The organism is Psychrobacter sp. YGAH215 (genome assembly GCF_007280595.1).
GTDB classification, from domain to species: domain Bacteria; phylum Pseudomonadota; class Gammaproteobacteria; order Pseudomonadales; family Moraxellaceae; genus Psychrobacter; species Psychrobacter faecalis.
On the sequence record NZ_VKLR01000006.1, the window covers coordinates 1 to 57,671 of the forward strand.

Genomic DNA, 57,671 nt, shown 5'->3' on the forward strand with positions numbered 1-57,671 from the left:
TTTGTCCAACTGATAACTTGGGGCTGTGATGGCGCCCGTCGTCGCGTTGTAAGTTGCACCGCCACCTAAGTGGCTTGCAATAGAACCCGCCGTAGTATTCAGCTGACCGCCATTGATGGCGTCTTTACTGCCACTCGTGGTCGCACCGTTAGCCACATTCACAATCTTCTGACTGTTTGCATCAAAGCCATTGGCTTTTACTTGACCGGTAAACGTTGGGGCATCAACAATCTGAATGTCAACCTTGCCATCAGTGATCACTGTTTTAATGTTGGCATTGCTTGAAGTCGCTGTAGTAGCAGCGCCACCACTGATGTTCAGCGTGCTGCCAAGTTTTTGCTGACTACCATTTGTACCGGTGTCGCTAAGCACATTACCTGTAAAGGTTAACTCTTTGTTCGCTTGGGTATTCGCAGCTGAAATAGCACCGTCAATGGTGCTCGCACCTGTACCGCCAATGTTGGTAGACGTCACAACACCGTTCACATCAACAGCCGCTGCGCCGCCAAGTAATGTCTTGTTGCTTTGTGCGATGTTATTAAGCTGGCTACCATTGATGGCTTCCGTGCTGTTTGTAGCAATACTGCCAGCAGCAACGTTACGAAGTTTAGTAGTTCTAGTGGTGCTGCCATCGGCACTGCGGATACTAGTGATGATATCTGCATTCGCAACTGCTGTACCTGTACCAGCAGCGTTGTCAAAGAACGCGCTACCAACTTTATAAACTTGTGTACCGTCCGCTTTGGTATATACCACAGGGGCAGTGTTGGTCACGCCATTAGTCGCAGCTTGTAATTGTCCGACGTTTGCAGCATCTGTAAGTTCGGTACCAATAGCTAAACCACTAATTTTTTTATTATTTAAATTAGCGCCACCGTTTAATGTGGCAACACCAGCGACAGTTAGAGCCCCCCCAGTATTTAAAGAACCCGCACTCATAGCTCCAGTAGAAGTTACCGTAGTGAAGCTTGGATTACTTGAGGTAGCGATAGTAATATCATTACCACTGCGAGTGATCTCTACATTACTACCATTTTTGAACTTAACAGTATCACTAGATTTGACAGCTGATGCCGTATCATTGTTAGCTTGTATTTTAAATGTTTGATTCGTTAATGTGTTTAACTGAGCAACGTTGACTGCGTCAGAATCATTAGTACCGGCTGCTAATCCTGTTAATTGGCGAGTAATGCCAGTAGCACTATCTCCTAATGCTACTGCTGCACGAGTAGAAACCCATACATTTGATGTTTTATTTGTTGCGCCACCTGTAGAAGGGTCAAAACCTTTAATACCGGCAGCAGTATTAGCGACAGAGCCAGTACCAATAGCAACGCCACCTGCTATATTTGCTTTTGCGCCCGATCCAATAGCCGTAGCGTTAGCAGCAGCAGTTGATTGACTCCCAATAGACGTTGCATTCTCACCTGACGCATTAGCACCTGTTGTTGGGGTACTACCAGAGCCAATAGCAATAGAGTTTAATCCACTAGATTTTGAGTTAATCCCTAAAGCAACAGAACCCACCCCAGAAGCACTAGAGACGGCACCGATTGCCAATGCCCCTTTTTCTGTAGCTTTTGAATTAACACCTAATGCTACAGATGCCGCTCCTTCAGCCAGTGATGTCATACCTAGAGCCGTTGAAAAGTCACCTTTAGCAAGTGCTTGCACCCCAAATGCTGAAGCTCCTGCACCCTCACCTGATGTACCTCGGTAACTACCACCAGAAACATTACCTCTAATTAACCTAACACCCGTAATCTCTTGGTATGCATCATTTTTTGTTACATTATCAGCAATTTTATCAATATCATCGCCACCAATTGCTACTGATGAGTTACCAGAAGCACGAGTGTTTGCGCCTAACGCCACTGATTGGTCACCTGAAGCTGAAGATAAATGCCCAATAGCAATACTCTCTCTGGTAGCAGGAGTAGTCGTACCACTGATAGCACCACTACCTATTGCAATACCATCAGCAGCTCTTACTGCCCCTCCACCAGCATCATAGTTTGCTGCTATCGCCTGCATACTAAAACCAGCCGCGATCATACCAGTACATAACGCACTCCAACGCAAAATATTCGTGCCACTTGCAACTACGCTACCACTAGTCACTGTTGTACTTGAAGTAACAGCACCACTAGATGACTTGCCACGACTTTTTGCATATTCTGCAACGGCCATAAAACAATTTAATGAGGCATTCCAAATAACTTTGTAATTACGGTTCATACTGAATTTCCCTGTCTTCATTAAAAGATGAATAGCTTAGTGGTTATGGCGGAACATAGATGAGCACAAACTACTAGTACGCTAAACTGCTATATCTAAAAATTACTTAATCAAGATTTAAAAGCCTATAAATATTTAGAACTTTTGTTTATTACATTTTAATACATATATATACAAAAGCACAACGTCACTCATCTTAGTATTAGAACCGTTCATCAGGTTTTTCAGTAAGATAGAATTTATTTATTCAAATAATATATTCTTGTAAATAAATATATTGAAAATAGCATTCTATTAACAAAGGTAGGCAATATAGAACTAAAATTTATATTAGATATATAACTAAACAGTCATTCACCTCCTAGCTTAAATAAACCTCAAAAACAACTTTTTTTTGATAGCGTAAATCTCCCGTTTAAATTTAGTTAGTTATGATGGATGAAAAAAAGCCCCAATCTTATGATTAGGGCCTCTTTGTATAATTTAAGTGATTAAGTGGTTCTTTTAAAATTATTTAAAACAATTCACTTGTCTCTTTCTTGAGCTGTTTAAGCACCGTTTGATATTCGCTATCGCTGGTTGCAAGTGTGCTTAAACGGCCATAGCGTAGCTTGCGATAGTGTTGTTGAATCTGCTCAATTTTTACTTGGACAGTTTTTGAGTCACCACTAGCAGTTAGCTTACTGACATTACTATGCTTGCTACTATTTTGACCACTGCCATCATCGATTGCGCTTGCCAAACGCGCAAGCCAAGCCAATTGGCCTTCGCTATCATCACGAGCAAGCGACTTATCCGCTTTAGCGATGCGTTTTGAGAGTTGGGCAAGTGGCAGGTCTGCTGGATGCCAACGTTTGCGGCGACGCTGCCAGATAACAAACACAAGAATCGCCATAACGCTAATGGCACTTACTGCCAACCAAGTGATTTGCTGCATGATTGAGCGAATATTAAACCATTTGAGCAATGAGTCAGCTTGCTTATCCTGATCATAACCAACGACGTCTTTTTGCCAATAGTAGCTCGCTTGGTCTGATAGACGGCGTAAGGTTTGCAGCATTTGATACTGCTGATAGCTGATTTGTGCCCCAGCACCATCGCCAAACATTGTCGCTCCTCGCGCCTGTGTCAGCGCATCCATGCCTTGCTCGACGCGCTCAGGGGCTACAAAAGCTGTCGGATCGACACGTACCCAGCCTTGACCGTCAAGCCAGACTTCTGTCCAAGCGTGCGCATCCATTTGCCGTACTTCCCAAACGTTACCGTTACGGCTAGGCTCACCGCCTTGATAGCCTGCCACTACTCGCGCAGGAATACCAGCAGCGCGCAGCATAAAGGTAAAGCTAGAAGAATAATGCTCACAAAATCCCGCTTTGGTGTCAAATAAAAACTCGTCAATACGGTTGGTATTTAAACGTGGCGGTGATAGCGTATAGCGAAATTCGGTTTGGTTTATCCAGCGCTCGATTGCCTGTATATAGCGCACGGGATCCGAGCCAGACTGGGCAAATAACTGCTGCGCCAGTAGGCGTGCTTGCGGATTACCGCTACTTGGCAATGCAAGATTAAGACGGCGCGACTCATCAGACAGTACAGGGTCGATACGCATCGGCGCAAACTGCAAGACATCGTAGCGCAGCTGCTGGGTAACCGGCTGATCTTTTTTTAAGGTAAAATTTGAGGTAATACTGATATCTTGCTGCTGAGCAAAAGGATAATCCAGGCCAAATAGCCAGTTTTGCTGCGTCGGCTCTAAGATAATTTGATATCGATTCGGGGTAGTTTTCACCTCATCAGGAACGGTCGCTAAGGCATTCGCTATCCAATTTGGCATTTGCGGGGCGGGTTGCCATTCTCGTTGCTGCGGACTGGGACGCCATGTGACCCCATCAAAATTACTAAAAACCAAACCACGCCAATAAAGCTGCTGCTGTGGCGGGCGCTTATCTGAAAACTCTACCCGAAAAGCTAGCTCAGTCGACTGACCCAAATTGGCAAAGTCGCCGGGCGACATACTGTCAGAGACACCTGTAGTCGCTTGCTGACCTGAGAGCTGTACTGACCATAGTGGCGGCAAGCGTGGAAAGAATAAAAACAGCACGACCAACAGCGGCAATGCGCCAATACCCAGCACGCCCAAAGTACGCAGGCGACCATCACCGCGAGTATTGCCATCATCGTTAAGCGCAATAAATGCTAACAATACAATGACCGCGCCGATGATTACCTCTACTGTCGTCACGATACCTTGATCCATCAAAAACAGTGAAGCAAGGACAAACAAAGATAAATTGAGCACCACATAAGCATCACGGCGCTTGTACAATTCCCACAGCTTACTGATAAGGCACAGTACTAAAAATGCCACACCCATATCCAGTCCAAATGCCGTGTTATAGGTCAGCCATAAACCTACTAGCCCAAGTAAAAAGCCAAGCATTTGCATGCTTTGATAAACGCGCTTTAAATGCGTCAGTTTTTTAAACTTAGCTTTAATACACGGTAGTTGGGCAATGATACTGACCAGCGCAAAACCTATGAGCCATAACGGCAAGTGCGCTGCATGCGGTAAAATAACGATAACTTGCGCAATCAATACCCAATAATAGGCTGGCAAGGCAAGTAGCTTGCGAGTCCATTTATGATGGCTGCTCACGCCATTAGGGGCACTGATATTTTGCCCCAATGCCAATTGCGCAAAGTTCGCAGGATTTATCTGTGTCTCACTTGCAGCATGGTGTTTGAAGTTGTTCATGGTGCTTTTGCCAACCTTAACAAGCATGCTTGTGCAAGCGCCTCACCTTCGCCCATCGTTGCAGTAGCATGCTTATTAACCGTTATCTCATTGGGTAAGCGCATGTTAAATGGGACGCCAAGTTCACCCAATGTCAGCACCCCGTACGCCATTTGCGCCAGTTTTTGTTCATGCTGCGCCGCTGGCATATCAGTATAGTCTAAGGTTTGCTCATGGCCAACAGGATCAGCGAAATGCTTGGTAAACATCCCTTGGCCGCGCGCCACGTGACCCCAAGAAACGCGTGCTAACGACTCGCCTTCGATATAGTTATCAAGCCGCTCGAAGTCGTCTTGACCTTGGCGATATTGCCCGCCTATCGGCAAATCCTCCGGACTGGCAATGGCATATTGTGCTTGCCAGTCAAATACTTCAGGTTTTGGGTAAACCCACGCGCTACGGGCGAAATAGACATATGACCATGCGCGCATAATCCCTAAGGGGTAAACGGTTTTTATTTTTAATCTTGGTAGTTGCAACTGCCCACGACGATAAGTCTGCACCGGCAAACGAATGATTTGCTCGTCTTGTAGGCGCGTGACCAATACTGAGAGCTGACTATCAGCGTAAATCTCATGTTGGTTATCGTTGTTTTTATTGGCTTTTTTATCGGCCTTTTTATGAAGCTTTTGCTCAGTTTGCTCAGAGGCAACTTGATCAAAGGTAAATAATAACTGCCGTCTTGGTCGGCGGCTGTCATTACGCAGCTGCAACGTGACCCAAACAGGCGCACCGGCTTCTGCCATGGTGACATCAAGCAGACGGACTTGCAGACCCGAGATATGTGCAAAGGTCACATGAAAGCTAATGAGCCAGACACTAATGAGATAAAAGCACAGCCCCAATACCAAGTTATTACCATAGTTGATACCAGCGATAAAGGTGATGATTAATAAAACGGCAAACAGCAACCCTTCACGGCTAAAAAAGATATAGACGTTACGCAAATTCAGCGTCGCATTATCGCTTTTGGGCGCACGCGCGGCAAACCAACGGCTTAATAATGATCTAGCTGGTACGGTTAAGGCTTTTGGCAACACACTCATGACTACCCTATCCTTACCATAAAAGATGCAAACAATTAAATAACGACAGCCACGTCTGCCAATATACGTTGAGCGATAGTTTGTGTGACTTGTCCGCCAGTCACGTGTGCAGGCACGAAACGCTGACCAAGACGATGGTCAGTGACCGCCGCAAACACCGCTTGAATATCTTCGGGCGTCACTTCCATATGTCCCGATACATAAGCATATGCTTGCGCCGCACGCTGTAGTGATAGCACACCACGCGGTGATAAACCATGATAATCAAAGCTTGCACGCGTTTTTGCAACCAGTCTTTGCAGATAATCGAGCACCACATCGGCGACATAAACCTGCTTGACGCCTTGCTGCGCTAATAGGACCGCCTCGGTATCTAGTACGGCGCCAAGCTGTTTTAATAGCTCACGGCGATTTTGTCCCTTTAACAGCTCGCGCTCAGCGGCAGGCGATGGATAACCAAGTGACAAACACAATAAAAAACGATCTAGCTGCGATTCAGGCAGCGGATAGACGCCCGCTTGCTGCAAAGGGTTTTGGGTAGCAATGACAAAAAATGGCTGCGGCAATGGATAGGTTTGACCATCTTGCGTCACTTGCCGCTCTTCCATGGCTTCTAATAACGCGCTTTGGGTTTTAGGGCTAGAGCGATTGATCTCATCGGCGAGTAACAACTGCGTAAAGATAGGGCCGGGACGAAACTCGAATTGCTGCTGACTTTGGTCAAAAATACTCATACCCAAGATATCTGCTGGCAGCATATCATTGGTAAATTGCACGCGGCTAAAGCTCAACCCAAGCAATTGCGCCAAGCCTTGCGCCAACGTCGTTTTACCCATACCTGGCAGATCTTGCAACAACAAGTGCCCGCCTGCCAAAATACCACTGAGCGCCAGTTTAACCACCTCGGGTTTATCTAGCACTATTTGATTTAATTGCGCCATTAACTGAGCAATTTTTTGCTGATTATGGCGATAGTCATTGGTGGCTTGGTTCATTATCGATTCTTGGCTCATTTTTTAATGAAATAGGTTTAAAAAAGAATACTTCTCTGTCAGGTATTTCTCAATCAGGCGTTGCTGCTATTTTGTTTCATCAACTGTTGGTACCGGTGCCCGCAGCGTAGATAAATAGGCAATCACATCGGCACGCTCCTTACTATCGGGCATCGGATCTGACAGCATTTTTGAGTCGGGCATGGCTTTTTCAGCATCAGCGATATAAGTATCAAGCGTCTTAGCATCCCATACCCAACCTGATGCCGCAAGCCCTTCGCTATAGGTATAATCTTCTAGCTCGGCGGCTTTTGCGCCATAAATATTCATCAGCTGCGGCCCTTTTTTATTGAGTCCAGGGTTGAGCTGATGACACTGACCACAAGCATCTTGGTATATCAGCGCGCCGTTGTCGGCATCGCCCTCAGTATAAAGCGGCAGCGTGACCGGATCTCGATAATCAGGCGGTGTTTTTTCACAAGCGGTGAGCAATAGCATAGCGGCACATACAGCGCCTAATGAGTATTTTTTGATAATAGACATGGTGGAATAATCTTAAATTGAGGAGCAGAGGCTATGTATGCGCCTACCTTCACCATAATACAAGATAAAAAGGATAAACAAACATAACGCTGCGTAGAAGTATATATCGTTGCTAACCGTTAAATATGGGTTATGTGGTAAAAATAAAAATTAGTTACCTAGACTTAACTCTCGCTTGCCACTTTTATGGTATTACTAGGTGCTTCTAAATAATAACCCTGTAAGTAGCGTGCGCCCACGCTCCACGCGACTGACATGGTCGCCGCATCTTCAATATATGGCATCAAGACATCAACGCTAATTTCATTGGTACGCATGATGAGCGACTTAACCGTTTCTAAATTCTCTGGGTTATCAAGGCTATCGACATAATTGCGGGCTAAGCGCACCATATCAGGCTGCACAAAATTGGCCAGCTCAACCGATTTAGCAGACGAGCCAAAATTATTAATACCCAGCTGACAGTTTACTTGGTTAAGCGTTTTAAATTGCGATTTTGCGACAGTCAAATGATCGGCAATGTCTTTTTCGTTAAACTGTAAGGTTAACGCGCCCGCTTTGCCACCAACAGCATTGATGAGTTGACTAGCGACGCTCGGCAGTTTTTTATCTATCAACGACGCATTGGTCAGTTGTACCAATAACCTTGCATCTGGATGGGATTTACGCACGTCATTGATTTTTTTACAGGCATTGATCAATATCCAGCGGTCAATTTTTTCAAGGAGCTTGTGCGCTTTGGCCACCGCCATAAACTGGTCGGGGGTCAATACTGTATTATTTGCATCCGCTAGTGGCAAACGCAGATATACCTCAAAGAAATCACTACGATCATGATTGATATCATATATGGGCTGGAAAGACAGCTCAAAGCGATTATTAGCAATGGCATCGACTAAAGACTCAGCCAAAGCATGATCATCACTATTGGCATGTTCACTGGCGTCATACAGATGGTATGTATCGCCATGATTGGAGGTTTCAATCATAATTTGATTGATAGCATCCAGTGCCCGCTCGAGCAACACTCTTGGTTCAGGCGTATTTTTTTCTATTTTTACGATCGCAATACTTGCTGTGGTACTTGTCGTCCGTTTATCTACCTCGATTAGCATGTCACTAATGGTCGAGCCAATTTTCTTAGCCAATTTCTCAAGCGCAGCGGTATTTTGATTTTCTACCAAGATAGTAAAAGCGGTATCGCTAAAGCGACTCACATGGCTGTTTCCCTCTATCTCATTTGTCATTAGCTCATCTAAGGCATACGCGACTTGCTGCACGGTGGTATCAACACCTTGTAAACCCAAGCTGCTTCTAATCTTACCCACATTATCGAGTTGAATATAAAATAATCCTGCCGTCAAAGCGCCTTGTTTTGCTTGCTCATACACTTTAGTCAGCTGCAATTCAAAACCGAGGCGATTATCAATACCTGTTAAGCTATCTTTACGTTCGGCTGCTGCCAAACGCTTGGCAACGTCGGCGCTGTTGGCATTATTTTGCTGAATAATAATTTGGGTAACGGGCTCGCCATCAAGGGTCGCGACTGCAAGCTGTAATTTTGCTTCAAAGGTACTGCCATCGGTACGTTTGCTTTCAAAATTAAACTCAACGTCTTTGCGGTTGCCTTTATCGAATTGACGTAAAAACTGCTTAAAGGCTTTGATATTGTCACCGCCCGCTATCAAATCAATCACCGGTATGCCAATAATGTCATTCATTGACTCAAAACCAAACAACTGCAAATACGGGTCATTGGCAAAAATATGAATACCTTGATCGATATAAGCAACGGCACTTTTAGAGTTTTTAATCAGCACATTGGCGCGCTGCTCTGCTTCAGAGATGACATGCTGTAAAGTTTTAAGCTGTTGACGACTGCGTAGGTTGTCATGGAGCAAACAAATCGCCATGACTACTGCCATTTCTTGATCGGCGCTCAGCGCTTTGACCATTGTGCCATTTAAAATAGAAGGTAAGCCCGCTTCGTTATGAGCGTTGACTATCGTATCTTTATTTATCAAACAAACCGATGGCAAATCAATACCTTGCTCTTGAACAATACCGACCACCTCGGTAAAGTTCATATCATAAGCTTGCCCAAACACCAAGGTATCCCACGGCTGGCGTAACGCCTTTAGCAACTCCTCTTTATCATCTAAAAACCCTAAGTTCACACTATCATAATATGAACCTAGCAAGTCAACGATACGCTCAGCATAAAGCTGGTCGTCGTCGATTACTAATAAGTTTAGGATAGACTGAGTACGCATAAGAAGCCTTTTAAATGGTAGTAGCGATTTTTTCATTATAAACAATAATGTAATCGACTGCTGCTTAAGTTACAACCTCAAGGCGATGTTATAAACACTTAAACAAACTTAAACCAAACATGCTTAACCTATGATCAATTCTTAAGTATTGATCGTCCTAAACTTATCTAAGCTATTAATAGATAACTATTTAAAGTTGTACCACTTCATATTGGCTAAACTCGTCGTTCATCATTAAACGCCGTACCAAGCGCAATGTTTTTTGTTTGCTATCAATACGCATCATGACTTTATCTCCTACTTGAAAATGGGAAGTCGGCACGATCAAACTACAAACAGCCTGTAATTGCTCATCGCCCCCAACGACAAGCGCTGGTACAAAATGCCGACTGCGATTGTCTCTATTGTGCAGACGAATACCACAGGCGATGAGCTGATGACCCAGTACTTGCCAATCAATTTCAGGCTTTTCGTTATCCATCTCGCGCCAGCGTACCACCCCTATTGACCAGTCAGGTGACGCTGATTGATGAGGACGACATAATAAGAACAGACTCATAATACGCAGTGATGGCGGTTTAATAGAATCTAGCACGTCATTATTAGCAATACTTGCTATATCTTTTATACCTTTAGGACTATAGTCTTTTTCGAGGGTATCATTTGTCTCTCTGCTTTTTATTGATGCCTCAGGGCCAAAAAATGAATGAACGTTTTTGCACGCCATATGCTCAGCCGTTGCCACTGGTTCTTTTGGTTTGGGCAATAATCGCAAGGTACGAAGAACAGAAAAATCGTCATTATTGACAGCGCCATCATTAAATCTACCGTCAAATGTCTCTACCGCTAACCCTTTATCGTTGGCATGTTTTTTTGGCAAGGTATCGTAGCGGGGTTGCTGATAATCTGGCAGCACTTTAGCAACAATCAAACTTGATAAGCTTTGCTGGTTACTGACGCGGTAATGAATGTCATTGAATCCCGTGATGACGTGAGCCTCTTGTTTGGCACTTTGCTTGATGGCTAGTGTCAAGCGAGGCTGGATATAGCGATAGCTTAATGTCATGGCAACCGTGTTAAGCAAGCAATATTCAGCGCCTTCTCGACCTTCCTCGATAAGTGTGTCCCTACGCGATTTTAAATGAGCGACCAGCGGTGCTAACTCGATAAATACACAATCATGATGGGCATCATAAGGATTGATCGCACAATGGGCGGTCAAATACGTCGGTGCGCTGTCACTATTTAAATTGACGAACACCTTTGTCTCCGTCTGCGGCTCTACCGTTATAATAAGGTGTTCACTCCACTCTAATAGCAAACGCTGTACCATCAATATATTGGCTCGGCGCATGGCACGCACGTTTAACAAGCTATGCAAACATAACTGAGCATATAGCTGATGGATAGTATCCGCACAGTGGGTGGGGATATAAGCACTGACATCAATATTAACTGTCCGCTGTTGGCAAGCCATATAGTAGAGCTGATTAATATTAAACCATAAGGACGCTGTAGGCTTTTGATAGCAAAGCGCTTCTTCAAACAGTAACTTTTGATACATCAGCAGCGTCTGATAGGTTGCAATGGCCAAAGTAATCGGCGAGGATTTGTCATTGATAAAATAGCGCTGCCACAGATTGATGGCTGATTGCGACTCATTATCTGCTAAAAAAGCAATTTCTTGCTTTATAACACCGTCGTAACCCATAATCATTAAATAGTACAGCGACTTCACTTGTGCCACATAATCCAACTGATAAGCGTTGAAAGCCTGCGTCTCATAGATATAATGCTGGCGCAGCAGCGCAATCAGCTGATTGGCCGCATTCAGCACAATATTAAATAGCGTCAGGCGTTGTCGATCATCTATATTTGCCGTGCGCAATTCTGTGAGCACTTTTTCTAATTGCTCTATTTGCTGCATCTCTGTTTGCAGGGGCAACAGCGCAGCCCATTTGCGCAAATGCTGCTCATCGCTATTAAACGATCTAGGCAATGGTTGCGATAAGGGCGCATTCGTTGTTAAATACTGCTGAAATGTCGATAAATTTACCATTACTATCCTTAGTAATTGCGTAGGCTATCAATAGAAGTCTATCTCTAGAATTTACCTTTATAGACGACGACACTTAAGTACAAACCACTCGGGCACAAACTATTTAGGCATAGATCTCAAATTGACTGCTCACTGACCACTTTATGAGTTTGACTCAGAGTACTTTAACAGTGCCTATTTATGAGAATTTTTAAACTTATCACTAAAAATTACTATTAATAATAATTGGTGGTGTGTCAAAAAGTATGCTGATTAAAATTTGAACAATTTTTGAAGCCTTGAAAGCCCTATAAAATCAGAGAACTTAGCATAGATTTTTTATTGATTTTTATCGCCAGCATACTTTTTAGAACACAACCTAATAATTTAATCGTTATTTGTCTACTAAAATTCTGATGTACCATATTACCTATTTTAAGTTTCATTGTAAATATCAATCGGTACTTTAAAGGGTTTATTCGGTAGTTCGCGCACCAATTTTGGCACTAAATAACCAGGTAATACTGCCAGTAACGACCAATAAAGCGCAATAGCAGCTTGCTCGTCACTATCAAAATGGGCAGCACCAGCTACCTTATCCAACACGTGTAGATAATAAGGCAGGACGCCAGCAGCAAACAAGCGCTGACTCAATGCCGTTTGCACCGTCACGCTATCATTGATACCCTTTAACAGTACCGCTTGGTTTAATAAAGTGACGCCCGCTGCGCGCGCACGCTGCAAATACTCAGCGGTCAGCGCATCAATCTCATTGGCATGATTACAATGAATCACCATCACGATTTGGCAGCGACTTTGCGACAGTCTTTCTAATAGCGCCTCATCTAAACGCGCTGGAATGACCAATGGCAAACGGGTATGCAGCCTGATGGTGGTCAGTTGCGGAATCGCCTCTAAGGTATCGAGCCAAGCAAATAAGCGTCTGTTGGTAACATTTAACGGGTCACCGCCGCTTAAAATCACCTCGTTAATCTCAGAATGGGCGCTAATATAATTGATAATATGCTCTTTGGCATCGGCGGTTGGCATATTGGCGCTATAGTCAAAATGCTGACGAAAACAGTAACGACAATGGATGGCGCAAGCACCCGTAATGGTTAATAAGACTCTTGATTGGTATTTATGCAGTAAACCTTTCACCGGATTGTGCGTATTCTCGCTTAAAGGGTCTGCCACATAACCGGTCACAGCAATTTGTTCTTGTTTATTGGGAAATACTTGTTTAAGCAAAGGGTCATCAACGTCACCAACCGTCATTTTTGCCACAAAACCGCGCGGTACACGCAGCACAAAATGTTCAGGTATATAGACCTCTGAGCGCAATGATTCAAGCTTTAGTAGCTCAAGCAGCTCATCAATAGAGGTTATCGCTTCGGATAATTGCGTTTGCCAGTTTTTTTGTGTGATTAAATGGTTTATCATGACAACCTTATACCTGTGCCCAAAAGCCGCTATTATACGCTCTTAGTACGTCTGCTATCAAAGCATACGAATTATTCATAAACCTCGAGCGTCATAGACAGCTTTAGCACAGCAAGGCGCAAACCCCACATCCAATTATTGATGACAATACTTACAACCCTTAGGAGTCTTCCGTGGCAAGTTTTTCTACTAACGAATTTAAAGCTGGTCTCAAAGTCATGCTCGATGGCAACCCGTATGCCATTCTTGAGAATGAGTTTGTCAAACCGGGTAAGGGGCAAGCCTTTAACCGTGTCAAAATGCGCAACTTACGCAGTGGTCGCGTGCTCGAGCAGACGTTTAAATCAGGCGATAGCTTGGAAGCGGCGGATGTGCTAGACACTGAAATGAACTATCTTTATAACGATGGTGAATTTTGGCACTTTATGCACCCCGAAAGTTTTGAGCAATTACAAGCCGACAAAACCGCGATTGGTGATGCGCTAAAATGGCTAAAAGAAAACAGTAACGCGCTTTGCACCATCACTCTATTCAATGGTGTGCCGTTATCTATAACGCCGCCTAACTTTGTTGAACTGCAAATTACTGAAACCGATCCAGGTGTGCGCGGAGATACGTCAGGTGGTGGCGGCAAACCTGCAACCCTAGAGACAGGTGCTGTGGTACGTGTACCGTTATTTGTCCAGCAAGGTGAAGTGGTTCGTGTTGACACCCGTACTGGTGATTACCAAACGCGCGTTAACTAAGCGTCTTTATCTCGTTTAAAAAAAGCTTAACCGCTATTAGGGGTTAAGCTTTTTTAATGTCAAATGCTTTTTAGATGAGGAAATTATTCTTCCATCGATTGCTTATACATCAGCCAGTATTGCACCAAGGCATTAAGCTGCTCTTGTTTAAAGGGTTTGGTGCAATAATCCTGCATACCGACATCAAGATATTTTTTACGCTCACCATCCATCGCATTGGCGGTCAAGGCGATGATAGGCGGCAATGCTTGCGGGTCATAAAGCTCATGCAGTTTAATCGTCGCTTGTACACCATCCATAATCGGCATGTGATGATCCATCAAAATGACATCATACTGCTCAGGATTTAACGAAAAAACCTCTATGGCTTGTTGTCCATCCGTGACGTGAGTGACCGTATGACCGCTATTGTTCAGTGCTTTTTTAGCAATCATGGCATTGACGCTATCATCTTCAACCAGCAATATATGACCAATAAGCTCATGACTTGGTTCTGTCATACCAAAGTCGTTTGAGTCTTGCCAGTTCTCGTAATGTGCTTCATCGATAGGAGGTAGCGGCAATAATACGGTAAAGGTCGTACCAATACCAACGGCACTATCTACTTCGATATAGCCGCCCATCAGCTCTACCAAAGATTTACAAACTGACAGACCTAGACCTGTTCCACCATAAAGGCGATGAGTCGATTTATTGGCTTGATCATAAGCATCAAATATCGCCTCTAAAGATTCTGGCTTGATACCGACACCGGTATCTGTAACCTCAATACAGAGCGTCATGTCTTGATGATTAACCGAACCACTATCATCAGTATTATAATGAGACGCTTGCTCTACTTGTAGCTCATGACTGCATATAGACTTATGATTACCGTATTTATCCTCATAAGGGTTGTTTTCCATGTGTTTAACGTCAATGGTTACCCGTCCGCCTTCACGGGTAAATTTGATCGCGTTATTGACCAAATTCACCATGATTTGTTTGATGCGTACCGGATCACCCTTGATATAAGGCGATAATGCCTCGGTATAATGATAATCTAACGTCAAACCTCGCTGACGGGCTTTGACCGCAAATAAACTCACCACTTCATTACAAAGGCTCGATATATTCATCGGTATTGAATCGATGGTCATTTTGCCCGACTCAACCTTTGATAAATCTAAAATACCGTTAATAATCGCCAATAAGTGCTCGTTTGAGACTTTAATATTATCGACGTACTCTTGTTGTTCAGCGCTCAGCTTAGTCTCAGCGAGCATCTCAACCATACCAATGATGCCATTCATCGGCGTACGTATTTCGTGGCTCATGTTGGCCAGAAACTCTGACTTCATCTCATTAGCATGCTTGGCATGGCGCTGCTGGTCTTGAAGTTTCAAAGCATCGGCAGCCATCGCAGCAAACTGCGCCAATATATCTGCATCCTTTTCGGTAAAATCGTGGTGCGCTTGCATATCCATCAAACATAAAGAACCCAAACGATAGGTCTTGCCATCTTCTTGCATAATAATCGGCGCGCCAGCATAAAAACGCAAATATGGCGCTTCTGTCACCAACGGGTTTTGACTAAAGCGACTGTCCTCTGTCAAATCTGGCAGTACCAAAACCTCATCCGACAGGACAGTATAATTACAAATAGCGACTTTGCGTGACGTTGTACAAATACCATCAAGTCCGTGTACCGATTTTAAATACTGGGTTTCCTCATCCATAAAAGTAATGGCTACGACTGGTATATTAAAAAACAATTTCGCAAGCTCGGTTAAACGCGCAAAAGCAGGTTCTTCATTATTGTTGAGTACCTGATATTTTTTGAGTTTATTAATACGCTCAGCGTCTTCCACAGCAACAGGATAACGATAACCAATTTCTGGCGAGTTAGATGTAGACAAAATGGACTCCATTAATTCATATCAAACGCTTGGTTTAACCGCCGCTTGCTTGAGCAATAATTGTAATGCTTCACTAACCATCAGCATCGCGACCACTGAGGTGACGACGACCGCCGAACCATAGCCACCGCAATGTAAGCCGCCTGTTTGACAGCTTTTATCGACGCGCGGCGGCTCTGTCGAATAGACACATTTAATGCCAAATTTTTCTTTAAGCGCACTATTAATCCCTTTTTCGTGGCGCAGCTTATTGCGTAGCTTTGCCAACAGCGGATCTTGATAACTGTCCCGTAAGTCGCTTATACGAATCTGGCTTGGGTCTATCTTACCACCTGCTCCGCCTGCACACACCAATTTTAGTTTGTTAAAGCGGCAGTGCAGGGCAATAGCAAGCTTGGCATTCATATCATCGACACAGTCTAAAATAACAATCGGATTTTTTTGTATAGCCATTTTTGCTTGCTCGCGCGTAGGCAATAATGCTGCGACATTTTCAGGTGTTAAAAAATCATCTATCAGATTTATTTTAACTTTCGGATTAATCTCACGGATACGTGTGGCCATTGCCGCGATTTTACTTTGCCCAAAAGTACTGTCTAACGCTGGCAGCTGACGATTGACATTTGACGCCACCAATATATCCAAGTCAATCAATGTAATCGTCCCAACGGCGGTACGCGCCAGCGCTTCTGCCGCCCAAGAACCCACTCCGCCAACGCCAATAACATAAACGTGCGCTGCGGCAAAGGTATCGACAGCAGAGGCACCGTAAAGGGTTTGCGTGCCTTTAAAACGGCGCTCATACTGCGCTGACGATTCATCAATCACATCGTCGCTATTAGCAGCAAGTTGTTGCTCGCTGCGCGCAGTGACTTCTTTATTAACTAAAGTATCTGTTTGCTTTATAGTTTGCTGCAATTGTGTTTCTTCGGTCATAACAAATTAGAGCTCGATTAAAAGGTTGTTTATTATTAATAAGTATTTTGGACTACTTTTAAGCTGGATAACGCCAATCGGTACGTAAAGCACTGCAACTGTTGTGCCACAATTGCTCAGCAAGCGTCTCAGTTGGCACCGCAAGTAATTCACTTAAACTGCCTAATACATAAGGTAAGTTGGCTGGGACATTTCTATTATGAGCGGGCGCATCGCCCCATTCATCATCTGGGCTTTGCCCAAGCGCTGACTGATTACCGCTCGAAACTTGGCACATTATCGGCGTCATATCTGGGCAATCCGTCTCGATGACCAAACACTCAATACCATAAGTATCGACCGCTGCTTGAATCGCACGGCGTAGCTTTTTGGCATTGGGATTGGTCACCTGACCGGTCACCCCAAGCTTAAAGCCCAACTTTACAAAGGCTTTTGCTTCTTGTTCACCGCCACTAAAACTATGAGCAACGCCGCCAAGCTTATGGGCATCATAGTCATGCGCCTTTAACAACGCCAATGCTTCAGCATGCGCTTTACGAATATGTAGCATGACAGGTAACTTGTGGCTAACCGCCATATCCAATTGCGCTTTAAAAAAACGCGCTTGCTTGGCGACCATATCAGGTTGTTTCATCTCATCCGTAAAGGTATCAAAGCCGATTTCACCAATGGCTAAAGGACGCTTGTTATTTAACATCTGCGCCATGTTTTCTAAATGCTCATCCGTATGCTGATCGATATAAAAAGGATGCAAACCTAGGGCAATATACGCATGCAGAGACATTTCTTTTTGCTTAAATGCCTGTTCTGAAACAGCATGTGCCTGTTTATCAATAAATTCTTTAGTTGCGTATAAACGGTCAAAGTGTCTGTGTAAATAACCGACCAATACCAAATGGCGCACGCCTCGCTGATACGCTTTTTGTATTTGCTCCTCTCTGTCGACATCAAACACGGGAGCGTCAAAATGGGTATGAGTATCAATGAGAGGAAAAATAGTAGGCAATTTCTCATTAGCGTTAAATGAGGCGTCAATCGCAGTCATCAATAGACTCCAAATTTAATAATTTTCATTATTTTTCTTAAATATAGACGTTTAATTCAAATTAGATAATTTATTAGCTGCTTTTTCGTCAGGCCCTTTATCATCGTTATTATTATTTGATAATTGGCTATCAGCCTTTTTACTACTACGCCGCGGAATCAGTAATAGAGCCATGGCGACCGCACTGAAGATTAACCATTTCTTTTTCTTTTGATGATCAAGATTGCTCATTAGTGCCGCCTATAGGTTCTAGCTACTTTTAAGATTCTAGCCATTTTTCACTTATTAGCTTAAAAATTACTAACTTAAACCAGTCTACTTAAATGACAGTTATTTAAATAATTATCTTAAAAAATTGCTTATAAAAGCAATAGGTTATTAGAGACACTCTAATTATACGCCGCTTGAAGACGCCCTATGTTTATCTGTGTTATGAATACGCAAGCTAATGTACGGCAGCGCTATCATGCCGTACATTTACTGATGAGATGGGCTTTACTTTAATCAAGAAGTTAGTGCCTACGTTATCCGTTCGCAAGCGCTCTATATTAGAATTTAGCGTTTTAAAGGATAAGTCGTGATACCACTAGTACTAGGTGTATCTACTTTAGTAAACCCTTGCGAAGTTGGCTTTGGCGTTTGGTCACGCTTAGGTACCAGTGGATTGAGTGGCATCAATTCATAGTCTGCGCTGACGTTGCCATTCCAACCTTCTGTACCACTAAGTGGCAGCTGTTTAATAGTGCCGTTTTTATCGATGACCAGTTGCAGGACGCGCATCTGATTGTATTTGCGCTCGGTCACACTAGCGACTGCCCCGCCATCACGTAAGATGGTCGGCTGTAAAAAAATAATTAAGTTACTCTTTTGCGTGCTGTCATTATCAGAGCGGAACAGCCGTCCGATGACGGGTACACTGCCCAAACCGGGAACTTTTTGTTGGCGAGTGGTGGTGTTATCGCGCATCAAACCGCCCAAAGCAATGGTCTGCTGATCGTCGGCTAGGATGGTGGTATTAATCAAGCTTTTATTGGTAATCAGGCCACTGGCATTGGCGGCACTGCCAGGCACTACCGACGAAACCTCTTGCGAAACCTCTAGACGTACGGTGCCATTGTCGCCGATATGAGGTATAACATTTAGATTAATACCAATATCTTGGCGATCAATGGTCTGGAATGGATTGGTTGATGAGTCACTGCCTGTGGTATAAGAGCCGGTGACAAAAGGCACGTTTTGACCGACTAAAATACTGGCCTTTTCATTATCCAAGGTTAAAATTGATGGCATCGACAGCAGATTGGCGCTGGTCGACGAATCAAGCGCTTGTAAGATTGCACCATAAAACTGAGTGTTACCTTGGCTGTCTTTTTTACTATCGCCGATACCAATTAACGCTCCAGCAATAGAGCCCGCTGCTGCACTAATATTTGCGCCACCTGATAACGCGGCGGCGGCAAGCGAGACGGCACTCGCGCCAACATTATTAAAGTTCACCACGCCATAGCCACTATTGGCATTACCCAGGGCCCACTGCACGCCAAGTTGGGTAGCATCATCGCCTGAAACCTCAACAATCGCCGCTTGAATCAAAACCTGGGCACGGCGGCTATCGAGCTGAGCGACGGCATCTTCAATCTCAAACATCAGCTCGGGCGCGGCATTGACGATAACAGCATTTTGCGTTTCATCCGCGATAATGCTAAAAGGTCGCCCGCCGATACCATTACCTGTGCCACCTGAACTTGCAGTAGATAACGCTGCTCCCGTAGCGCCAGTACTGGTATTCGTAGCACTGTTGGTAAGCGCATTAGTATTATTGTTAAGAGCCGAGCCTGTACTACTGGCACCATTTAGTGAAGCTGACTCTAAAGTTGAGGCCGCACCAGCACTATTAATAGACTGACTGGCAAGCAAGCCGCGCAGCATCTCTGCAATGTGACCGGCACTGGCGTATTTTAAGCGAAAGACGCGCAGACCACTTAAACGTCTCGAAGGCGTAGTGTCTAATTGATTGACCATTTCTTGAACTTTGGCAATCATCTCCGGACTGCCTTTGACGAGCAGCCTATCACTAGAAGTATCGGCAATGACTTTTAGCTGATTACTGCCACCTTGTGCTTGCCCGCTACCTGCGCTTGCCACCAAGGCACTAATCAACTCCATCATACGCTCAGCGTCGACATGACGCAGCGGTATGACTTGCAAACTGTCATTGACGTTGCTGTCTAAATCGCGGATAAGTGACGTGAGCTGATTAAGACTATCAGCACGGTCAGACAATACTAGCGCATTAACGCCCGGTACCGCTGCTGCATGGGCGGACTGCGGCATCAGCGGTCGAATGACGCCAAGCACTTCTGCTGCTTGGGTATTGGTCAAATAAATCACCCGTGTCGCTAAGGCTTCACCGACACTGTCCCCGCGTAAGTCCACCGCCACGCCAGATTGTTTGGCAACGTTATCTGGTACCAGCTTAATGGTCGTACCCGAATCGATAGCGGCAATACCATTGACCTGCATGACACTTAAAAACAGCTGAAAAATCTCGTCACGTGACAGCGCTTTATTAGAGATGACCGTGACGTTACCGTTGATACGCGGGTCGAGGACAAAGTTTTGATTGGTAATGGTCGCCACTTCATTAATAAATGCTTTAATATCGGCATCTTGCAGATTAACCTTCCAGCTTTCTGCATTGACCAGCCCTGTACTCGCTGCCCATAGCGGAACGGCTAAACATAGCGGCCGACACAAACGCATCAAACGCTGCAAGATATGGTACAAAGGCGTGACCGAAAAATTTTGAGAACTGACCATATTGATAATTACCTACAGTGATGACGCGGATATACTGATTTTCGTACTTACTGAACAAATCTTTTGCTGAATATAATATGAACCACATGTATTAACTGATGAAATTTTTTACTAAAACTGCTGGCGAATGGTAATAACTTGATCGCCGCGCTGTACTTCTATTTGCGCTTCGCCAGATTGTTTTACTTGCTGCAGTATACTGGCATCTTGGCCGGGATTGCTGCCAACGCTTTGACCATTGACGGTCAGTACCTTATCACCCGGCTCTAGCCCTAAACGGTTACGCAGTTTGGCTGGCATGGCGGCGGTGACTTGATAGCTCTCTCCAGATGCCATCACTCCCATTCGACTTAAATAACTGGCTGGGTTTGACTGTAATTCGGTGACGGCTTCATCAATTGGCGACTGCGGCGCGCTTTGATCGGTTGCCTGACCATTTTCTTGGCCATTTGGCTGCATCTCAGGATTGCCTTGCTCGGACATTGGCGCATTAGACAGGTTTGGCAACATACTATTATCTGGCAAACGCTGATTACTTACCGTGCCCGCCAGCATGGCACTTTGATCAAGCGGCATGGCTTCTGGCATTCTGATGACGACTTCTTTATCGTAAGCATCGGCGATAATGACTTCATTCCAATCGACGGCGACCAGCGTATAGTCGCTGTCTTTTAAAGTGTCTCCGATACGGTAATTTTTCACTTCGCCATTGACGTCCAGCATCGCCGAAGACAGACTCTCTGGTATGGCGATAAGTACACCTTTTAACGAAACATTAGGCGGCGGCTGTACTGGCGCAGCGATAGGATCTGGGTCAGCAAAAATGGCAAATAAACCACTATGATCTGTACTGGTGTTCACCGTACTCTGTAAAGGAGCAACTGGTAAGGTAGGCGCTAATGGCGCAGCCAGCAGCAACCAAAGCAAACGCGCCGCGCTCCAGCATAGCCAAACAATCGCTAATAGCAATAGTGCTGCTGCAAAGCGATTGAGGGTATTAATAACAGGTTTTAAACGGCTAGATACATCGGCAACATTCATCATCTAGCGCGCCCCTAAACCACTAAGCAATGGCTGGCGCACACTGACCACAGGCGTATCTTGTGGGGCTTGACCTTTATATTCTGGCATATTTTCTAGTAGACGCTGGGTTAAACTCACATCTAGCATATTGTCGCCATCGATATACAAATCGCCCAGGCGCTTATCTTGATTGTTGATAAGATTGACATGCAGCAGATTTTTATTATTTTTTTGCTCGGCACTAAGCTCGGCTCGTAGCGCGGGCATGGTGATATAAAAGACCTTACCGCCACTAGGATAGCCAACTTCACCGCCAACCCATGTTAGCTGACCGCTTGCTTCCCTAAAACCAGCGGCGTTTTTACCTGAACTGCTTGACTCAGAATTTTTTGCAGATTGACGTTTTAATGAAACGTTATTGACCTGAATCGGGGTATTAGGCAACTGCCAATCGACCACACTGGCTAAAGTTTCAGGGGCAATTTTACCGCTCATGTTTTGAATTTGCCATGAGCTGGTGCCTACTTTCACCTGACCATTTAAGCGGGTCTGCTCTGAGCTGATATCGACTTCTGCGCCTAATTTGCCTAATAGTAGATGCCACGGCTGCCACGACCACTCAGCAGCACCGGTAAGCGGTGTTGCTGACACGGGCAGCTGCCAAATCGCTGAGCCTTGCCATAAGTTACCAGATACATGTTGTACATACGGCGTATCAGGGGCATATTTTTCAAGCAGCCAGGCTGCTGGCATTTGCAACACGGCAAATAGCGCGAAGAATATAAAGCCAAGTAGCCACCAGAGCTTGCGGGGACGCTTGTGAGACGACGTGGAAACGTGAGGCACGGTAAGCTAACTCTTATAGAAGACAAAAACGTCATTATCATAGCAAACAATGGCATACAGATGACAGAAAAAAAGCCAGTATCTTTGCACCAAAATAGTGGCGATAAAGAGACTGGCTTTTATCTAGCAACTTATTTTATGAAACCATCATAATTAATAATACATGAAAGCAGAATAGAATAAGCCTTTAACCAAGAGTTTTTAAATGGCTAGATGGCAAAATCTTCAAGCTTGCGACCTAACGCTAGTGCATCTACCAACCAAGTTGGTTTGCGTCCGCGCCCAGTCCAAGTTTCTTCATTATTATCGGTATTGCGATATTTAATGCTGCGTTTTTTCTCAAGCTTCTCGCCTGCTTGCAAAATCTCTTCGATGCTGGCATCGCTTTCTTCAGCGATTTTTTCAAACTGCATATAGGCGTCATATAAACGCTGATGCTGTTTTTCTTCAATCAATTGCTGCGCATTTTCAGTAATCGCGCGTAGCTCATCAACGTTTAAACTATTTAAATCTATGACGTTATTTTTGTTCATCGTAAACTCCACTTTTATATTAAGGCTATAACCGAGTTGGATTTTTACTAAAAACTTATGCGTAATAAAAATCGTAAGTAGCAGTAATATAAACAAAAATATAAACCGCCACAAGTATTGATTGATATTTAATAATAAATGCCAGTAAGCAAATAACTATTTCCAAAAAAATAAACTTTTATATTAAATAGAATTTATCATATAAAAAAAAGAGCCTCTAAATGTAGGCTCTTTTCTCTGATTTAATCAACACTATGGTCTAAGGTGCATCCTAGAACGGAATATCATCATCTACCGGACCGTCAGGCATTGCCGTCGGCTTTGTTTGGGCAGGTTTATTAAATTGGTTCTGCTGTGCAGGCGCATTTTGATTATTAAAGCTATTTTGGTTGCTACCCTGAGCGCCGCCTTGGTTATAACCGCCTTGTTGGTTATTTCCCTGTTGGCCAAAGTTATTTTGGCCACCTTGGTTTTGGTTCTGACCAGCAAAACCGCCGCCCTGATTGCCATAGCCGCCTTGGTTCTGATATTGGTTCGAGCCTTGAGCGCCACCAAAGCTGCCACCATCATTACTACCACCGCTCGCACCATCGAGCATTTGCATTTGCTCAGCACGAATCTCGGTAATATAACGGTCTTGGCCGTTAGGATCTTGGTATTTACGCGTACGCAAGCTACCTTCGATATAAACCTTACTGCCTTTACGCAAATATTGCGCTGCGATTTCGCCTAGACGGTTGAACAATGAAATGCGATGCCATTCTGTCGCTTCTCTTTTTTCACCGCTTTGCTTGTCAGTCCACTGCTCTGAGGTGGCAACCGAAATGTTGGTCACGCTACCGCCATTACTGAATTGGCGAGCCTCGGGGTCTGCTCCAAGGTTACCGATGATGATAACTTTATTAACTCCACGCATAATATCGTCCTTTTACTTATAAATAATTTGTTTGCCAGCTTTAATCGAGTATTTAATATAGAGTATGAATACTAGCAGTAATATGACTTCACTTTAACCATTTTTCTGTTAAATATCTAGGGGGCTTTGCGCTAAATGCGACAGTTCTTGTCGTGCAGAATCTGTCAATTGCGTTTTATCCAATTTTAAATAAGCGACCTGCTCTTTTGCCATCACGACCAACTCATCAACGCCATCTACCGCCAGCATTTGCCGTGACCAGTCTTGGATATTAATATCTTTGGGAATGGTCACCGTGGTGCTTGATAAATACGGTGGATCAGCAATCGGAATAATCAGCAGCAATGCCGCGCCCATAATGACGGCTAAGATACCCCATGCCAACAGATTTGGCTGGGTTAATAATAAACCGCCCATCGCCCCGCCAACAAAAGCACCAAAGAACTGACTCGATGAGTTTAGCCCCATCGCCGTGGCTTTATTTGCAACGGGCGCACGCTTCGATATCCATGAGGGAATGGTCGCTTCGAGTAAATTAAAGCCCATAAAGTACAGCAACAAGCCTAGAATAATACCAACCCCGACCTGACTACCAAGTGCTAATAATGCCAGAGCCGCGGTCATTAACGCAATCGCTGCCAAAAATACTTGGCGCATTTTGCGCTTCTTTTCAGCAATAATAATAAAGGGTATCGCTACGGCAAAACCAATAAATAATAACGGCAAATAAACCAAACCTTGCTGACGTACCGATAAACCAAGTACTTCACTAAGTTGATGCGGTAAGATAACGAAGATAGCCGTCATGGTTAAATGCAGGGCAAAAATACCGATATGCAAACGGTTTAAATCACCAATTTTTAGCACATCTGCCAATTGCTGACCAATCGACTTGTTATCGAGATTGTGCTTAAGCACCCGTAGCGGCGTCGGTACGAACAATAATAGCAACATCGCTAAAACAGCGAAACCAGCGGTGAGCCAGAACAGCCCTGAGATACCTAGCGAGCCGACCAATAAAGGCCCAAAGGCAAAGGCCAGCATAATAGAGGTGGCAATGGTCAAACCCATGGTCGCCATCGCTTTGGTGCGCATCTCTTCACGCGTCACATCAGCAAGTAGTGCCATCAATACCGCCGATACCGCGCCACTGCCTGCCAGCGCCCGCCCGATAATGACTTCGTAGATATCAGTGGCATTGGCAGCGATGATGCCGCCAATAGCAAATAATATCAGACCCAAAAAGATAATCGGCTTACGCGGAAACTTATCCGCGGCAAGGCTCATCGGTATCTGAAAAATCGCTTGCCCGAGCCCATAAATACCGACCGCCAAACCAATCAGAAACGGCGTTGCGTGCGCATAATTATCACCATACACCGAAAACACGGGCACAATCATAAACAGGCCAATCATCCGCAAAGCGAAGATACCACCGACCCCGAGAATTGCCCGTTTTTCTACGCTATTCATACTTGCCTCACTGGTTCATCATTGCTGGTTTATCACTGCGGCTTGCTGGTATTATCACGCCTTTATCAAGGCGTTAGCCTACAAATTAAGCCCACTAGTATAAGTCATTCGCCGTTTGCTTGCCGAAACTTTTATCTTACTGCTGCAGCCGCACGGTTGGCTTCTACTTGCGCTTTTTATAGAGGCGATAATTTTGTTACCAAGTGCATTTAATGACTCATTACACCTTGAATAATGCCGCTGCCATGACAATAAAGTAAGACGTTGACAAGATACTTGCCTTGACTGTACGGCAGCTTTTAGACTGATTTTAATGATACAGATTTATAGCAAGTATAATGGCTTTTAAAGCAGCCAAGCTTTTAAGAAATACGATATTTAAAATAATAAAATCTAAAGTGGCATGACATAAACAAGTAATACTTAAAAAAGCCGTGCTTACAACTAACAATATTCAAAACCGACATTTTCTCGAAAACTATGCTGAAAAAACTGGAAAACAAAGCTTAATTCAATCTATAACAAAGCACTTATGTTAGTTAACAAACATTTCATTTAGATTGTTTTAATGATTTCAAGGTTAAGACTTAAGTTAGGTTTGAACGTTACGCTTATATAAACCTACATCACTGACGCTTTATGAAAAAATTAGCGTATGAAAATCTATTTTATAACTGTTGTTTTATTAAGAAAATTTCGTGATAACGACAGATTTTTATAAAGCCATAGCAACTTAACAACCAAACATCTTCTTAACAGCCCATTCATTAACTATATTTAACGTTTAGATTTTATATACCATTAGCAAATAGGAAACCTATCAACGATGGCACATGACCATATTGCAATACGCGGCGCACGTACGCACAACCTAAAAAATATCGATTTAGACATTCCACGCGATAAATTCGTGGTAATCACTGGCTTATCAGGTTCTGGTAAGTCGTCCTTGGCGTTTGATACGCTTTATGCCGAAGGGCAACGTCGTTACGTTGAAAGCTTGTCGGCGTATGCGCGTCAGTTCCTCTCACAAATGGAAAAGCCAGAAGTCGATAGTATCGAGGGCTTGTCGCCAGCGATTGCGATTGAGCAAAAATCTACCAACCATAACCCGCGCTCGACCGTTGGGACGATTACCGAGATTTATGACTATTTGCGTCTGCTTTATGCACGAATCGGAACGCCCTACTGCCCTGAGCATGGTGAGCCAATGGTGGCGCAATCGGTCACCGAGATGGTCGATCAAGTCATGGCGTTGCCTGCTGACACCAAGCTAATGATACTGGCACCGGTGATTCGTGAGCGTAAAGGTGAGCATACGGTTTTGCTTGAGCAATTAATTGGACAAGGCTTTGTACGTGTGCGCGTCGATGGTGATGTTTATGATACCGATGAGCTGCCAACGCTCGATAAGAAGAAAAAGCATACGATTGAAGTCGTCGTTGACCGCTTTAAAGTCCGTGATGACTTGGGCAACCGCGTCGCTGAAAGTCTCGAGACTGCCCTACGCTTGGGTCAAGGTCTGGTCACGCTACACTTTATGGATGGCAATCCAAAAGAAGGCGGCGACGAAAATCAAGTCATGTCAGCCAAGCATTCTTGCCCTGTGTGTGATCGCGCCGTCTCTGAGCTTGAGCCACGGATGTTTAGTTTTAACAACCCTTATGGTGCTTGCCCAAGTTGCGATGGTCTCGGTAAACGTCAGTATTTCTCAAGCGATAAGCTAATTACCCATCATGAAAAATCGCTCAATCAAGGGGCGATTAATGGCTGGGATAAGCGGCACGCCTATTACTTTGGTTTGCTATCGACCGTTTGCCATCATTTCAAAATTGATATGGATGCGCCATGGCAAGATTTGCCAAAAGCGCAGCAAGATATCATTATGCAGGGCTCGGGTAAAGAAAAGCTGACCTTTAACTTTACCGATGAGCGTGGTCGTAAAACCAATAAAACTGTGCCATTTGAAGGCGTACTGCCGTATTTAGAACGTCGTTATGCCAAAACTCAAAGCAACCTTGTGCGTGATGAATTGGCAAAATATCTCGCTGATACCACGTGTAACGTCTGTGATGGCGCGCGTCTGAATGAAATCTCACGCAATGTTCGCGTTGACGATCAAACCATAGCCCAAGTTGTTAAGCTGTCTATCGGTGATGCTGCTGACTATTATAAAACGCTCAAGATTGGCGGTCATAAAGGTGAAGTCGCCGAAAAAATCTTTAAAGAGATTAATGAACGTCTTAACTTCCTTGTCAGTGTTGGGCTTGATTATCTAACCCTTGCCCGCTCTGCTGAAACGCTATCAGGCGGTGAAGCGCAGCGTATTCGTCTTGCCAGCCAGATTGGTGCTGGTCTGATGGGTGTCATGTATGTGCTCGATGAGCCATCAATCGGCCTGCATCAACGCGACAATGATCGTTTATTAAAAACCTTAACGCGCTTACGCGATTTGGGCAATACCGTGCTGGTTGTTGAGCATGATGAAGATGCCATTCGCCAAGCGGATCACGTGATTGATATCGGTGTCGGCGCGGGCGTTCATGGCGGTCATATCATTGCCCAAGGGTCGGTTGATGACATTATGGCAACCAAGGGCTCGCTCACAGGGCAATATATGTCTGGTGAGAAACGAATCGAGATTCCAAGTATTCGTCATAAAGCCAAAACCATTGAAGTTGAAGCAAAAGGTAAAGCCAAACCCAAACAAGTACCGATGTCGATTGAGCTAAAAGGCGCAATAGGCAACAACTTAAAAAATGTCGATTTAAGCTTACCGATTGGCATTATGACTTGTATTACAGGGGTTTCTGGTTCTGGTAAATCGACCTTGATTAACCGCACCTTAATGCCTATCGCTGCCACCCAGCTAAACAATGCTTCAACGCTTATCGCTGATAAGCATGACAGTATTAGCGGTCTTGAGCATTTGGATAAAATGGTCGATATCGACCAAAGCCCGATTGGCCGTACGCCGCGCTCAAACCCTGCGACCTATACCGGTGTATTTACGCCAGTGCGTGAGATGTTTGCGCAAACGCAAGAAGCGCGCGCTCGTGGTTATAAAGCGGGTCGCTTTAGCTTTAACGTCAAAGGTGGGCGCTGTGAGATGTGTCAAGGTGATGGCCTTATCAAAGTTGAGATGCACTTCTTACCGGATATGTATGTGCCGTGCGATACCTGCCATGGCAAACGCTATAACCGCGAGACGTTAGAGATTCACTATAAAGGTAAAAACATCGCTGACGTACTTGATATGACGGTTGAAGATGCGACTGAATTCTTCTCAGCGATTCCAGCGATTCATCGTCGCCTGCAAGCGCTGATGGACGTTGGTCTGAGCTATATTCGTTTGGGTCAATCAGCGCCAACCCTATCAGGCGGTGAAGCGCAGCGCGTCAAGCTGGCACGTGAGCTTGCCAAGCGTGATACCGGACAGACGCTGTATATCTTGGATGAGCCAACCACTGGTCTGCATTTCCATGATATCGATAAGCTGCTCAATATCCTTCACACCTTGCGCGATAAAGGCAATACTATCGTGGTCATCGAGCACAATCTTGACGTTATCAAAACGGCTGATTGGGTGATTGACCTTGGCCCTGAAGGCGGTAAAGGCGGCGGCATGATAATCGCGGAAGGCACGCCTGAGGAAGTAGCAGAAGTCAAAGGTTCATATACTGGCGAGTTCTTAAAGCCTATGCTTAAGCAAAAGATGAAAGAAGTGAGTTAATAGAAGTTAGGTAATAATTGATGAAAAGGCTACTCTTTAGGGAGTGGCCTTTTTTGATGACCGTATCAGTAAGCATTTAATCTAAATGGCAGTTACACAGAATATGCGATGGTCTCCCAATGTAGGAAAAATCTGTAATTTTCTGATTATAAATAGGATGTAGGTAATCTCGCTTCTCGACGCAACATTTACGAAATTAGTTAAAGTTGAAATAACTCAGGATAATCTTCTTCTAACTCTTTAATTTTCCGTAATGTAGTAGTGTGCATACTCATAGAATAAATCATAGGCTGCATAGAACCACCTTCAACTACGCTAGACTTATACTTCGCCTCGCTTTCGCGATATTTCTTCCATTTAAGGATAGACTCCTTAAATAAATCTTTGTCAAAATCTAGCATGTCAGTAAAATCTTTATTTATTAATTTACTGATATAACCTTCAAGCTTTATCTCTATTTGATCGAACTCGTTGTGAGCATGAATGTTCATGTCAGTTTGTGTTTCTGGGGCATCTGGATATAATTTATAATGAATGAAATCAGTAGTATTTTCCAAAAATATTTTAGTATTTGAAAATACCTCTTGAATAATATCTTCATTAATTTCTACCTTTGTCCCAAACTCATGACAAAATATATGTCTTAATTCAAATACAGTAACAACACTCTTTAGAATTTCATTAGCATTATTTTTAAAACTACTATTGATTAGTCTCTGTTCATCAAAAACACTTTGAGTTTCAAAGTTATTTAGTTCATGTAAGAACTTTATTCCTAATAATATTGAGATATTATTATCAATATCACTTATATTATTGCAAGATAGTGTGTGCGAAATGAACTCACCAATTGTTAATTTTTTACTCTGAATAGCATTAACTATATTATAGTCAAATTTTTTATTTGAATTATTAAATTTTTCGACATTATTCGAGTAAGGTTCTCCATAATCTATAATTTCTGCATATAGAGAGCGAAAAAGCCCTTCCATACAGGCAACCAGAGCTATGGGTATATATTTGAAAACTTCTTCACTTAAATGACCTTTATTAGAATTATTTTTCAGTAACTCTTGCAATGAATAAAGTCTTAAATAAAACTGATGCTTGTCCGCAAACTCATTTCTTGATTTTAACTCCATTATTTCTTTTATAGCATCTCTAGCCATCATGAAATTCTCATTGTAATGTAAATAACTTAATTTATCATACTTCTTCAGATGGAAAACAAATTCAAGCTACCTAAACAACCTCCCTCTCAACATTCATCACCCGCGCATCTACCGTCCGTTCTATTTTTTCCTCGATTTGGCTGCATTGCGACTCAACCTCACGTTTAGACAGGCCAACGATTACAAACGTCCATTCGCTGGCATCATGCCGATCACGCTTGCCACTTTCACAAACCGCGACGCTTGGCGTATTGCCAAATGAGTACAGCTTGCCACACCTAGCCCTTAAGACATAAGATAACCATCAAATCAGCCACTTGTACATATCCTTTTGCAAAAAAAAGATAAGTCGTTTGACTTACCTTTTGTGGTAACATTTACTTTTTTGAATACTTACTGAGTTATTTACGTTTAATAGTTCTAGTAGTAGTGGCGTTAGTAGTTACTCCAGTAGTTGCCTTAGCAGGTGCTTTAGCCGCCGCTTGATAGACTGGCATAACTTCAGGTAACAGGGCCTGAATTTTAGCGATACGCTGCCCAGAGTTTGGATGCGTAGACATCAAAGTAACTATCGCATTGCTACGACCATTGGCTGCCTCCATTTTTTGCCATACTGCAATTGCAGCTTCTGGATTGTAGCCTGCCTGTGCCATCAAACGTAAACCACCAGCATCGGCTTGTGATTCTTGACTACGAGAAAACGGCTTATCAAGGCCGTAGTCACTAATTAAACTCATTGCCTCAGCATTTAGTCCTGTTTTTTCCTGTATCGCAGCACCGCCTAATTGAAGAGCTAAGCCGGTCAGAATTTTTTGCCCAGCATCTTTTTTACTGTGCTCAGATAATGCATGGGTCATTTCGTGTCCCATGATCGCAGCAATCTCTGCATCTGTTAACTTCAACTTTTCTACAATACCGGTGTAAAAAGCCATTTTACCGCCAGGCATTGCCCAAGCGTTTAATTCAGGTGAACGTATAACGGTAACTTGCCAGTCAAAAGGAACACCTGTTGTATTAGCACGAACGGCATAAGGCTTCATACGATTGAAGACATTTTTAACTCGAATAGCAGTGGCAGAAGTATTATCTACTGCGCCTTGACCATTGGCTTTAGAAACCACTTGAGAGTAACTTTTAGCCGCATTAGTATTTAACGTAGCAGTATCGTACCCTGCCATATCAGCTACAGTGGTACAACCTACTAAAGTTGTAATAGTAGTCAAAACTAAAGCACTTTTTATTTTATTAACAGTTTTCATTAAACGTCCTAGTTGAGAAATACAGTCAAATTAAATAGCTCAATTAAAATCATGAAGTTATAAATTTAGAGCTTTACTACCGTAAATTTATATCTTGCATGACCCCGATTGATAGCAATATATAATTGAATATGTAACTGAAATGTAAGTAATGTTTCTGAATTGCTGAAAGAGATTATCATAGCAAAAAACAAAAGTCTATCAACAAATAAACTATAGTTCGTTTTCTAGAGTCAAAATATTTACTTAACTCTCAATTGAAGCATCCAACTGTATTCTTTTAATCAGAGTCGCTGTTCAGAAAGCATCCTTTAATATATCCTCCTAAACAAACTCCCTCTCAACATCCATCACCCGCGCATCTATTGTCCGTTCTATTTTTTCCTCGATTTGGCTGCATTGCGACTCGACCTCACGTTTGGATAATCCAACGATCACAAACGTCCATTCGCTGGCGTCATGCCGATCACGCTCACCACTCTCACAGACCGCGACGCTTGGGATATTGCCAAAGCGTGCATGCAAGCCGCCCATCCGTTGGCGTTTTTCTTTGAGTGAGCTACAGCCAGGTAGCGCGAAAGTCAGAGTTAAGATAACGATATGCATGAGTTTTCCTTATTAAAACCAGTCACACTTCATGGTATCATCAAGCATACTTTTTGTAGGGTTAAAAAGGCTAATATTTACCCTATTCCCTATAAATACCAATTTCACAACCTTCCTAATAAAAACCAAATCAAGAGACATAACAATGACTAAACATTATGATTATATTTCCATTGGCGGCGGTAGCGGCGGTATTGCATCAATTAACCGCGCTGCAAGCTATGGCAAAAAATGCGCCATTATCGAAGCTGAGCAGTTGGGCGGCACCTGCGTCAACTTAGGCTGCGTACCCAAAAAGGTCATGTGGTACGGCGCGCAAGTGGCCGAAGCCATCGAAAAATATGCACCAGATTATGGCTTTGACGTCGAGGTCAAAGGTTTTGACTTTCAAAAACTGATCCATAGCCGCCAACAATATATCGAAAACATTCATCGCTCTTATGATAATAATCTGGCGAAAAATGGCGTTGAAGTGATAAAAGGCTTTGCTACCTTTGTCGATACTAACACTGTCGAGGTCAATGGCGAGCTCATTACCGCCGATCATATTTTGATCGCTACTGGCGGTCATCCGATTCTCCCCGACATCAAAGGTGCAGAATACGGCATCGATTCTGATGGCTTTTTTGCGTTAAATGAAATGCCAAAACGGGTTGCCATCGTTGGCGCTGGCTATATCGCTGTCGAAATCGCTGGCGTGCTCAATAGCCTTGGTGCTGAGGTGCATCAGTATGTGCGTCAACATTCGCCGCTGCGCTCATTTGACCATACTATCGTTGAAACCTTGCTGATAGAGATGGAGCAAGACGGTATCCAGTTGCATACCAATACCACACTCACTGAGATTCATAAAAATGAAGATGGTAGCCTGACGTTATGTACCGCAGATGGTAGCCTTGATACGGTAGATTGCTTGATTTGGGCGATTGGACGTGCGCCCTCAACCGACAATATCAACTTGCAAGTAACCGGCGTTGAGACCACTGAATTTGGCAAAATTAAAGTCGATAAATTTCAAAACACCAATGTCAAAGGCATTTACGCGGTCGGCGATATTATCGAAAACAGCATTGATTTGACGCCAGTGGCTATCGCTGCCGGTCGCAGGCTTTCAGAGCGCTTATTTAACAATAAAACCAATGAGCATCTCAGTTATGACTTGATACCGACGGTCATCTTTACCCACCCTGCTATCGGTACGATTGGCTTGTCTGAAATCGACGCCGTTGAGCAGCATGGCAAAGAAAATATCAAATGCTATAAATCAACATTTACCTCTATGTATAGCGCAGTCACCCAGCATCGTCAAAAGTGCGTGATGAAACTGGTGTGCTTGGGTGAAGAAGAAAAGGTTATTGGCTTACATGGTATTGGCTACGGTGTCGATGAGATGATTCAGGGCTTTGCGGTGGCGATAAAAATGGGCGCGACGAAAACTGACTTTGATAACACGGTTGCCATTCACCCGACAGGTTCAGAAGAATTTGTGACCATGCGCTAGTTTTTATAGACCAGATAATATGAGTAAAAAGCTACCTTTAACGAGGTAGCTTTTTTATTAGACGTCATTAAGGCGTTTCTAATATAAATCTTCATTTATCAAAGCCATTAATTATCCAGCGTCCATTCTCCCTTGGCATGATAAACGTTAAATATGGTTTTATTAGTTTGGCTATTTCCCACAATCGTTTGGGTGATATCAGCGGTACAGCTAAAATTACGGTTACCCTTGACGCGGTTACAGTCGATATTCTCGACACGCTCAAGCGTTGGCATCATGCGCTCCATCAAACTGCTTATATCTTGCGCCATTTTGTCATTCTTATTATTGCTCGCATTCGTTTTAGCAGCCTGCATTATCTTGATACCTTCTTTATATTGCGCTGCGATCAATTGCTCAACCGTACTGTCAGGAGGTGCTTTAGAATAGGTGACAAAAAATAGTATAAATAAGAGGAATAGCGTCAATTTTTTAAACTTTCCCACCTTCACCTCCTGTTATGCTGATAGCGTTTTTCAAACGTAAGAGGCAGATAATTCAGACAGCACAATCACGATACTGCTATGATGCGTTTAATAATCACCGTTGCGAGATGCTTGTGTGGCAGATGTATTTTTCTATCTTACCGATTGGTCTTGGTATCATGACCTTGGTCGCCAGCCTAATCGGCTTGTTTGCTTATTTGATGTCCAATGATAATGCCACGCGCCTGCTCGGTTTTAACTGGTTTAAGCGCTTAATTATCGTGGCATTTCTCCTATTGAGTGTGGGTTTATTTATGACCTTTGGCAGTTTTTGGGGTTAATGGCTTTTACGTTAATTGCTCTGATGTGAATGGCTTCAGATTTAGTAAAACTGATTGACTTATCATTAGCTTACGAGTTTTTCTAATTCTAATAATTCTAAATCTTGGCGCTTAGGTTCGCCATTATTACCGTCGACGGGAAACGGCATGCTATTGCCATTTAACTGATAACCGCGGCGCTGATAATACGCCAAGAGCTCTGGTCGATGACTGAGAATAGACATCGTTAAACGCGCAGGGTTTTGTGCAGGCGTTTGGGTATTTGCTTGTAAATGCCGCTGCGCAAACGTCTCAGCCGCCTGCAGTATCTGATGACCGACGCCAAGCCCTTGCAGCTCAGGCAAGACGGCAAACATACCGATATAAGCTTTTTGGTTACCCGCGCGCTGATTTGTAGCGACATCATCTTTTATGTCGACCGCGATACAGCCCAATAGCTCGCCCGTTTCTTTGCCATCACGCTCACCTGTTGTGGTTTTTGGATAAATAAAAACGTAATGCTTTGGGTCATTAATGACAGCCAATAGCTCATCCTTGGTGGTACGAATACCGCCGACCAAATCTGCCTCATTGGTCCAGCCTTCCGCTTGTCGATAACAGCGATTGAGCAATTGCTCGAGTGCGTCGACATCACTTGCTTCAGCTTGACGTAAAAATACGGTTGTTTTGTTTAAGGCTTCTTGAGTGATGTGGTCTTTATTCATAGCATCGGCTTTCCTTTTCCATTCATGTCTTATAAAAATCTATTGTATAAAAGGCTAACTCGGATAACCAAGCCAGCCTTTATAATAATACGTATCCGTTTTTACTACTAGCGCGATAACGCATGGGCTTGCTCGATAATATCAAACCCAGCATTGATTTGCGCGCGCGTTGGCGCATGATCACGGCGCAGTAGCTCAGAGAAGGCAATCAACTCTTTATCACGGCCAAGTGAGATAGCAGCACTTGCACGGGTGTTTTCTGCTTCGTCATCAAAATAGTACTCAATACAGTCGAATTTACTCGGCGTGCCGAATATAATACTATGGTCAGGCGTTGCGGCATGACCGCTATAGCGTAGGCTATTGCCATACTGTGCTGTCCAAAAAAATGGAATACGCTCGGCTAAAGAGTTGACATTGTCTTCATTTAAGATAGCAGCGGCCGCAACGATACCGTGTTGCAGGGCCACGCGCCAATGTTCGATACGCATACGCCCCATCTGATTGGTGGCTTTGGCAATATCACCCAGCGCATAAACGCCGTCGCGCAGCTCTAAATAATCGTTAACTTGCACGCCATCAGGATCGTTGACCTCGTCTATTATTTCGGTACGCGGTGCTACACCTGTACCCAATATGATCATGTCGGCGTCAATTTTGTTGCCGTCATCCAAGACAACCCCGCTCACTGTGCCATTATCTTGCGCTATCTCAGCAACGTTGGCACCAAAGGCGAAGTTCACGCCTTTTTCTTTATGCAAACCAATCAGAGCATCACTGATACTTTCGGAGACAATATTACTCATTACCCGAGGGCTACGACCAACGATGGTAATAGAAGCGACCTTCCCCGCCTCCATTAATGCTGACGCCACTTCCATACCGATAAAGCCGGTACCGACGATAACTACCTGCTTGTTTTCACTGGCCTCTTTAATGTCTTTGGCATCATCCATACTACGCAGTGTATAGACTCCCTTGGCATCTGCGCCTTTAAACGGTGGCACTTTTGGCTCAGCGCCTGTCGCCACCACTAAGAAGTCCGCCGTTTGCTCTTCACGTTTACCATCTTCGCCTTTTATGACGATAGTACGCGCGTTTGGTAATACTTCGCTGACAGTTTGGTTTAAGCGCAAATCAATATTATTGTTACTCGCCCAATCCGCGCCGCCAAGCATCAAATATTTCTCATTCATTTTACCAGCCAAAAACATCTTGGATAATAAAGGACGATTATAAGGCGCTTTATCATCTTTACTAATCATCGTAATCTTGCCGCCATAGCCACTATGACGCAGCTGATTGGCAGTCATAAATCCCGCGCCGCCGCCGCCAATGATAATGGTATGAGTATCCATCAGCTTGTCATTTTCCACGCGCTTATCTATCTTTGCGGCGGTATTGACGACGATGCTATCGCCCTCATCGCTTAACTCGTATTGGGTTAAGCCGCGCATGGCGACTGGCTCCAATAGCGTGCCGTCGCGACTGTCAAAAGTACCGTGATGCCACGGACACACGACGCGATTACCACAGCGCAGCCCCTCACCCAAATCTGCGCCAGCATGCGGACACTTACCATCGAAGGCACTAAATTCGTCCTCATCACGGGTGATTAAAATGATACTATCGTCATCCTGTTTATAGGATTTCATGCCACCATTTGGAATGTCGGCTTTGCTAATGGTGACGGTATGAATCGTTGCTTTACTCATGAGTTATCCTTAACGGTTATTATTAAAATTTATTATTTCCTGCTGCAAATGTACTTTTTATTGGCGTTTTAAATAAAATATTAATGCCAAAAATACGTGATTAAAAGACCAGATGTCTTGCCAGATACTTTGATACTAGCAAGACCCATTGCCAGACGCCATTTTTTTATATACTGACTGCGTTGCAAAACGTAAACTTACCTTTACTCCCTCTTTAACGTTTTGCTCTTACCCCTTTTTATCAATACAAAAGATACCTTTTATGACTTCTCAAGACGATTTTGCTAACGACTCATTTAATAACGATTCTCCTAATAACAAACCTTTGACTGATAAAACCTTTGATATCTCAACTATCGATATTACCGCCGCCACTGATACGGCCAAATTGCCACAGCCGACGCAGCCGCCTTTAAGGCAAGCGACCTATAAAGCCTATGCCACAGATTTTGTGGTCAATGAGATATTGCCACTCGACTTTACGGGCGAAGGTGAGCATTTATGGCTGCATATCGAAAAGCTCGGTATGAATACCGTCTATCTGGCTAAACTACTATCCGAATGGGCAGAGATTCCACTGCGAGATGTCGGTTACTCAGGGCTAAAAGACCGTCATGCGCTGACGACACAGTGGTTTAGCCTGCGCCTACCAAAAAAGCAATTACCAGAATCTGAATTTGCGCCACTTGATATCGGCGTTAATGAATCGCTTACTATCCTTGCACAGCAGTGGCACAATAAAAAACTCAATCGCGGGACCCACCGAGCCAATCAATTTATCATTACCTTGCGTGACATTCAGTTTGCGGACTTAGACCTAGCAGCGACAATGTCTGATCAGAGTTTATCTTCTAGGCAAAACGACAAAGATGCGGTTGAGCAGCATTTGGCCCATATCAGCACAACGGGCGTGCCCAATTATTTTGGTCCGCAGCGCTTTGGCCGTAACGGTAATAATGTCAGAGAAGCATTGGCGTTATTTGCGCGTCCTGTACCAGAAAGTCGTCCGAACCCAAAAAAGAGCAAACGCAAACAGGCGCCGCGCGAGCAAAACAGTATGGAATTGTCCGCGGCGCGTAGTTTGATATTTAATGAGATATTAGCAGCGCGGGTGCGTAATGGTAGCTGGAATACGGGGCTTGCCGGTGAAGTGTTTAATTTGAATGGCTCAGGTTCAATATTTGCCAGCGAAGTAATGGACGACACTTTGCAAGCGCGACTTGCCAGCGGCGATATTCATCCAACGGCGGTATTATGGGGCGTGGATAATGATAAAGTCAGTGGCGCAGCAGCCGCTATCGAAAATAATATCGTACAGAAAAGTCCATTACTAAGTCAGTTGGCAGCAGGCTTAGAGAAGCGCGATATCAAAGCACAGCGACGCGCGCTAAGATTACCGATTGAAGAATTAAGTTGGGAATGGCAGGACATAGATAATGAGCTGAGCTTGGTGCTGAGCTTTACCTTAACGACGGGTAGCTTTGCGACCAGTGTGCTTGCAAGTTTGGTTCATAATCTAAACACAGCATCAATAACGATCTAAAAATCAGAATGAATGGCTATCTAATTGCTTATGTGATGTATGTAAGCAATTAAATTGCAGATGATTAGCTAGTAGCGAAAGTTACTCAAAGTTATTAGCTAGTCGCATAAAGGACAGCGATCTTGTCTTTTTCTACCGCGAGCATATGGTTGGCACTGACCACCTGATTACGCCCGCGGTCTTTTGCCTCATACAAGGCTTTATCGGCGATACAGATTAAGCGCTGACAAATATCGCTGGGCAGCTGCGCCTTTAATATTTCTGTGGCAGCGCGTTTTCTTCTATGAGAGATTCTTTTTTGGGCGCGGGTTTTTTGCGAGCTTTCTTTTTGCGAGCTTTCTTTTTGCGTACTGGCTTTGTTGGTGCTAGCTTTGTCGGTACGGGCTTTATTAATATCGGCCTCTTGCCTACGAGATTTCTGCGTTTCCGCCAGCGGCTGCGTACTTTCTTCTAATGCCAAAGCCCTATATTCACTTTGAATACGGGCGCGCTCCTCATGGGTCAGGGTATAAACCCCTATACTGGCAGTGATATTAAAATCCGTTCCATCATCGCTCTTGATGACATGTTGCGCAATATCTTGGCGCAGCTGCTTCGCAATGGTCATGGCACTATCATGCTGGGTATCGGGTAGCACAATCAAAAACTCTTCGCCGCCATAGCGACTGACAATGCTCTCTTCTGATAAAGAGTTTAATAGGGTTTGAGCAACCTCAGACAGCACTTGGTCGCCAACGTCATGCCCATAATTGTCATTGATATTTTTAAACCAATCTAAGTCCAATAAAATCACGCTAAAATCTTGTTTATCGCCCATCGCCAGCAGTGCTTGCTGCATTTGCGTCAAACCGTAGCGGCGGCTTTTTAACTGGGTCAATTCATCTTGATTGGCATACTGCATAATCTCAGCTTTACTGTTATCCAATATCAATAGCAGCGTGCGAAACATATAGATGATAAAAATCGCCTTTGGCAGCGCCATATAAATATGAGTGGTGCGCCAAAAAAATGCTGAAGACAAACGCAGTTGATTAAAGGTCTCCCAACTCAGTATCCCATTTTTAAAAATCGACGCAGAAATGGCATTTTCAATTGATGTCATCTCGCTATAAGTAAGATAGCTATAAGTAAGATAGCTATAGCCATCTAAAGGAAAAGAGCTCATCGTCATTTGACGTAGATTGGGTATCGTCAAGCCAAAATAGGGAACCAAAGTGACGAGAAAAATCAGGACAATATGACCCAAAAAGGCTTTCCAGACATAGCGGCGACGTATAAGCATCATACCTAACATCGCGCCGCCAACGAGTGATACTCCCGCGACCAAACTACTGTGACCCATGACTAAAATGACCACGGCAATATAAAGGCTATAAAGCGTGACGATTATCGCTTGCCACTTATATAACGAATCCGTGTCTTTTCTAATCGGCGATAAGCGGCTAACCATCCAAGAAAAAAACAGGACCATCAAGGTGAGCCCTATCCACAAGGGATACAGCACATCCATATTTACGTAGGAGCCATAGATATCTTGGCGCCACCAGACAAATAAACACCATAGCCAATGCGATGACACTTCCAGCAAAATAAACAATGCCAGCAGCGATGCCCTATCAGCAGCTTGCCACTCAAAAATCACTCGCGAGAGTTTTCTGTAGCCTAGATGAGATATCGATACAGCCATAATGGGCTACCGCAGATAATGAAAGTTATTGAGCTAAAACCAAATAAGAAAGTAAAAAGGATGATTTATGTTAGATCTAAACTGACGCATTTAGTGTGGCAATTTTTCTTTTAATTATCAATCTGTTTAAGTGATTTATGCGTCAATATCTGACACCTCATTTTGGCCTATGTTTTTTTAGTAATGATTTTTAATAATGATTTTCAATTATATACCCCACTCTCAACTTATTTTTCTAAGGTATTGGTTTGCTTAGTTTTTAAAATTTCAGTTAAAACAATTAGAATTTTAAATTATATAAAAACCAAAGGCCTACGATAAGTTGAGATTGGCGTATTATATGGTCAATTTACAATGCCGAGTCACAGGATCGACTTATCATTTTAAATAATAGTTTTGGTTTATACTTTTAACTAAGCCAATGTCGCAAATGACTGCCAAATGCCCTGCTGTTCAGGGTGAAGGTTTGGTACGTCACCCAAACGTCGCCACGGCATATTACTACCATGAAAATCACTGCCGATAGAGGCGGCAAGCTGGTGTTCAGCAATACTACGATCGACCATTCTACGGGTACTAACTGGTTCGCTATTCGCTGGTAATTCACAAGCATCACCGCCAAGCCGTGCAAACTCTTCGATAAGTTTACGTACGCGAGTGGCAGATAGCTGATAGCGGGTTGGGTGCGCGAGTACCGCCTTGCCGCCGCAAGCGTGAATCAGCTCGATGCCGCGCTGCATGGTTAATGCTTCAATCGCCACGTAGGCGGGTTTATTATCCGCTAGATATTTATCAAAAGCTTTTTGCACGGTTTTTACCGCACCGCGCTCAAACAATACTTGCCCAATATGCGCACGCCCTACCGCTTGTGGATTACCGCCTGCTTTATCGAGTACCGCTTGCCATAGTTCAGCATAATCAATATCTAATAGCTCACTGAGTTTTTCAGTGATACGTTGACCGCGCGTGGCACGGCTGTCTTGCAATTGCTGCAGCGTCGCGTGCATTTTATCAAAGTCGGTGAAGTCCAGTCCCAATACATGGATAATTTTATTGGTAGATTTATTTTTGCCATAACCGCCGCTAAGTGTATGCTCGCAGCTAATCTCAACCCCATTAATTAATTGTATATCGCAGGCCTCAGCCGCTGCGCGCGCCTCGTCGATACCCATCAAGGTATCATGATCGGTCAGCGCCAGTACATGAATGCCAGCATTGTGCGCGCGCTGTACTACCTCGGTCGGCGCATAGGTACCATCAGAGCAAGTACTGTGGCAATGTAAGTCGATTTTCATAAAGCTGGCCTTAAGGTGTTGAAAGTGTTGTGCATTCAAATACGCTGTCACTACTGACTATATTATCAGTAAAAAAGGGGAAATGCGGCGAAGATAACGCATGAAGGCAGATCATAACGGATGATTATCCTGTTACTTGCTTTTTTTTGCAGCAGTAGACGTGTAAACTACCCCATACGTTTTTTGTTGGACATCCTATTTGCTATGAAAGCCTTATTAGACTTCATTCCGTTGATCGCGTTTTTTATTGCCGCGCGTTACAATGGCATTTTAGCGGCGGCAGGCGCCTTGCTCGTGGCCACTATTATTATTTATGCCATCCATTTTGTGCGTCAAAAAGGCAAATTTGATAAACAGCAGTGGGTCGTTTTATTATTAACCATCGTTTTTTGCGGTGGCACGCTGCTATTGCGTGACGACATCTACTTACGCTGGAAGTCGCCTATCATCAACGGTATCTTCGCCGTTACGCTATTGGTCAGTGCCATCATCAATAAGCCACTCATGCAATTGGCGATGAAAGAAGTGTTTTCACTGACCTTAAGTGGCTGGAAAAAACTGACCGTCGCTTGGGCACTGTTTTTTGCCTTTATGGGTATTCTGCATTATATCACGGCATTTACGATGTCTGATGAGGCTTGGATTAACTTTAAAACTTATGGCTGGATTCCAATTATGTTGGTATTTGTGATTGCCCAATTTGCCGTATTAAAAAACCATCTCAATCCAGCATTAACCGATAAAACCACTAAATAGAAGCTATTTCAATCATAATATACGCCTTAAAAGTATAATGAGAGATATCATCATTATTTTTTATTCTGGTTATTAGTGCTTTATTCATATTATTTACTTGAGGAAGTCCCATGTCCTTATTTGCTATTATCGGCCACGATGTTGCTGGCAGCAGCGCCCAACGTCAGGTAACACGCGCCGAACACGTTGCCCGCCTGAAAGTATTACAAAGCGAGCAGCGACTCATTATCGCAGGTCCAACGCCCATCGAACACGGTAAAAGCGAGATGTCAGGCAGCTTGATTATTGCTGACTTTGACTCCCTCGATGCTGCGCAAGCATGGGCGAGCGCTGAGCCTTATCTGCGTGATGGCGTCTATAGCCATGTAGATATCAAGCCGTTTGTGCAGACCTTACCTGAACCTACTGACAGCGCCGCAGATAAACCAGCAGACAAGCCAGCAAATAAGGTAACAGTATCGTGATTCAGCAGTTATTATTAAATGGTTCTGTTTCTAATCATACCAGTGAGCACGTTCTTGGCCGCGTCGCTAATCTTATTGTTGCGAGCTTGTTATTACTTGCTAGCTTATCAGCACAAGCAGCACCAACTGTGACCAATGCTGATCCTGCGGCAAGAACGGCTCCGCTTGCGCCAAATGCTGTATTAGCGCCCAATACTGTTAATCAACTAGCGTTACCAAATACTGCTTCAAATACGGTCTCTGCTACAGCAGCGAACCAAGCTACTAGTGCTCAGCCTGCGACCAATATTAGCGACACTTTAGCCGCGCAGCTACAACCATCAACTAAAGCGCTCTCTGAAGCCAATCAAGAATTGCTAAGCCGTAATGCCCAGCTTCAGCGTCAAGTCAATGACTTACAAACACAAGTAAACGTTTTGGTTTATGAAAGCAAAGGTCAATTGTTTTTATACGGCGCATTTACGGTGTTAGTGAGCTTATTGGTTGGGATATTTATTTCGTGGTTGGTGTTTGTCCGCCGTGACCGCTGGTAGTAAATCCTCTATAAATGTGATGCTTTATGTCCAAATTTGTGTCTAAACCTGAGTCTAAACCGGCTATATCCAAGCCTACCTCTACCTCTCTTGCCACTTATAAAAAAGCCACCAAGCCCCCTAAGAAACCCGCGCCGCCAGATGTGATTACCCCTGCTAAGATTGGATGGCAAACCGATGATGCTGGCAATCAAGTGCCAGTATCAGGGGAGTTTGGCGATGTGTATTTCTCGCACGCTGATGGCTTAGCAGAATCTCGCCATGTATTTTTAGCCCATAATCAATTACCCGAGCGCCTAGCAAACCTTGCTGATAAGCAATGCTTTACGATTGCTGAATTGGGCTTTGGAACGGGCTTGAATTTTTTAGCGACATGGCAGCTTTGGCGTGAGCTTCGTGCTCAGCAGCCGCAGTTAACAAGCGCGCGCTTACACTTTATCACCACTGAAAAATACCCCATTCCGCTTAACGACTTAACGCAGATACTCGCTTTATGGGCACAGCGCGCCCCTGAACTTGCCGAATTGATTAAAGAGCTTTTAGCCAACTACCCACCGCTGATTGCGGGCTGTCATCGACTAAACTTTATTGACGATAATATCACGCTTGATATTTGGTTAGGCGATGCGGGCGATAGTTTGGCAAGTCTGGCTAGTTTTGAGAGCTTAGCTACTTTAAATACTGAGACTGCTATCAATCGTCCTTACGTTGATGCTTGGTTTTTAGATGGTTTCGCGCCTTCTTGTAATGAGAGCTTGTGGGCGGAGTCGATATTTACCCAGATGCAGCGCTTATCTCGTACTGGCACCACGGCCGCTACTTATAGCTGTGCTGGTATTGTCAAACGTGGCTTGCAAGCGCATGGTTTTAGCATTAAAAAGGTAAAAGGTTTTGGGCGCAAGCGTGAAATGTTAACGGCAGCGATGGCGGACAATACTGAGTTCTTACCTGATTCTTTAGCACTGAATGACGATAACAATATTTGCGTTTTGCCACACCCTCATGACCATACTCCTAATCATACAGTGGTTATTGGGGCAGGCGTTGCGGGACTACTTACGGCTTGGACGCTGGCCAACCGAGGTGTGGCTGTGTCGATAGTAGATAAAGTCGCGCCGCTTGCTGGCGCCTCTGGCAATCCGCGCGCCCTCCTCGCACCAAATATGACACCCATTCATCATGTGTATGAGCACTTGCACTCTATCGGCTATCTCTATAGCGGCAGGTTGTACCGTTATTTTAATCGGCAAGCAGCGCTGCAGCAAACGCCGCTCATACTTGAGCAAACAGGCGCGTTAGACTTGCTAATCAAAACCAATATCGGAACTGTGCAAATTGCCGATTATCCCAATGAAATGGCAACCACGGTTACGATTGAAGAGGCGCAGCAATTAAGCGGCTTAAAAACTAAAGACTTAACGGACAATTTATATTTACCAAAATCTGGATTGGTCAATCCACAAGCGCTAAAAACGCTCATCCTTAAGCACTCAAATATCAATTATCAGCAGCTTAGCGTTACTGATATCAAAGAAGCTGCCAATAAAGTGACGGTGATTGGTGAGAAAGAAAGCGGTATTGATGGTCAAAGTTCTGTCACTATCTGCGCTGACAATATAGTGATTTGCGCCGCCTATGAAAGCCATCAATTAGACAAACGTATCGTTGAGTGCCGTACTATTCGCGGGCAATTATCTTGGTTTACACCTACTGCTGAGCAAGTTGCGGGTTTGCCTAAACTACCGCTCAAATATAGTGGTTATTGCGCGCCCTTTATCGGGCAAAGCGGCGATGCTGAGATAAATAACATTCGCGACAATGAGCCACAGTTTTTATTAGGTGCCAGCTTTGTAGATGCTGACGCCAGTATTGATATCCGCGAAGAAGAAAATCAGCAAAATTATGACAAATTGCTTGAGGATATTCCTGAATTAAGCAATGTCTTGCCAGACGATACCAGCGCATGGCAAGCGCGCGCCGGTGTGCGTACGCAAACGATTGACTATCATCCCTTGGTCGGACGACTTGCCCAAAGTCGCCGCATTTGGACGCTCTCTGCGATGGGTGCAAAAGGTTATGCGCTAGCCCCGATATGCGCTGAAGCATTAGCAGATATGATGCTCGGCTGCTTTGCGCCTTTATCTGCCGTTACCTTAGCGCGATTATCACCCAATCGGGCGCGATTGCATAAAGCGTAAAAAGTAACAATTTAACGTTACGCTAACTTTTATCAATATTTATGAAAACGCTCTTAAAGCTAAGGCATGTATTGATAACAGTATAGAAGCAGGCTTAAAGAATAATGCTAGACTAGCCTTAAAGTTTAAAACACTTAAATAACGATTATAAATGGATAGCTGTCTATTATGAAAACCGATATTTTTACCTTAGTGAAATCAAAACCATCCTTTAAAGCGATTTCTATCACTCTATTAGGCCTATCCCTACTAAGTGCTTGCCAAAAGACGCCAGAACCTGAAACCGCCGAAGAGACTGCTGCTGATACAACCACCCAAACGACACCCGTAAGCTCTAATATTAATGCGCCTAAAGTTGCAGAAACAAAGCCAAGCGCTACTGATTCGGCAGCCACTTTAGAGCAAGATACAAGCTCAAATGAATCAGAAAACGAGCTTAGCGCAGCGGATATCTCAACAAGTAGTGCTGCGATAATGCCCAATCCAGAACAAGCCATCAAAGGCGCGCAAATCACTGATGTCAATTATCGCAGCGCTAGCGGTGAGACGTTATTTGTTATCTTTGAAACCTCAGAAAAAGGCGTACTTAACGCTATCGTCACCCTGCCAAACAAACCAAAAATGACCTTGAGTGCGCCAGAAGGCCAAGGCAATAACCCTACTTATCGCTCAAACGATGGCAGTATTCAGCTGGTCAGTCATGGCGGTGGTAGCAGCATTGATCTTATTCAAAACAATAAAACGACCAGCTTTGAGGCCATCAGTGTAGAACCAGAAGTCATTACCGAATAATGTTATCAATAAGAGTTTGGCTTAGAACCTGTCAAAAATAATAAATTCAACCCTAAAAAAGGCGGCAAATACTTATTATATTTGCCGCCTTTTTTAATCTACTTTACCTTTAACCAAAACCAGTGGTCTTGCCAAACAGACTGACCAGCCAGCTCATCAGCGCCCATAAGCCCCAACCGATAACCACAATAACGATTAATCCTAATAGGTCAGGAATATGCAGATATAACCAAGCAACGATAGGATTACGCCAAAAGAACGCAAAGCGGCTTTGCTGCTGCCTATCTTCTAATGATTGATGCAAAAACGGCCGATCCATATGCATGGTTTCGGTAATGCCATATTCATCGTGTAGATGCTCGTGCACGATGCTCAATGTCTTACGACTGGGCCGAATAAAAATATCGAGCACCGTACCTATACCCGGTACAATACCAACCACCATATCAATCAGCGCCAATCTAACCGCTGGGGTCATTTTATGCGCAGGTACGCCCAACTGCCGACCTAATATAAAAGCATAGCTGGTCAACGCCAGTCCTGCCAAATCTCCCGCCAGCGGAATGGTCGACAGCGCCGCATCAGCCCCCATGCCTTGTTTGGTAAAGGGAATACGTACGAGCGAATCCATGGTATTGGCAAATTTCGCCAATTTGCGCTCAGTTTCGATGACTTGTGCGCGTGTTAAGCCATGTTCAGCTAGCTTTGCCTGATAATCGATAACTGGCGCCTTAACATCAGATACCTTTCTAGCTTTTGACTTTGAGAGTTTCTTAAACTTATCCATTAAAAGTTGTCCATAAACACGCGATTGCGATAAGAGCAAAGACGTAACGCCCTACCCATATATTGGCCAAAAACGCCTGAAAACAGGCCAGTGCTTGACGACTGGCACAAGCGCTGTTCTGCTTGGCAAACATCATCGCCACGAGCGCCAAGCCAAATACTGGTAACACGCCCACACTGGTTGGCGCAAAGTAATGCCACATGACCGCACCCATGATAACTAAAAAGACGGTTTGCAGCAGCGAGATAATAATCACATCGTAGCGGCCAAATAATATCGCCGTTGATTTGACGCCAATTTTTAAATCATCCTCACGATCCGCCATCGCGTACTGGGTATCATACGCTACTGTCCAGCACATATAAGCGATAAATAATAACCAGCACCAGATATCAGGCGCGCCTTGTATAGCGACATAGGCCATCGGTATTGCCCAACCAAAAGCGGCGGCTAAAAACACTTGCGGCAAATGGGTAAAACGCTTCATGAATGGATAAATAAACGCCAATATAACGGCGCCAAGCGACCAGTAAAAAACGGCAATAGGCAAAAAGAATAGCAAACTGGCACTCAGCAATACCAATACTAAAAACGCGGCAATGGCTTCCTTACCAGACAAGCGTCCATCTGCTAATGGACGGCCTTTGGTGCGGCTGACATAACCGTCGACCTTGCGATCAGCAAAATCATTGATTGCACAGCCAGCCGCGCGCATAAAAATCGCACCGAGCGCAAAAATAACAAAGACTCTAAAATTTGGCATACCTGCTACCATGCCTTGCTGCTGCGCTTGACCCATCGCCGCCAGCATTACCCCCCAAAGCGTTGGCCAGAGTAACAGCTCGATACCTACAGGTTTATCAAAGCGTGTTAGTTGTAGGTAGGCTTGTAATTTGTCATTAAATGTCATGGCGTTTTATTATCATCTATATAAATTTTATATACTTTTTTGCAAGCTGCTAGGTTAAGCGAATAGAAGCGAAAGGGTTGGCGAGCTATTGGATTTGTTGCCACAAATTATTAGCTTCAATGAGCGACAACTCAGGATATTGCTTGCGTAAGGCTTTAATGGCAGGAACTTTTTCTTTTTGTACGGCTTGCTGTCGCAAGAATCTCAAGTAATCTTCAGGGCGACTCAATTCTTTTAAGCGCGCTTCCAATCTTAAAATTCTCGTACGCAGCATAATATTTATCAGTAATAGCGCCGCTCCCATTACCCAAATAATTAGTGTCGACATTCCTTGCTCCTAAATTCACTAACTCTAAAAGTTTAAACTGACTCCATGCATGGTAACGAAAGGTTTTTTAAACGAAATACCCATCAAAACGTATCGCTTCATTATGCCAGCTTTCGCTTGGTTGTTGATGCGCAAGTAATGGTGCGAGCTGCGGGCGTTTAACGACGACGCGGCCTTGGCTTGCATTTTGACTGACGATTGCTTGTGCACTTTGGAGCAATTGTGACTCTTCTTCTAGCGTTGGTGGACGTGCCAATTGGTGCAAGGCTTGCATATGCTTGCCCACTTTCGCGCCTTTACCCGTTTTGCTATCTTGATAGCTATCCTCTGGAAACATAGGATCAAGATATACCACATCAATAGTCTGATGGCTATTAGCGGTCAAACCATTACTAGAATCTGTAAAATCAATACTTTCAAAATAACTCAGCGCATCGGTATTGATAATCTGTAGTCGGCGCATCAGCTTTTGCCAATTTGGTAGCGTACTCATCCGCTGCTGTTCAGCTAGCAAAAGCAGCGCTATCAAGGGCTGATGTTCAAGCATAATGACTTGAGCGCCAGTACTGGCTAATATCAGGCTGTCATGCCCAAAGCCTGCCGTCGCATCAATGACCGTGCTATCCGCGGTAATTTTAGCCGCTTGTAGCAGTAACTCAGACTTACGCCCAGCACTCACCACTCGGCGCTGTAGCTTATCCCATTCGGGCGCCACGCTCAGCCCATCGCTTAACCATGACAGTTTATTTTTTTCATCTAATACTAAGATAGGCTGGATAGAATACTGACTTAATTGCTGACGACGTTTTTGATTGAGCTTTTCGCTAAATAACTCAATGTTTAGAATAATAGGCAATTGATGTTTGACTACCAGCGCTTGCAGGCTGGCTATTTGCGCTTGTTGGGCTTCATTGACATAAAAAAGCTCGCAATGCATAAAGTCGCTTGATGTTTGTTGCAAACTGCTCATGATTGCCCTCCCTCTTAATGTTTTACGGTTTAAAACGTTACCGTTTACCCAGTTGAAAATGATAACGCCACATCGTTAAAACTTAGCCTGCCATCTGATAGCCAAAACCCCAAGCGGCAATCAGTACTAATACGCCCGTAACAATACGTAGCCAAGCAAAGATTTTAAAGTCACGACGGCTAACCCAAGCGACCAATAAGCGGATACAAAGTAAAGCGACGACAAATGACACCACGGTGCCGATACCCAATACCAGCCAGTCTTCGCTACTGGTCAATACATCATGATGCTTTAGTAAATCCAAAAATGCTGCGCCAACAATGACAGGTATGCCTAAAAAGAAAGAAAATTCCGCAGACGCCTTACGCGACACGCCAAGCCAGAGGGCGCCGATAATAGTGGCCCCTGAGCGTGAGGTTCCGGGTATCAAAGCCAAACACTGCATCAAACCAATCATTAACGCAGTTTTTAGACTGACGTCTTCTGCTTCTTGGGCAATAATCGTTTTAGGTCGATTTTCGACATAAAATATCAGCAGACCGCCGACAATCAGCATAATCGCTACCACGATAGGGTTAAACAAATATGCCTTAATCTCGTCTGCAAAGGTAAAACCTACAATCATTACCGGAATGGTCGCCACAATTAAGCTTAGACCAAGCTGCCTTGGATTACTCTTACCTTCCGCTTTACCAGTCAGTAGCCCCATGAGCGCTTGCCAGAGCCTGCCCCAGTAATCATAAATGACCGCTAAGATAGCACCAAGCTGGACTACCACCACAAACAAATCAACTTTTTCCTTAGTCCAAAAGCTCATCAAATCGGCTGATAAAATCAAATACCCCGTACTAGAGATGGGTAAAAACTCAGTGATACCTTCAACGATACCCATAATGAGCGCTTGGATTAATAACAGTATATCCACAGTTGCTTCCCTAAAAAAACAGCGCTAGCCGCTGTTTTATATTGTTGTTGCTTTTATAATCGTTTATACGTAGAAGTACAAAGTACATTGCTTACTAATCATCATGTAAGCACTATGCCTTACCTTGCTCTTTTAGCGTTTTCCATGCTTGATTGCGCAAGTACTTTGGTAAGGCATTAGCCGCATCGCTACCGCCTGTCTGTATGAATTGAGCGATACCCAATTGTCCAATCACTACCGCATCTGGCCAAACCTCTTCATGGCAAACTTGTTCGTCATGCGCTTTTAATAGCGGCGCACCGTTACCGACGACAGGCAGATTGGCAGCGGTTTGGCTGCCATAATCAAGTAAGCGCTCGGTATCTTCGCCATTAAATTGCACAACGGGCTGCATGATATGGTCTATTAGTGCATATTGCCCAAAATATACTTGCTGCATACGCGCATCAAGCGCGCTATAAACTTGCGTCAAACCATACCTTTGATACGCACACTGGGCAATGGCTTGTAAGCTAGAAACCCCCACGCAAGGGATATCGTGGGCGACAGATAAGGCTTGCACCACCGCTGTATTGATTCTGATACCGCTAAAAGCACCGGGGCCACGGTTGAATACCAATGCTTTTATCTGCGCCAGATTGAGCTTAGCTTCAGATAAAGCCGCATCTATCATTGGCAAAATGTGCTGAGTTTGCTCACGTTTGCCTTGTTCGGTATGACTCGATAGCACCTGACCATTGGCATCTAAAATCGCGATCGAACACTGCTCAAATACGGTATCCATTGCTAAAAACATCATTACCTCGGCTTATTTTCTTAATACCACAAAATATGCGCTCATCAATCAGCGCCTATCATAGCATTTAGGATAAAAGAATTTTATCAATTTCTAAACTTTCCTAGTGCATCCATCAATATTTATGCAAATACGTCAGACATAAAAAACCCCAAAACTATTTCAGCCTTGGGGAATTTGTTAAAAAGTAAATACTATATCAATCTGAGCGTCTATTCATTAAAAGCGCGTTTTAAACTTCTTTGGCGCTTGGTTTTGTAGCTCTTGCATCTGTTTTTGCATCTCTTCGGTGCTCGGCATATTGTTTGGGTCCAGTCCCATCTGCTTTGCCATCTGCGCGGGATTTACATCTTTGGCACCGCCTTGCTGACCGCCGCCAAATAACGGACCGCCGCCACCAGCACCGCCGCCGCCCATCAAGCCTTGCATCGACTTCATCATTTTACTGATACCTTCAGGCTTAGAAATCATTTTCATCATTTTTGCCATTTGCTTGTGCTGCTTGAGCAAACGGTTGACGTCTTGAATCTCACGTCCTGAACCTGCGGCAATACGGCGCTTGCGGCTTGGGTTAATCTTATCGGGATTCTTACGCTCAAACGGCGTCATTGAATTAATCAAGGCTTCCATTTCACGTACTTTTTCTTCAGGCTTAGCGTCTTGCACGGCTTTTTGTATATCAGAGCCGCCCATACCCGGCATTTTATCTAAAAAACCTGCCATGCCGCCCATGCTTTTCATTTGCTGAAACTGGGTCAATAGATCCTCAAGGTCGAAGTCGCCGCCCTTTTGCATCTTTTTCGCCATTTTTTCGGCTTTATCACGATCGATTTTTTGCTCGACTTCTTCAACCAAACTTAAAACGTCACCCATACCAAGGATACGCTGAGCGATACGCTCAGGATGAAATAGTTCGAGCGCGTCGAGTTTTTCACCGCGACCTAAAAACTTAATCGGTTTACCAGTAATGGCGCGTACAGATAATGCTGCACCGCCGCGCGCATCACCGTCGGTCTTGGTTAAGATAACGCCAGTCAATGGCAGCGCATCGTTAAAGGCTTTGGCGGTATTGGCCGCATCTTGCCCGGTCATCGCATCGACGACAAATAAGGTTTCAGATGGATTGACCGCCGCAGTCAACGCCTTGATTTCAGCCATCATGGTCTCATCGATAGCCAGACGACCGGCGGTATCAATAATCAAAATATCTTGATATTGGATTTTAGCTTCTTCGATAGCGCGGCGGGCGATATCAATCGGATTTTCATCAACCGTTGAATTGACGAACTTGGCATTGACTTGTCCTGCTACTTGCTCAAGCTGAGCAATTGCCGCTGGACGGTACACGTCGGCAGAAACTAGCATCACCTTTTTCTTATGGCGCTCTTGTAAGAATTTCGCCAATTTACCAGCCGTGGTGGTTTTACCCGCACCTTGCAAACCCGCTAATAAATAAACAACAGGCGGTTTACCCGTCATTTCAAGCTGCTGATTGGCGCTGCCCATCATTTCGGTCAGCTCATCGTGGACGATTTTAACGAATGCTTGTCCTGGCGCCAACTCTTTGAGCACTTCTGCCCCAAGCGCTTGCTCTTTGACACGTTTGACAAAATCACGGGTGACAGGAAGCGCCACGTCGGCTTCTAATAGAGCCATGCGCACTTCACGCAGCGTGTCTTTGATATTATCTTCGGTCAACTGCCCAGTACCGGCGATATTACGCAGGCTCGATGATAAGCGTTCGGTTAAGGTATCAAACATAAATAACTCTCAATTAAAATAATTCTTAGTGAAAACAATCTTTGATAAAAACAATCTTTGATAAAAGCGGTTCTTGATAAAAACACTATGACAACAATACGTCGTCAAATTTGGTTCAGCGTTGCTTGCTGATTTATATGATTTGGCGATGCTACAAACGATCAGCAGTATTTTATAAAATTAATGATAAAAAGTAGCATATTATCAATACTATAGCATTAAGAGGCTATAAAGCTTATAGTCGTTTTGCAAATGGCATTTTTCTAATAAGCGCTGCTGTGCTACAAGCGCTATAATCAATCCGTAAGATGGCGCTCAATTGCTTGCCATTTTATGATAAATTGGAGAATTATTCTAATCATTCTGATAATACCATTTTAGCATTCAACTGAGCGACGTTTGTGCGCTCATCATGAGATGAGGTTCTTTATCTTGCAACTTGCATTTTTACTGGCTGGCATGGTTTATATTTTGGTCAGCATCTACATCGGCTGGGCGCTGATTCACGATAAACCTATCCACAAGGGCGTGAGCTTAGGTTTATTGGTTGTCGGCATGCTCGCACATGCCGCACTACTCTATCCACATGTGGTCACGCTTTATGGGCTAAATTTCAACTTGTTTAATACCATTAGCCTGATCAGTTTATTTTTCTTATTTTTCTACGTTATTTTTAGCTTATACCGCCCTATTGTCAGTCTTGGTATTTTAGCAGCACCGACGGCACTAGTTGGGATGATTATCGGTTATATCGGCCGCGCGCCCTATCGTCCGATTACAGACATCAGTGTCGGGTTAGAGGCGCATATCCTACTATCACTTGCCGCCTATTGTGTGCTGCTGATGGCAGCGCTGCAAGCGCTATTTTTGCGCTTACAAATACGCGAGCTGAAACACCAGTCGATTCATCGCTTTTGGGTCAATAAACTGCCGTCGCTACAGAGTATGGAAAGTCTATTGTTCGACATGCTATTGGTCGGCTTTGTATTGCTCAGTATCGCGCTGGGGATTGGCTTTATTTACGTACAGGACTTGATGGCGCAGCATATCGTCCACAAGACCGTGTTTAGCCTGCTGTCTTGGTTGTTATTTGGCGCATTATTATTGGGTAATTGGCGCGCAGGATGGCGTGGTAAACGCGCTGCCAACATGACCATTTATGCGTTTATCTTATTAGCAATTGGCTTTGTCGGTAGTAAGTTTGTGTTAGAGATGCTGTTATAAACCCAGTTCTGTGATAGTGGTAATTTGATTAAAAAAGGCCGCCAGTATTAAATACCAATACTGACGGCCTTTTTTACGCTCTTATTTTGGTTTAACACCGTCTTAAAAAAATCTAATTAAAAACCACGGTTTTATTACCTGCCACAATCACGCGGTTTTGCACATGCCAATTCACCGCGCGCGCCAAGACATTGCGCTCGATATCACGGCCTATTGCACGCAGTTCTGCCACCCCTTGACGGTGAGTGACACGATGCACATCTTGCTCAATGATAGGCCCTTGATCTAGCTCGGCAGTCACATAATGCGCGGTCGCACCGATAAGCTTGACGCCTTTCTCATAAGCCTGACGATATGGGTCGGCACCGACAAACGCGGGCAAAAACGAGTGATGAATATTAATAACTTGCATCGGCCAACGTTTGACAAAGTCAGACGATAAAATCTGCATATAACGCGCCAATACCAGCAAATCATTGCCTGCCATCAAGGTATGAATCTGCTCTTCTGCTTCAGCTTTGTTATCCTTGGTGACTGGCACATAATGGAAAGTGATGCCAAAGTTTTCTACCGCTTGGCGCAAGTCCTCATGATTACTAACGACACAGGTAATCTCACAATCGAGTAATCCGCGCTGATGCCGCCATAGTAAATCTAATAACGCATGATCAAACTTTGACACTAAGATGCCAACCTTGGTTTTTATCGCATTGTTATGCAAGCGCCACGCCATATTATGGCGCTTGGCCACCGTATGCCCAAAGCTGGCTTCAAAGTTATCCAGAATTTCGCTCAAGCCTGCTAACGCAAACTCCAAGCGCATAAAGTATTGACCGCCCTCGTAAGCGGTTGAGTACTGATCCAAGGTGATGATGTTCGCGCCATAGCGATGGATAAATTCAGATACCGCTTGGACGATGCCCGCTTGGTCGCGGCATTTGATGAGTAGTGTGGCGGTATCGATAGCTGTCGTCACTGCAGTACTGGTAGCAGGTGTGCTTGAGGTTGTTGAGTTAGAAGTTGTGTTTGTTGACGTTGTAGTAGTTGACATAGTGCGCCCAATTAAAAATAAAACGTGCTGCTTATTTTGAATATGCATAGCAGCATAGGAAACTGACTATTCTAATCGCTTTTGCAAAACTTTGCTGATTGAGTTGCTTGTATTTGGTTATTGAGATTATGAATACAAAAACCCCCAACGTGAGGGCTGGGGGTTTTTATATTTGCAATTATTACTATTTTGAACTTGAGCAATTTAACTCAGTGCCAAATGGACTATTAGTATTAGGCCGAAATGGTACGCTAATATCAACATCGTCTACTAAAACTGGAAAGTCAATTACTCTTGATTGTTGTGATTCACTACCATCCACTCGAGTATTAACAGTGACCTTAGCTCTGTACCAGTTTGCATATTGTTTTGGATAACGTATTGAAAAGTCAACTCTTCCATTGTCATCTGTAATAAAATTAAAGTTTTTACCAGAACCGACTTCTTGACCACTATCAGTGAGTACAGCGGCGACATTAATAGGATCTAACTGTTTATTGTTATTGAAGTCCTCACCTGCATCTAGAATACCATTATAATTTTTATCTTCATTTTCACAAACTACTGAATTGAAAGATTCTACTGGTGTACCATCAAGCATATTAATTCTAAAGAAGCCTTTTAAATAGCTATCTGGCGTTAAATTGATGGTTACCTGTTGATTTATAGCTGGTTTACCAGAGCTGTTAAGGACGCTAGCTGATCCTCTGCGGAAATAGTAAATCTCACTATCATCACTAGATACCTTATCTGCAAAGGCAAAGCTTATATAGGTAGACTTTGTTTGAACGGTAATTGATGAAGTAGCTTGAATCGGATTAACTACTTTTTCTTGATTATTCGGTAGTTTAACAGACTGTACTTGAGCTTTTATCTCAACGCCATTGGTACTGGTTGGATTTGAACCTGCGTTATATAGTACAGTCGCTACGCCACTATCGTCAGTATAAGCAACGCCCTGACCTAGACTGCCACCTGATGAATCTCTAATAGTAGTAAATTGCACAATAGCATTTTTTACTGGTGCATCATTTTTATCAAGTACACGTGCGATGACTGGTGTAGACCCTCCCACACTTACTATAGAACGTTCAGTTTGCAATAATAGTTTAGTTGGATTAATCGAAACAAAGGTGAGTATATTTTCTCTAGTTTCACTACCATATTCTGCTCTTAATATGGCTTTTCCAGGTACATTTGAATCGATGTAAAACTCTACTTTTCCATTCATAACCGTTAATGCGCGACGTGAACTTCCTTGAGTTTCGCTCTGATTAACTAGAATCTCACCTTTATTAGTTGATATATAAACAACATCTCCATTTTTAGCCTTTGGAGTATTCAGAGTTATTTTCTGCTTTGTTCCAACTATAATATCAGGACTCTTTGAAAAGCTGATACTCGAACTATCCGTCGATACTACTGTTAATACATCGGGGATTCGTTGATTTATCTTCTTCCCTTTAACTTCAATACTGAATAAAAAATTATTATTTAAGGCTTCTAAGTTAGAAGAGTTTAAATCAAACAGAAAGTTACCGCTATTATCTAAGACTCCAGTCCCTACCTGCTTGTCATTACTGTATAAAACAACTTCTGCATTAGCGACTGGATTTCCTACGCCATCTAATATTTGTCCTGATATACTAAAATTCTCTCCTGCATTTACTGTATTTTTAGATGAAACTACATTATTTGCAGTTGTGCCTGATACGATAACAGGTAATGTTTGAGTAACAATCCCTTGAGTACCATTAGCAGTAACGGTAACTATACTTTCATGATTTAATTGAGAATCTATTCCCTGCATACTCTGTAATATATCGACTGTAACCAAGCCTTTTTCATCAGTTATTTGATTAGAAGCACCATCTAAAGCTAGACCATATATAGCAGCATCGGCGATACTAATATTAATAGGCACTCCGCTTACGATACCGCCATTTTTGTCTGTCACTCTAATATTGAGTGTAGTTTTATCTTTACCTGTCAGCAACTGGTTTTTCTCAGAAGATATATATATTTCTGAGGTGTTAGTTATGGAACTATCTGTACCATTATTAGGCTTCTCAGGACCTAAATCAGGTGTTGGCGCAATCACGTCTGTGCCATCCCCACCACCACAACCCGCCAAGGCTAATGCACAAGTCAAAAAGGTAAGTCGGAATAACTTAGAGGTAAGAGGTAGTGAACTATATGACATATTTGGAACTCCGCATCGGCAGTAATTTATTCGCGCAAATAAGCAAGATATCATTGTCTAGAATCATGACAGACTGATAATGATACATAGAATTACAGTAAGGTTACGCCAATCTCAACTTATCGTAGGCTTTTGATTTTTATAGAATTTAAAATTCTAATTGTTTTAACTGAAATTTTAAAAACTAAGTAAACCAATACCTTAGAAAAACAAGTTGAGAGTGGGGTTAAGGTTGGTTGTATTAACAGATTGTATTAAATATATAACAGCAACTTTACTGACTTTTGTTATAACTTACAACTAAAAAATGCATCTTTACTATTAAATAATCAATCACATAGCACGCTCAA

Annotated in this window: 47 protein-coding genes; 11 read left to right on the forward strand and 36 right to left on the reverse strand. The window is 43.7% G+C overall.

The features are described from left to right. From FOR85_RS02680 to epmB, 8 genes are all read right to left on the reverse strand, one after another. Window positions 1–2,238: ESPR domain-containing protein (locus FOR85_RS02680; RefSeq protein ID WP_263390472.1), on the reverse strand; the 2,238-nt coding region annotated here is incomplete at its 3' end. A 514-nt stretch (window positions 2,239–2,752) separates the two neighbouring features. Beyond that, window positions 2,753–4,993, reverse strand: coding sequence for a DUF3488 and transglutaminase-like domain-containing protein (locus FOR85_RS02685; RefSeq protein WP_144296600.1), 2,241 nt, complete (start codon window positions 4,991–4,993; stop codon window positions 2,753–2,755). After that, window positions 4,990–6,078: a hypothetical protein gene (locus FOR85_RS02690; protein ID WP_144296601.1), complete on the reverse strand. Its 1,089-nt coding sequence runs from the start codon at window positions 6,076–6,078 to the stop codon at window positions 4,990–4,992. The genes FOR85_RS02685 and FOR85_RS02690 overlap by 4 nt, the downstream gene beginning before the upstream one ends. A 35-nt stretch (window positions 6,079–6,113) precedes the next feature. Next, entirely contained in the window at window positions 6,114–7,073 is a 960-nt protein-coding gene (locus FOR85_RS02695; protein ID WP_223808479.1) for a MoxR family ATPase, read from the reverse strand. A gap of 84 nt (window positions 7,074–7,157) precedes the next feature. Next, complete coding sequence (locus FOR85_RS02700) at window positions 7,158–7,613, reverse strand: cytochrome c family protein (RefSeq protein ID WP_144296603.1); 456 nt, start codon at window positions 7,611–7,613, stop codon at window positions 7,158–7,160. A 164-nt stretch (window positions 7,614–7,777) separates the two neighbouring features. Beyond that, window positions 7,778–9,886 (reverse strand): EAL domain-containing protein, encoded by a 2,109-nt coding sequence (locus FOR85_RS02705; RefSeq protein ID WP_144296604.1) that lies wholly within the window; start codon window positions 9,884–9,886, stop codon window positions 7,778–7,780. A gap of 190 nt (window positions 9,887–10,076) precedes the next feature. Next, window positions 10,077–11,945 (reverse strand): hypothetical protein, encoded by a 1,869-nt coding sequence (locus tag FOR85_RS02710; protein WP_144296605.1) that lies wholly within the window; start codon window positions 11,943–11,945, stop codon window positions 10,077–10,079. 414 nt (window positions 11,946–12,359) lie between these two features. Continuing rightward, window positions 12,360–13,367, reverse strand: a complete 1,008-nt coding sequence (gene epmB, locus FOR85_RS02715; RefSeq protein ID WP_144296606.1) for an EF-P beta-lysylation protein EpmB — start codon at window positions 13,365–13,367, stop codon at window positions 12,360–12,362. 173 nt (window positions 13,368–13,540) lie between these two features. Here epmB and efp point away from each other — a divergent pair, with 173 nt between their 5' ends. Then, on the forward strand, window positions 13,541–14,113 hold the full coding sequence (gene efp, locus FOR85_RS02720) for an elongation factor P (RefSeq protein WP_144296607.1): 573 nt from the start codon (window positions 13,541–13,543) through the stop codon (window positions 14,111–14,113). Window positions 14,114–14,196: 83 nt separating this feature from the next. On the opposite strand, the gene FOR85_RS02725 is transcribed toward efp, so the two are convergent. From FOR85_RS02725 to FOR85_RS02770, 10 genes are all read right to left on the reverse strand, one after another. Beyond that, entirely contained in the window at window positions 14,197–16,011 is a 1,815-nt protein-coding gene (locus tag FOR85_RS02725; protein ID WP_223808480.1) for a GAF domain-containing hybrid sensor histidine kinase/response regulator, read from the reverse strand. 21 nt (window positions 16,012–16,032) lie between these two features. Then, window positions 16,033–16,839, reverse strand: coding sequence for a ThiF family adenylyltransferase (locus FOR85_RS02730; protein ID WP_373681937.1), 807 nt, complete (start codon window positions 16,837–16,839; stop codon window positions 16,033–16,035). 166 nt (window positions 16,840–17,005) lie between these two features. Continuing rightward, window positions 17,006–17,992 (reverse strand): TatD family hydrolase, encoded by a 987-nt coding sequence (locus tag FOR85_RS02735; RefSeq protein WP_190295484.1) that lies wholly within the window; start codon window positions 17,990–17,992, stop codon window positions 17,006–17,008. 51 nt (window positions 17,993–18,043) lie between these two features. Next, on the reverse strand, window positions 18,044–18,223 hold the full coding sequence (locus tag FOR85_RS02740) for a hypothetical protein (RefSeq protein WP_144296610.1): 180 nt from the start codon (window positions 18,221–18,223) through the stop codon (window positions 18,044–18,046). Window positions 18,224–18,547: 324 nt separating this feature from the next. Continuing rightward, a complete protein-coding gene (gene gspD / locus FOR85_RS02745; protein ID WP_144296611.1) occupies window positions 18,548–20,812 on the reverse strand; it encodes a type II secretion system secretin GspD in 2,265 nt (754 codons plus the stop codon). Window positions 20,813–20,923: 111 nt separating this feature from the next. After that, window positions 20,924–21,856 (reverse strand): type II secretion system protein N, encoded by a 933-nt coding sequence (locus FOR85_RS02750; protein WP_223808481.1) that lies wholly within the window; start codon window positions 21,854–21,856, stop codon window positions 20,924–20,926. Beyond that, window positions 21,857–22,681 (reverse strand): type II secretion system protein N, encoded by an 825-nt coding sequence (gene gspN, locus FOR85_RS02755; protein WP_144296612.1) that lies wholly within the window; start codon window positions 22,679–22,681, stop codon window positions 21,857–21,859. A gap of 209 nt (window positions 22,682–22,890) precedes the next feature. Beyond that, window positions 22,891–23,214 (reverse strand): H-NS family nucleoid-associated regulatory protein, encoded by a 324-nt coding sequence (locus FOR85_RS02760; RefSeq protein ID WP_144296613.1) that lies wholly within the window; start codon window positions 23,212–23,214, stop codon window positions 22,891–22,893. A gap of 271 nt (window positions 23,215–23,485) precedes the next feature. After that, window positions 23,486–24,130: a single-stranded DNA-binding protein gene (gene ssb, locus FOR85_RS02765; RefSeq protein WP_144296614.1), complete on the reverse strand. Its 645-nt coding sequence runs from the start codon at window positions 24,128–24,130 to the stop codon at window positions 23,486–23,488. Between the two features lie 108 nt (window positions 24,131–24,238). Next, window positions 24,239–25,603: an MFS transporter gene (locus tag FOR85_RS02770; protein WP_144296615.1), complete on the reverse strand. Its 1,365-nt coding sequence runs from the start codon at window positions 25,601–25,603 to the stop codon at window positions 24,239–24,241. An 826-nt stretch (window positions 25,604–26,429) separates the two neighbouring features. Here FOR85_RS02770 and uvrA point away from each other — a divergent pair. Continuing rightward, window positions 26,430–29,336 (forward strand): excinuclease ABC subunit UvrA, encoded by a 2,907-nt coding sequence (uvrA, locus tag FOR85_RS02775; protein ID WP_144296616.1) that lies wholly within the window; start codon window positions 26,430–26,432, stop codon window positions 29,334–29,336. A gap of 200 nt (window positions 29,337–29,536) precedes the next feature. Here the strand turns inward: uvrA and FOR85_RS02780 are convergent, their stop codons facing one another. The 4 genes from FOR85_RS02780 to FOR85_RS02795 all read right to left on the reverse strand — a co-directional run bounded on the left by FOR85_RS02780 (window position 29,537) and on the right by FOR85_RS02795 (window position 32,373). Further along, window positions 29,537–30,508 (reverse strand): lysozyme inhibitor LprI family protein, encoded by a 972-nt coding sequence (locus FOR85_RS02780; RefSeq protein WP_144296617.1) that lies wholly within the window; start codon window positions 30,506–30,508, stop codon window positions 29,537–29,539. A 70-nt stretch (window positions 30,509–30,578) separates the two neighbouring features. Further along, window positions 30,579–30,776 carry a DUF503 family protein gene (locus tag FOR85_RS02785; protein WP_223808493.1) on the reverse strand — a complete coding sequence of 66 codons (198 nt, stop codon included), beginning with the start codon at window positions 30,774–30,776 and terminating at the stop codon, window positions 30,579–30,581. A gap of 133 nt (window positions 30,777–30,909) precedes the next feature. After that, on the reverse strand, window positions 30,910–31,767 hold the full coding sequence (locus tag FOR85_RS02790) for a M48 family metallopeptidase (RefSeq protein WP_144296618.1): 858 nt from the start codon (window positions 31,765–31,767) through the stop codon (window positions 30,910–30,912). Window positions 31,768–32,091: 324 nt separating this feature from the next. Further along, entirely contained in the window at window positions 32,092–32,373 is a 282-nt protein-coding gene (locus FOR85_RS02795; protein ID WP_144296619.1) for a DUF503 domain-containing protein, read from the reverse strand. Between the two features lie 145 nt (window positions 32,374–32,518). On the opposite strand from FOR85_RS02795, the gene gorA reads away from it, so the two are divergent. Continuing rightward, complete coding sequence (gene gorA / locus FOR85_RS02800; RefSeq protein WP_144296620.1) at window positions 32,519–33,874, forward strand: glutathione-disulfide reductase; 1,356 nt, start codon at window positions 32,519–32,521, stop codon at window positions 33,872–33,874. Between the two features lie 107 nt (window positions 33,875–33,981). Here the strand turns inward: gorA and FOR85_RS02805 are convergent, their stop codons facing one another. Then, window positions 33,982–34,359: a hypothetical protein gene (locus tag FOR85_RS02805; RefSeq protein ID WP_223808482.1), complete on the reverse strand. Its 378-nt coding sequence runs from the start codon at window positions 34,357–34,359 to the stop codon at window positions 33,982–33,984. Between the two features lie 107 nt (window positions 34,360–34,466). On the opposite strand from FOR85_RS02805, the gene FOR85_RS02810 reads away from it, so the two are divergent. After that, window positions 34,467–34,679 (forward strand): hypothetical protein, encoded by a 213-nt coding sequence (locus FOR85_RS02810; RefSeq protein WP_068403915.1) that lies wholly within the window; start codon window positions 34,467–34,469, stop codon window positions 34,677–34,679. A 65-nt stretch (window positions 34,680–34,744) separates the two neighbouring features. Here the strand turns inward: FOR85_RS02810 and FOR85_RS02815 are convergent, their stop codons facing one another. Then, on the reverse strand, window positions 34,745–35,383 hold the full coding sequence (locus tag FOR85_RS02815) for a GNAT family N-acetyltransferase (protein WP_144296621.1): 639 nt from the start codon (window positions 35,381–35,383) through the stop codon (window positions 34,745–34,747). Between the two features lie 107 nt (window positions 35,384–35,490). After that, complete coding sequence (locus FOR85_RS02820; protein WP_144296622.1) at window positions 35,491–37,098, reverse strand: FAD-dependent oxidoreductase; 1,608 nt, start codon at window positions 37,096–37,098, stop codon at window positions 35,491–35,493. A gap of 262 nt (window positions 37,099–37,360) precedes the next feature. Between FOR85_RS02820 and truD the strand changes: the two genes are divergently transcribed. Continuing rightward, window positions 37,361–38,641 carry a tRNA pseudouridine(13) synthase TruD gene (gene truD, locus FOR85_RS02825; protein ID WP_144296623.1) on the forward strand — a complete coding sequence of 427 codons (1,281 nt, stop codon included), beginning with the start codon at window positions 37,361–37,363 and terminating at the stop codon, window positions 38,639–38,641. A gap of 94 nt (window positions 38,642–38,735) precedes the next feature. Here the strand turns inward: truD and FOR85_RS02830 are convergent, their stop codons facing one another. Together FOR85_RS02830 and FOR85_RS02835 are read right to left on the reverse strand one after the other, a co-directional pair. Next, the gene (locus FOR85_RS02830) at window positions 38,736–40,328 is read right to left on the reverse strand and encodes a diguanylate cyclase (RefSeq protein ID WP_144296624.1); all 1,593 of its coding nucleotides are present in this window, start codon (window positions 40,326–40,328) and stop codon (window positions 38,736–38,738) included. Window positions 40,329–40,741: 413 nt separating this feature from the next. Further along, complete coding sequence (locus FOR85_RS02835; RefSeq protein ID WP_144296625.1) at window positions 40,742–41,623, reverse strand: PHP domain-containing protein; 882 nt, start codon at window positions 41,621–41,623, stop codon at window positions 40,742–40,744. Window positions 41,624–41,827: 204 nt separating this feature from the next. Between FOR85_RS02835 and ispZ the strand changes: the two genes are divergently transcribed. The 5 genes from ispZ to FOR85_RS02860 all read left to right on the forward strand — a co-directional run bounded on the left by ispZ (window position 41,828) and on the right by FOR85_RS02860 (window position 46,366). Next, window positions 41,828–42,379, forward strand: a complete 552-nt coding sequence (gene ispZ, locus FOR85_RS02840; RefSeq protein WP_144296626.1) for a septation protein IspZ — start codon at window positions 41,828–41,830, stop codon at window positions 42,377–42,379. Between the two features lie 110 nt (window positions 42,380–42,489). Next, window positions 42,490–42,843, forward strand: a complete 354-nt coding sequence (locus FOR85_RS02845; protein WP_144296627.1) for a YciI family protein — start codon at window positions 42,490–42,492, stop codon at window positions 42,841–42,843. Further along, the gene (locus tag FOR85_RS02850; RefSeq protein WP_223808483.1) at window positions 42,840–43,376 is read left to right on the forward strand and encodes a hypothetical protein; all 537 of its coding nucleotides are present in this window, start codon (window positions 42,840–42,842) and stop codon (window positions 43,374–43,376) included. The genes FOR85_RS02845 and FOR85_RS02850 overlap by 4 nt, the downstream gene beginning before the upstream one ends. A gap of 26 nt (window positions 43,377–43,402) precedes the next feature. Next, window positions 43,403–45,574 carry a tRNA (5-methylaminomethyl-2-thiouridine)(34)-methyltransferase MnmD gene (gene mnmD, locus FOR85_RS02855; protein ID WP_144296628.1) on the forward strand — a complete coding sequence of 724 codons (2,172 nt, stop codon included), beginning with the start codon at window positions 43,403–43,405 and terminating at the stop codon, window positions 45,572–45,574. Window positions 45,575–45,742: 168 nt separating this feature from the next. Beyond that, a complete protein-coding gene (locus FOR85_RS02860) occupies window positions 45,743–46,366 on the forward strand; it encodes a hypothetical protein (RefSeq protein ID WP_144296629.1) in 624 nt (207 codons plus the stop codon). 109 nt (window positions 46,367–46,475) lie between these two features. On the opposite strand, the gene FOR85_RS02865 is transcribed toward FOR85_RS02860, so the two are convergent. The 7 genes from FOR85_RS02865 to ffh all read right to left on the reverse strand — a co-directional run bounded on the left by FOR85_RS02865 (window position 46,476) and on the right by ffh (window position 52,843). Then, window positions 46,476–47,153 (reverse strand): DUF4112 domain-containing protein, encoded by a 678-nt coding sequence (locus tag FOR85_RS02865; RefSeq protein WP_144296630.1) that lies wholly within the window; start codon window positions 47,151–47,153, stop codon window positions 46,476–46,478. Then, complete coding sequence (ubiA, locus tag FOR85_RS02870) at window positions 47,146–48,063, reverse strand: 4-hydroxybenzoate octaprenyltransferase (protein ID WP_144296631.1); 918 nt, start codon at window positions 48,061–48,063, stop codon at window positions 47,146–47,148. Before ubiA ends, FOR85_RS02865 begins: the two co-directional genes overlap by 8 nt. 85 nt (window positions 48,064–48,148) lie before the next feature. Then, on the reverse strand, window positions 48,149–48,391 hold the full coding sequence (locus FOR85_RS02875) for a hypothetical protein (RefSeq protein ID WP_144296632.1): 243 nt from the start codon (window positions 48,389–48,391) through the stop codon (window positions 48,149–48,151). Window positions 48,392–48,458: 67 nt separating this feature from the next. Continuing rightward, window positions 48,459–49,361 carry a class I SAM-dependent methyltransferase gene (locus FOR85_RS02880; protein ID WP_144296633.1) on the reverse strand — a complete coding sequence of 301 codons (903 nt, stop codon included), beginning with the start codon at window positions 49,359–49,361 and terminating at the stop codon, window positions 48,459–48,461. 82 nt (window positions 49,362–49,443) lie between these two features. Continuing rightward, window positions 49,444–50,286: an undecaprenyl-diphosphate phosphatase gene (locus FOR85_RS02885; protein ID WP_144296634.1), complete on the reverse strand. Its 843-nt coding sequence runs from the start codon at window positions 50,284–50,286 to the stop codon at window positions 49,444–49,446. A gap of 112 nt (window positions 50,287–50,398) precedes the next feature. Beyond that, window positions 50,399–51,082, reverse strand: coding sequence for a tRNA (adenosine(37)-N6)-threonylcarbamoyltransferase complex dimerization subunit type 1 TsaB (tsaB, locus tag FOR85_RS02890; RefSeq protein ID WP_144296737.1), 684 nt, complete (start codon window positions 51,080–51,082; stop codon window positions 50,399–50,401). A gap of 219 nt (window positions 51,083–51,301) precedes the next feature. Further along, the gene (gene ffh, locus FOR85_RS02895) at window positions 51,302–52,843 is read right to left on the reverse strand and encodes a signal recognition particle protein (protein ID WP_144296635.1); all 1,542 of its coding nucleotides are present in this window, start codon (window positions 52,841–52,843) and stop codon (window positions 51,302–51,304) included. A gap of 417 nt (window positions 52,844–53,260) precedes the next feature. Here ffh and FOR85_RS02900 point away from each other — a divergent pair, with 417 nt between their 5' ends. Continuing rightward, window positions 53,261–54,067 carry an inner membrane protein YpjD gene (locus tag FOR85_RS02900; protein WP_144296738.1) on the forward strand — a complete coding sequence of 269 codons (807 nt, stop codon included), beginning with the start codon at window positions 53,261–53,263 and terminating at the stop codon, window positions 54,065–54,067. Window positions 54,068–54,179: 112 nt separating this feature from the next. Here FOR85_RS02900 and purU read toward each other — a convergent pair whose 3' ends face one another. Both purU and FOR85_RS02910 read right to left on the reverse strand, forming a co-directional pair. Further along, window positions 54,180–55,118, reverse strand: coding sequence for a formyltetrahydrofolate deformylase (purU, locus tag FOR85_RS02905; RefSeq protein ID WP_144296636.1), 939 nt, complete (start codon window positions 55,116–55,118; stop codon window positions 54,180–54,182). Window positions 55,119–55,302: 184 nt separating this feature from the next. Continuing rightward, a complete protein-coding gene (locus FOR85_RS02910; protein ID WP_144296637.1) occupies window positions 55,303–57,321 on the reverse strand; it encodes an Ig-like domain-containing protein in 2,019 nt (672 codons plus the stop codon). Between the last annotated feature and the right edge of the window lie 350 nt (window positions 57,322–57,671).

Coding starts and splice junctions, on each gene's coding strand:
- FOR85_RS02685 (WP_144296600.1), bottom strand. CDS start 4,993: ATGAACAACTTCAAACACCATGCTGCAAGTGAGACACAGATAAATCCT.
- FOR85_RS02690 (WP_144296601.1), bottom strand. CDS start 6,078: ATGAGTGTGTTGCCAAAAGCCTTAACCGTACCAGCTAGATCATTATTA.
- FOR85_RS02695 (WP_223808479.1), bottom strand. CDS start 7,073: ATGAACCAAGCCACCAATGACTATCGCCATAATCAGCAAAAAATTGCT.
- FOR85_RS02700 (WP_144296603.1), bottom strand. CDS start 7,613: ATGTCTATTATCAAAAAATACTCATTAGGCGCTGTATGTGCCGCTATG.
- FOR85_RS02705 (WP_144296604.1), bottom strand. CDS start 9,886: ATGCGTACTCAGTCTATCCTAAACTTATTAGTAATCGACGACGACCAG.
- FOR85_RS02710 (WP_144296605.1), bottom strand. CDS start 11,945: ATGGTAAATTTATCGACATTTCAGCAGTATTTAACAACGAATGCGCCC.
- epmB (WP_144296606.1), bottom strand. CDS start 13,367: ATGATAAACCATTTAATCACACAAAAAAACTGGCAAACGCAATTATCC.
- FOR85_RS02735 (WP_190295484.1), bottom strand. CDS start 17,992: ATGACTGCGATTGACGCCTCATTTAACGCTAATGAGAAATTGCCTACT.
- FOR85_RS02740 (WP_144296610.1), bottom strand. CDS start 18,223: ATGAGCAATCTTGATCATCAAAAGAAAAAGAAATGGTTAATCTTCAGT.
- gspD (WP_144296611.1), bottom strand. CDS start 20,812: ATGGTCAGTTCTCAAAATTTTTCGGTCACGCCTTTGTACCATATCTTG.
- FOR85_RS02750 (WP_223808481.1), bottom strand. CDS start 21,856: ATGATGAATGTTGCCGATGTATCTAGCCGTTTAAAACCTGTTATTAAT.
- FOR85_RS02760 (WP_144296613.1), bottom strand. CDS start 23,214: ATGAACAAAAATAACGTCATAGATTTAAATAGTTTAAACGTTGATGAG.
- ssb (WP_144296614.1), bottom strand. CDS start 24,130: ATGCGTGGAGTTAATAAAGTTATCATCATCGGTAACCTTGGAGCAGAC.
- FOR85_RS02770 (WP_144296615.1), bottom strand. CDS start 25,603: ATGAATAGCGTAGAAAAACGGGCAATTCTCGGGGTCGGTGGTATCTTC.
- uvrA (WP_144296616.1), top strand. CDS start 26,430: ATGGCACATGACCATATTGCAATACGCGGCGCACGTACGCACAACCTA.
- FOR85_RS02780 (WP_144296617.1), bottom strand. CDS start 30,508: ATGATGGCTAGAGATGCTATAAAAGAAATAATGGAGTTAAAATCAAGA.
- FOR85_RS02790 (WP_144296618.1), bottom strand. CDS start 31,767: ATGAAAACTGTTAATAAAATAAAAAGTGCTTTAGTTTTGACTACTATT.
- FOR85_RS02795 (WP_144296619.1), bottom strand. CDS start 32,373: ATGCATATCGTTATCTTAACTCTGACTTTCGCGCTACCTGGCTGTAGC.
- gorA (WP_144296620.1), top strand. CDS start 32,519: ATGACTAAACATTATGATTATATTTCCATTGGCGGCGGTAGCGGCGGT.
- FOR85_RS02810 (WP_068403915.1), top strand. CDS start 34,467: ATGCTTGTGTGGCAGATGTATTTTTCTATCTTACCGATTGGTCTTGGT.
- FOR85_RS02815 (WP_144296621.1), bottom strand. CDS start 35,383: ATGAATAAAGACCACATCACTCAAGAAGCCTTAAACAAAACAACCGTA.
- FOR85_RS02820 (WP_144296622.1), bottom strand. CDS start 37,098: ATGAGTAAAGCAACGATTCATACCGTCACCATTAGCAAAGCCGACATT.
- truD (WP_144296623.1), top strand. CDS start 37,361: ATGACTTCTCAAGACGATTTTGCTAACGACTCATTTAATAACGATTCT.
- FOR85_RS02830 (WP_144296624.1), bottom strand. CDS start 40,328: ATGGCTGTATCGATATCTCATCTAGGCTACAGAAAACTCTCGCGAGTG.
- FOR85_RS02835 (WP_144296625.1), bottom strand. CDS start 41,623: ATGAAAATCGACTTACATTGCCACAGTACTTGCTCTGATGGTACCTAT.
- ispZ (WP_144296626.1), top strand. CDS start 41,828: ATGAAAGCCTTATTAGACTTCATTCCGTTGATCGCGTTTTTTATTGCC.
- FOR85_RS02845 (WP_144296627.1), top strand. CDS start 42,490: ATGTCCTTATTTGCTATTATCGGCCACGATGTTGCTGGCAGCAGCGCC.
- mnmD (WP_144296628.1), top strand. CDS start 43,403: ATGTCCAAATTTGTGTCTAAACCTGAGTCTAAACCGGCTATATCCAAG.
- FOR85_RS02860 (WP_144296629.1), top strand. CDS start 45,743: ATGAAAACCGATATTTTTACCTTAGTGAAATCAAAACCATCCTTTAAA.
- FOR85_RS02865 (WP_144296630.1), bottom strand. CDS start 47,153: ATGGATAAGTTTAAGAAACTCTCAAAGTCAAAAGCTAGAAAGGTATCT.
- ubiA (WP_144296631.1), bottom strand. CDS start 48,063: ATGACATTTAATGACAAATTACAAGCCTACCTACAACTAACACGCTTT.
- FOR85_RS02875 (WP_144296632.1), bottom strand. CDS start 48,391: ATGTCGACACTAATTATTTGGGTAATGGGAGCGGCGCTATTACTGATA.
- FOR85_RS02880 (WP_144296633.1), bottom strand. CDS start 49,361: ATGAGCAGTTTGCAACAAACATCAAGCGACTTTATGCATTGCGAGCTT.
- tsaB (WP_144296737.1), bottom strand. CDS start 51,082: ATGTTTTTAGCAATGGATACCGTATTTGAGCAGTGTTCGATCGCGATT.
- ffh (WP_144296635.1), bottom strand. CDS start 52,843: ATGTTTGATACCTTAACCGAACGCTTATCATCGAGCCTGCGTAATATC.
- FOR85_RS02900 (WP_144296738.1), top strand. CDS start 53,261: ATGAGGTTCTTTATCTTGCAACTTGCATTTTTACTGGCTGGCATGGTT.
- purU (WP_144296636.1), bottom strand. CDS start 55,118: ATGTCAACTACTACAACGTCAACAAACACAACTTCTAACTCAACAACC.
- FOR85_RS02910 (WP_144296637.1), bottom strand. CDS start 57,321: ATGTCATATAGTTCACTACCTCTTACCTCTAAGTTATTCCGACTTACC.